Genomic DNA, 57,671 nt, shown 5'->3' with positions numbered 1-57,671 from the left:
GACCTTTAATGGATTCAACATCAGTTGGCGCAGGCAGATACTCAATAACAGCATCCAACATTGCCTGAACACCTTTGTTCTTAAATGCGGAACCACAGGTAACCAAGATGATTTCGTTAGTCATAACACGATGACGCAAACCAGCTTTGATCTCTTCTTCAGTCAGCTCTTCACCGCCCAGATATTTTTCCATCAGTTCTTCTGATGCTTCTGCCGCGGCTTCAACCAGGTTATTACGCCATTCTTCAGCCAGATCCTGCATATCAGCTGGAATATCTTCATAAGTGAAGGTAGTTCCCTGATCTTCATCGTTCCAATTGATAGCTTTCATTTTCACCAGGTCAACAACACCGGTGAAAACGTCTTCGGCACCAATTGCCAATTGTAGAGGCACTGGGTTTGCAGCCAAACGAGTTTTGATCTGCTCAACAACGCGTAAGAAATTCGCGCCCATACGGTCCATTTTGTTAACGAACGCGATACGTGGAACTTTATATTTATTCGCCTGACGCCATACGGTTTCAGACTGTGGCTGAACACCACCAACCGCACAGTAAACCATTACGGCACCGTCAAGAACACGCATGGAACGTTCTACTTCGATGGTGAAGTCAACGTGGCCTGGGGTGTCGATGATGTTGATACGATGCGCATCAAACTGCTTAGCCATACCTGACCAGAAAGCAGTTGTCGCAGCAGAAGTGATGGTAATACCACGCTCCTGCTCCTGTTCCATCCAGTCCATAGTAGCAGCGCCATCATGAACTTCACCGATCTTATGGTTTACACCAGTGTAGAACAGAATACGTTCGGTAGTGGTGGTTTTACCGGCGTCGATGTGTGCACTGATACCGATGTTACGGTAACGTGCAATGGGTGTTGTACGAGCCATTTGATTCCTCTATTCCTAGGACGTTCAATTTAAATCTGGGCGGCAGAATAGCCGCCCAGGGCATCATCACTACGATAGGATTACCAACGGTAGTGTGCGAACGCCTTGTTAGCTTCTGCCATACGGTGAACGTCTTCACGTTTCTTCACAGCAGAACCTTTGTTCTCAGCTGCATCAGATAATTCGTTCGCCAGGCGCAGGGCCATAGACTTATCACCGCGTTTACGAGCAGCATCAACGATCCAACGCATTGCCAAAGCATTACGACGAACCGGACGAACTTCAACTGGAACCTGATAAGTAGAACCACCAACACGGCGGGATTTTACTTCCACGGTTGGACGCACGTTATCCAGTGCGAGCTCAAATGCTTCCAGATGTTCTTTACCAGAACGCTGAGCCAGGGTCTCAAGCGCACTATATACAATTGCTTCTGCAGTAGATTTTTTACCATCTACCATCAGGATATTAACAAATTTGGCCAGTAATTCAGATCCGAACTTTGGATCTGGCAGGATTTTACGTTGACCAATTACACGACGACGTGGCATGGAAATACTCCGTTTCGAATTCAGGGTTGTCCAAAACTCTACGAGTTTATTTTGACATTAAAGTGAAAATGTTTGGCCTTACTTAACGGAGAACCATTAAGCCTTTGGCTTCTTCACACCGTACTTAGAACGACCTTGTTTACGGTCTTTAACACCGGAACAGTCCAGTGCACCGCGAACAGTGTGGTAACGCACACCTGGCAAGTCTTTAACACGACCGCCACGGATCAGAATTACGGAGTGTTCCTGCAAGTTGTGGCCTTCACCACCGATGTAGGAAGAAACTTCGTAACCGTTAGTCAAACGCACACGACATACTTTACGCAGTGCGGAGTTTGGTTTTTTAGGGGTAGTGGTATATACGCGAGTACATACGCCACGCTTCTGCGGGCAAGCTTCCAGAGCAGGAACATTGCTTTTTGCAACCTTCATGCTACGGGGTTTGCGCACCAGCTGGTTAATAGTTGCCATTATTAAAAAAACTCCTGGTTTTTTTGCTTCGTAAACACGGATTAAATCTCTTGTCTGCCCTGACGGCAAAACACGAGGACGCGGAATTTTATGGCTGACTCGCCGGGGTGTCAAGAAATATACAGTGTTTCTCTGACTACCAAGCGAATTGTTGATGGTGTTTTACTGTCAGGTTAACAAAGTCAGTATAATTGATCACTTGCACTTTGTCTGAAACCTGACCTACCAACCCCCGCGCCTCAATATCTTCTTTCAGCGCATACAATGTAACACCACTGCTGATCAACGCCGGAAGATAACAATTGTTCTCAATTCCTGCTAATACACCATCCTGAATAAACAGTATATCATCACCACCAGCAAGCAGATTGAATATCGCATTGAAGTCACATTGATAAGGCGATCGGCCAATAGTATATAACATATCATTGTCCTTCCAATAGCTTAAAATGTCAGCACAACATCATAGCCAACCAGTTTCTCGCGAACTGTTTCTGCTGGTATCACTTCCACATCCAGAATAAAACGGTTAGCCGAGCTTAATCCACGCGTGATCAGGTCCTCCTGGCTCAAATAACATGCTTCAATATCGTACAAAGGCAAAACCTTAAAAGTAGCGATATAGTTTCTGGCAAGTACTCTGTCAGGTCGCTGATCCGGTAACAGTTGGAATACACCGTCAGAAATAAAAAATACACCGATATGTTCAGTTAATGCCGAAGTCGCCAGTAATGCATCTAACCCTTCTCTGCCACCCGCATTACCATGAGGTGCTTGAGTGAAGACAAAAGCAATTTTTTTCATTTTTGCCTCTCAGAATTGCACCACTCGGTCGCAGGTCAGCATGGCTTCAGCCAGCGTTCCCAATCCACTTAATTCAAACCCTTCAGCCAAGTTTGCTACGGGTAAATTCAATTCATTAGCCTGCTGAGCATCAAGGACACCACGGCGAAGGGCAGCGGCAATACAAATGTGCATGCCAAACTGATGCTCTGTTGCCATCATCTGCCATGCACTCACCAAATTGAATTCATCACTGGCAGGTGCAGTCAATTGATTGCCGTTATAAACCCCTTCCCGATAAAAAAATACGGTATTGAGTTTGTGTCCCATCTCAATCAAAGTTTGTGCGAACTGGTAAGCACTGCTGGCTTGTTGGGTACCATATGCAGGCCCCGTTACCAGCAGACAATAAGACAGAGACGACATTACCGCTCAGGCCCTAAGCATTCACCATTTTTAAACTGGCGAATATAGAGATAAACCGTATGTTTAGAAATATTTAGACGCTCAGCAACCTGATTAATCGCGTCTTTAATATCAAAGATGCCTTTCTCATAGAGATTCAGAACCACCTGCCTATTTTTAGCATTATTGGATACATTGCGATCAATATTAACTTCTTCGATCGTGTATTCCAGCGTTTGTGCAACCAAATCATCCACTGATGATGCAAAGTTTACATTTGGAGCGACATCATGGGTTTCCTCTGGAATAAATGTTTGAATAATTTCAGAGAAAGGGACATCAAGGTTCATATTAATACACAGAAGGCCGATTACTCTGCGATTCCGGTTGCGAATCGCAATCGTGACTGACTTCATCAATGAACCACTTTTCGCCCGGGTGAAATAGGCTTTGGATACACTACAATCTTCATCTGTAATATCGTGCAACATACGCAGAGCAAGGTCAGTGATAGGTGAACCTATTTTACGGCCGGTATGTTCTCCATTAGCTATTCTGACCGCTGAACATTTAAGATCTTCCAGTGAATGTAAGACAATCTCGCAATGCCCACCAATCAGCATAGCCAAGCCATCAACTGCGGCTTCATAAGATTTTAAAATTTCGCGATCCGTTTCAGTAAACGGTTGGTTTTCCAGTAAGTCGATATCACTGATATCACCAGATAATAACGGGTTAGACATTAAATACACCATCCTTCAAACGCAGACAACGTCTTGCTAAAAACACAACGTGATAAACTTATAAAAATTTCTTGTGAAAATTCAACTGTTGCAACTTAACAGAGATCTCAGTCAAAGATCTTTGCACTTACATTAGATATTGACGTTAAAACCACATGACATCATCGTCAAGCCATTGCCACTCAGACATTTGGCCTCTATCACAGCTTTCAGTAACAAAAAACCGTTGACAGAATCTCTACCAACGGTTTCATCTACACAATTCATCAAAAATATTTAGCTAAAAGATTACTTAGCCTTAGTATCCGCTTTCACATCCAGTAACTCAATATCAAATACTAATGTAGAGTTTGCAGGAATACCTGGGACACCAGCTTTACCATAAGCAAGCTCTGGTGGAATAACCAGTTTAATTTTTCCACCTTTTTTCACATTCTGCAAACCTTCTGTCCAACCTGGGATAACACCGTCCAGACGAATAGAAAGTGGCTCATTACGTTTATATGAGCTATCAAATTCTTTACCGTCAATCAATGAACCCTTGTAGTTTACGACTACTGTGTCACTTGCCGCAGGTTTTTTACCACTACCGTCCTTCTCTATTTTATATAAAAGACCGGTTTGGCTCTTGACGACCCCTTTTTCCTTAGCGAATTCTTCACGATATTTAGCACCCTTAGCTTCATTATCGCTGGCTTCTTTTTCCATTTTAGCTTCAGCCGCAGACTTCACTTTGCCTTCAAATGCACGCAGAGTATTTTCAATTTCGCTATCAGTCAGTTTGCTTTTGTCCTTAAAAGCATCTTGCACCCCCGCCAACAACTGATCTTTATCCAATGGAATACCCAGAGATTTCTGCTCTTTCAAGGTGTTTTCCATATAACGCCCTAGAGATGCTCCCAGAGCATAAGCATTTTGCTGATCTTCCGTTTTAAATGCGCTATTCAGTTCTATACTTTGACCATCTGCTTTGGCAGCCAGTACCTGGGGAGCACTGAAAACCACTGCCAGCGTAGTGGCAAGCAGAGTAACTTTAAACAATGATTTCATCTGTTTCTCCAATAACTTTGGGGGATATTTACCATCAGCAAAAATTATGCAATCGAGTCACTATAACTGCCTACAGCAGCACAACACAATATTTGCCGCTTCTAGTGCCCCAAAACCATTGAGACAACATTAATGAAAAGAGGTTTCATAACAACCGTATTCCACAGAATATTCTGGGCATAATGAGTTACTCTTAATTAATATAAATAGCCTAACACGGATAATACACAGCCTGAAATGGGAGAAAATCATGGATCTATCAGAGTTTGAACAACGACTTGAACAATTGGAAAGTCGCGTTGCCTTTCAGGAAATAACCATTGAAGAGCTGAATCAGGTAGTCACTGAGCAGCAGATGGAAATGGCTAAATTAAGAGAACATTTGCGGTTAATGACAGAGCGATTGAAAGCCTCTCAGCCGTCAATGGTGGCTTCACCGTCAGAAGAAACACCTCCACCTCATTACTGATTTTGTAAACACCAATTACCAACAAGCAGATGTATCTATACCCAATGGATTTCAAGATGGATCGCGACGGCAAGGGAGCGAATCCCCAGGAGCATAGATAACTATGTGACCGGGGTGACCGGGGTGAGTGAATGCAGCCCATTAAAGAAGCGACTTGAAAGATAACGGGTATATACGCCCATAAATAAGCCTCTCCTGTTAAATATTTCCAGTTATTCGGCAGGAGCTTATATCGAATACCATCGACAGCAGTAAATTTTGGAAATCCTCATTCATCTACGGTGCAATAAGGGGTTTTCATCTGCAGTTCCCCTTTCTTTGAAAGAAAGACCAACTCACGAATATTGCCCCACACCACTCGTAGTACGGGGCAAAGAATCTCGCAACGACAGTAAAGAATTCCGTAAGAACTTTATCTACTGTAATCGCTGATGCATATCTTCCTGCGATTATGATTGACGGCTAATGATGAAGGCGTTAACACCACACCATCTTCACTTATCAGTGGCAACCGCCGCCACCGCAGCATCCGTGTCCGTCATTATGATGATGACCATCGTCATGGTTATGGTCATGACCACCACAGCAACCACCTTCGCCATGCTCGTGACCATGCGCACCGTGAACATGACCATGAGCCAGTTCTTCTTCAGTCGCTTCACGGATAGCAATAATTTCAACATTGAATTTCAGGTTCTGTCCCGCCAGCATATGGTTACCATCAACCACAACATGCTCGTCTTCAACCGCAGTGATTTCTACGGGTACTGGTCCCATATCGGTATCAGCCAGGAAACGCATGCCCACTTCCAGTTCATCAACACCGACAAAGACATCTTTTGGCACACGTTGAACCAGATTGTCATCATACTGACCATAGGCATCATCAGCTTGCACGCTGACATCAAAACTCTCACCAGCCTCACGACCTTCCAGCGCTTTTTCCAAACCACTGATCAACGAACCACGGCCATGCAGATAATCCAACGGTGCACTCACCGGTGACTCATCAACTAAAACACCCTCTTCCGTCCTTACTTGATAAGCCAAGCTGACTACCAAGTCTTTTGCTACTTTCATGACATCTCCTACCCGTGGGTCTAAAAATTTTACCGATTGTAGCGGAATTCTAAGCCCCTGTACTCACCGGCATTAAAATTCACACCATTATTGTGGTGTAAAAATACCAATAACCTGCTCTTGCTTTCTGATATGAGAGGTTACTTTATCATCAGTCTGACGTTGCTGATGACCACAATGGACGCATTCCACCACATCCACCTGATCTTCCTGCCACATTGCCAATGTGTCCTGAGAATGGCATTCCGGACAGACAGCACCAGCAATAAATCTTTTTCGGCTTATTGACATGATTCGCTCCACTTATTCATATTCATTCCAACCATCCGGTTGGCGACGCTCATTCAGCATTTCCCGTTCAAACAACTCTTCTAATTCTCGCCGCGCCTCTTTTATACGGGATATGTGAGCCACATCACCCTGTAGCTGTGGCATCAGTTCTCTCAACATCCGCATATCTAATCGCTGAAAGTGTTGTTTTGCACGATAAGCCTTATGCGGATGCATTCCCAACCCGACCAGCGTTTTACGGCCCAATTCCAATGCACTGGAGAAAGTTTCACGAGTGAAATTTTCTACCCCACTTTGCAGCAGTTCATGCGCTTCCAAGCGCCCTCTGGCCCGCGCCATAATATGCAGATTCGGGAAATGTTTCTGACATAAATGAACAATCATCATGGTATTTTCCGGCTCATTACAAGTGATCACAATCGCCTTGGCTTTATCTGCACCTGCTGCACGTAGCAATTCTAATTCAGCCGCATCACCATAATAAACCTTGTAGCCATAACGTCGCATGGTACTGATAACACTGACATCATGTTCCAACACCGTTATGCGGATTTTATTCACCATCAGAAGACGGCCGATGACCTGCCCGAACCGACCAAAACCCACTAAAATCACTTGCGGATCATTATCTTCCACAAATGGCTGTTCATCCATCTCATCCTGGGCATTATAACGGCGTGCCAGAATAGCATCTATCAATTGCATCACCAGCGGCGTTGTCATCATTGATAGTGTTACCACTACCAACAACAAAGCCATCTGCCCGCTATTAAGAACATTCTGACTCAGTGCCGCAGAAAACAACACAAAGGCAAATTCTCCGCCCTGGCTAAGTACGCCGGAAAATTGCAAGCGAGATGAATTCCGTAAACCAGAAATCAACGCGATAAGATAAAGAACGATACCCTTTACGACGACCAAAACCAGCACACCAAGTAACACATCCGTCAGATGTATCAGTAGCACACCCAAATTTAAGGACATCCCTACCGAAATAAAAAACAGCCCTAACAACAAGCCCTTAAATGGTTCAATGGATATTTCCAGTTCATGGCGATATTCACTATCGGCTAATAATACCCCGGCGATAAAGGTCCCCAGTGCCATGGAAAAACCAAGCACCTCCATAAACAGCGCCGAGCTGAGTACAACCAGTAATGCTGCCGCAGTAAATACCTCACGTACTCCGGATCTTACAACCAGACGGAACAGCGGGCGTAACAGATAACGGCCACCCAGCAACATGCCAGCAAAAGCGGCAATTTTCAGCATGATCCGATACCAGTCACTGGATGCGGTTTCACCGGCCAGAAGTGGGATCAATGCTAAAGCCGGGATCACCGCGATATCTTGAAACAGCAAAACTGAGAAACCAAGCTGCCCGCCCTCATTGCGGTTCATCCCCTTATCTTTCATCAGTTGCAAAGCCATTGCCGTTGAGGACATTGCCATACCGATACCACCGATAACCGCCGCCTGCCATGCAAAATTTGTCAGATATAAAAGTGCGGCCAACACTCCTGCGGTCAGAATAACCTGAGCCGCACCGACACCAAAAATAGATCGCCTGAGCTGCCAGAGTTTGGAAGGGTTAAGCTCAAGACCGATGATAAACATTAGGAAAACAATCCCAAGCTCAGAGAAATGAAGAATATCATCAACATCTCTGATAAAGCTCAATCCCCATGGACCCAGGACGATCCCTGCCAATAAATAACCTAATACTGCACCAATCCTGAATTTCTGTGCGATTGGCACTGCCACTACAGCAGCAAATAAAAATAATATACTGGCGCTTAGTTGCGCTGAATGCTCCATAAGCTATAGCCCTCCGAATGACAATGGCGATTTGAGCCACTCACGATAAGCATTAGCATGGATGGCAAGAAGTTCAGGTTTTTGACGACGTGCCCAATAAATCACTATTGGCGGTAGCCAATGCATACGGCACATAGATGCGGTTTGTTCAAAAGGGCGAAGAATCTCTTCCATCGGATAGAGGTTATAACCATCAGGCTGGAAAGCCCCTTCTGGCTCTCCGGTTGTGATCACTGAACGCCAGTATTTCCCCTGTAACGCCAACCCGGTAATGCCACTGGCAAATCCCCGAGTCAGCACACGATCCATCCACTCTTTTAATAAAGCAGGACAACTGTAAGTATATAGTGGATGTTGAAAAACAATCACCTGATGCTCACGCAGCAGTTGTTGTTCATAATGCACATCAATAAAAAAATCTGGATAAGCTCCGTATAAGTCGTGAACCGTAACATGCTCTAAATCCAGCACAGGTTGTAACAAAACGCGGTTTGCAACTGAATCCTGTGACTCTGGATGGGCATACAGCAGCAGGACTTTAGGCGGCTGTAACATCATTACCCCCTCAAGAACGTGTCAGAACACGTATTTTCCGTTACCATGCACACAAAGTTATAAAACCGGACGCTTATTGTCCGTTATTCCTAATTTAACATATTATATACAAACGACACTTATGATTGTTTTCTCTTCATTACAAATTCGTCGCGGAACTCGTGTTTTGCTGGACAATGCCAGCGCCACTATCAATCCCGGACAGAAAGTTGGTCTGGTAGGGAAAAATGGCTGTGGCAAATCTACCTTACTCGCATTACTAAAAGATGAGCTTCAAGCTGAAGCAGGCACATTTACTTTTCCCAATAACTGGGCATTGGCTTGGGTGAATCAGGAAACACCCGCACTAGAAACGCCAGCGCTGGAATATGTCATTGATGGTGATCGAGAATTCCGTCAATTAGAACAGCAATTGCAGCTAGCCAATGAAAAAAATAATGGCAATCTCATCGCCCATCTACACAGTCAATTGGACACGATTCAAGCCTGGACTATCCGTTCAAGAGCATCCAGTCTGCTTCACGGTCTGGGTTTCTCTCAAGAACAGCTTGATCAACCCGTACGTGCGTTCTCTGGTGGATGGCGTATGCGCCTCAATTTGGCCCAAGCACTACTCTGCCGCTCTGATTTATTATTGCTTGACGAACCCACTAACCACCTTGATCTGGATGCGGTTATTTGGTTGGAAAAATGGCTGACAAGCTATCCCGGCACATTAATCCTTATCTCCCATGATCGGGATTTCCTGGACCCGGTTGCCGACAAGATCCTCCATATTGAGCAACAATCTCTGTTTGAATACAGCGGTAATTACTCCTCTTTCGAACGCCAACGTGCTACCAAACTGGCACAACAACAGGCGCTCTATAAGAGCCAGCAGGAGAAAGTTGCCCATCTGCAAAGCTATATTGACCGTTTCCGAGCCAAGGCTAGTAAAGCCAAACAAGCTCAGAGCCGTATCAAGATGCTGGAACGGATGGAGCTGATAGCCCCTGCCCATGTTGATAATCCATTCCATTTCAGTTTCCGTAAACCGGAAAGCCTGCCTAATCCACTACTGAAAATGGAAAAAGTCAGTGCTGGCTACGGCGAGCGGACAGTTTTAAGTTCAATCAAATTGAATTTGGTTCCCGGTTCGCGCATCGGTCTGCTTGGACGTAACGGTGCCGGCAAATCCACCTTGATTAAACTGCTAGCTAATGAACTGAAATCCCAGAATGGAGAAGTAGAATTAGCCAAAGGCATCAAACTGGGATATTTCGCCCAACATCAATTGGAATATTTACGAGCTGATGAATCCCCCTTACAGCATATAGCACGTATTGCGCCACAAGAAACAGAACAGCAACTCAGGGATTATTTGGGTGGCTTTGGTTTTAAAGGCGATCAGGTTACTGATCCAAGCGGACGTTTTTCCGGGGGAGAAAAAGCACGTTTGGTTTTAGCATTGATGGTTTGGCAACGTCCTAATCTTCTGTTGCTTGATGAACCAACCAACCATCTCGACCTGGATATGCGTCAAGCACTAACAGAAGCGTTGATCGACTTTGATGGTGCGCTGGTTGTGGTTTCCCATGACAGGCATCTACTACGTTCAACAACAGATGAGCTGTATTTAGTTCACGATGGCCGGGTAGAATCTTTTAATGGTGATTTAGACGATTATCAGCAATGGCTGACAGATCAACAGCGCCAACAAAATCAGCAATTGCGTGAAGGTAATAATAAGGAAAAGGAACCTTCCAGCCAAAGTGCTCAAGAGAGAAAAGATCAAAAACGGCGTCAAGCTGACTTCCGCAACCAAACGCAGCCATTACGCAAACAGTTGACTCATCTGGAAAAACAGATGGAGAAACTGAGTGACGAACTGGTTGCATTAGAAAATCAACTTTCAGACAGCGCTATTTACGATAACAGCCGTAAAACTGAATTGACTGAATTTCTACAAAAACAAAATCAAGCCAAATCAAAACTGGAAGAAACTGAATTAGAATGGATGGAAATTCAGGAACAACTAGAACAAATGATGCATGAATTTAATGGATAAATATTTTCGCCCATAATATTTAATAAAGCGGAGAAATCAATCCGCTTTATTTTTCAACAACATCAATACATCACCTAATATTCCCATATTATTCCTAAATATAAAATTCATAATTAAATTTCATTAAACCAAAATATCCATTATTATTAACATCACTTCTTTTCACTATATTATACCCCATAGATTTCAAATTGCAGCGCGGCGGCAAGTGAAAGCAGCCTACAAAGCAGCAACTTGAAGGATGAAGGGTATAAAAATAACATTATATCTTTCTCATATTATCAATTAATGAAGAAAATAGCTCTGCTTCATTTATTAATTCACAATCGATAACTGGACTCCATAAGATACCAAAATCAATCTCCATATCGGTTTCTAACACTTCTAATAAATTCAAGTATTGTGATGGAATTGAACTAATCACCTTTTGCGGAATTAATGAAAAACCATTATGTTTAATTATCAATTCAGTCATTACCATAATATCATTGGTTTTCAATATTAAGTTCATATTACTATTATCATAGATAGAAAATATGTTAATACCATCAGTGAAATCAATTAACATATCATTCTTATCCGAATCAATAAACTGATACAACGATGCTATTTCCGTGTTTAATTCTGCAAAATTCCGAGTCCAATGACTGCCTTTTTTAAAAAGATAAACAAGTTTTTCAGTGAAAACCTTCTTTGGTATAAGTGATGAAGTTAATGGTAAAGGAACGATCGCAATATGTAATAAACCAGAGTTTAGCAGACTCATTTGCTGCTCAAATGTCAGACCAGCAATGAGTACAAGCACGACTTTTTCCCGTTTACCTAAAAAGATCTGCTCTTTCATTTTTCCAGAATCATAAATAGGAAAACAAGAGCTCACATAAAGATAATATGGCGAATCGTCTTGCAAATCATGATTAACCTGAATCTGAAACTGCTCAAAATGACCTAGTAATTTCTGAGCATTCTCAAAAGTTTTTTGTCCAAAATCAGTCAACCTGGTACCATTTGGTCCTCTGGAAAATAAAAGAGCGCCGAACTCCGCTTCCAGTGCATTAATTTTCTTGGTCAGCGCAGGTTGTGACATATGTAATATTCGAGAAGCCTTATGATAATTAAGTGTTTCAGCTAACACAACAAAAGCTTTGAGATTACGTATATCCATATCTCCACCGTTCAGGTTTATCTTGCATATTTTCTTACGTTACAATTTCATAAACAAACTAATTTATTTAAACTAAAATCAATTAAATAGAGATTAAACAACAATTATAAGTTGATCAATTAATTTATTATAAAAACGTTAGCGACATATACAGCATTACATTTTTTACCAGAAATCCTTCTATTCTCTAAGATAAATGAGTAAGTCATCCACTTAAATAAAACACATTGAGGATAATAAATTTTACGATTTTTAGGTGTTTTCATATCCAAATTATTATGCCTCCTGTGACATGAGTTTGTCCGAAATTCATCTGATGAAAATCAATTTCCAAAATTCAGTAACAATTCCTCTTCCGGTAAGGAATAAATAAAATGGCTAAGATCAATCAAACAATAATATTAATTACATAGCTTGATATCTTTTACATATTTACTCGGTGACGACCATGATATCTTTGGGCACATCAAATAATTATCACTTCTTAATTTATAATTCACATATAAAGATGTGGGAAAACTAAAAAAAAACCCATATCGAACCTAAATATTTCACAAAACCATCATGATATTTAGGATAATAACCAGTTACATTAACAAAAACAATAAAAAATATAGCATAAGAAATTAAAGGAAAAGAACAAAATACAATAAATACACTGCTCGAGAATGTTATTTTATCATCCATTTTAACTAAAGAGATCAAATCATTTCCTGAAAAGAAGAAAGATACTACCGTTAAAATAAAAATAGCAAGAGCACCGATAATGCGTACAATCTTTCTTTTATTTTCCATAACGACCCCAATTATGAAGAAATTAATTTAAATTAAATTCAATAATATTAATAACATAGTTTGATATCTTTTACATAGGTATTTGGTGACATCCAGGATATTCTTGGACATACTAAATAGCCATCATTTTTTAACTTATAATTCACATACAAAGATGTAGGAAAACTTAAAACAATTACAACAATAGCTATCGAACAAAAATATTTAACAAAATTATCATGATGCTTTGGATAATGTCCAGTCACAGTAACAAAAACAATAAAAAATGTAGCATAAGAGATCAAAGGAAAAGAAAAAAATATTATAACAACACCACCTGAGAATGTTATTTTCTCACTCATTCTAACTAAAGAAATCAAATTTTCTCCGGTTGAAAAAAAAGCAAATAAAGATAAAAGAAAAATAGCAAGAGAGCCGATGATATATATAATCTTTTTCCCCATAATAACCCCAGCTATGAAGAAATTAAATAAAAAGATATTAGCCACATAGTTTAATATCTTTTACATATTTATTCGGCGACATCCAAGATATCTTTTGGCATATCAAGTAATTCTCACTCCTCAGTTTATAATGCACATAAAAAGATATAGGAAAACTCAAAAAAAATGCAACAATAGCTATTCCACCTAGATATTTAATATAAGCATCATGATACCTTGGTATACGCGTTGTTAAATTTAAATAAATAGAACAAATCAAGAAATAAAAAACCAACGGGAAGAAAAAAAACGCAATTATTATCCCATTGGAAAAAGAGATTACCTCAGCCATTGTAATCAATGAAAATAGACTATCAACAGAAGCAAACATACCCAAAGATACTAAAGACAATACAAAAACCGCCAAGATAATATGAATTATTTTTCTTTTTTTATCCACGACTATATCTTCCAAAATCATGAAGAACCTTATTTAAATTAGCCTTAGGGGTTCTTTCTCTATTATAAACCTCTTTTATTAAATCAATAACCTTCTTACTTATACCATATTTATCATCTAAATAATTTAGCCCAATAGTAACAAGCAGACCAACTCCAAAAATTATACCAGCTACGACAATGATGCTAGCACCTGCCGCCAAAAAAGATGAAAGAACAATACCTATAGCCCAAGAAGCAAAGGCTATTACTGCCGTCTTAGCCAGATCCACAGCAATATTACCTAGAAAATCAGCCAGAGTGTATTCGTCCTTAAATATAAGCTCAACCGTTCGATAAGCCGCAGAAAAGAATATACTGAACTTCATTCCCTTAACTATGCCACTATTCAGTCCTTGCTGCCCAATCCCCATAGATACCACCTTCATGTTAGAAGCTTTATATCTTGAAGCAGTAATGATCTTTCTAACTCCTGCATAACCTGATATTTTAATATATCTGTTTCCATCCTTACCCACATACTCTGTTGCTTTAATCCCTAATCTTTTAAATTCCCCTATAACATTAAAGAGATCAAAAGAATCATGAATGTTACCTGCATAGGGTGATATGGGATCGGTAATCTCAAATATTTTCTTTACAAATGGACTTTTGGGTTTTGGCGAATCAATATCTTCCAGCACATCTTTCGCTTCATCTAACGATAGCAACGCAATATAGGTTGTATTCTCTCTTAACTGCTTTTCGAGACCAATGGCATCAAAGAATTCATGCTGAGGTTTTAATTGGTTAATCCCAACCTGACCTCTCAGGAAATCCCCCATATAGCCTTCCGGCGAGGGGTTGTATTTTTTATATGTCATCGTAAAACCCTTTTCACATTGTCTTAAAACCAAAAATTATCACATCAGTGTTTAACCGCCGGAGTTTCCAATTTGAGAGAAAGAACACGACCATCTGAAGCTCTCATATTGAGAGCCTGAGTTTCAGTTGACGACATCAATTGAAAACATAGCATCATCATTAGTGCCAATTTCTCCTCTGAAACTACTGGACTATTCACTAATGCATTATCTAGTTGTTGTAATAACTGTTCTCTCTCGTCCATACGGTTAAACTCATTAATCATTAAGAATTAGTATATAACACTATATTACATAAGAAACAGCCATGTCTATTATATAATAGCAAAGCATTAAATAAATGCGGAGCATCCGCAGTTGATGTTGCATAACACAAAAATAACACCTGACCAATAAGTATGAAAATGATAATTATAAAGCGATCGGAATATTTTAAATTTCGTTTTATAAGAACTGATATAGCAAAACCCATGCCATAGAATAAATATGTAAACCGGGTAAAGCCTTCTTGATTTGGGAAATAAATTCGATATTGAACTATTAGTTTTTTATATTTTAATGTTATGGTTGTAGTTCCGTAACCTGAGCAAATAGCTTCAGGTCCTTTAGATAAAGCACTTGTATGGTAATTATTTATGTCTTATATGATTTACTTGTCATTAGATGGTAAGAAACAAGGTTTAATTTCTGCTGGTTGTTCAACTCTAGATTCTATAGGAAACCGATACCAAAAAGGGCACGAAGATCAAATACAGGTCTTGAGTTTAAATCACACGCTAACTCGAGAACAACATGTCGATCATCACCCAGTCCAGTTCATCAAGCCAATAGATAAATCATCCCCATTATTATCAATCGCAATCTCTTCAAACGAACTACTGCATGCGGTTTTTGTCTTTTATCGAATAAACTCCGCCGGGAAATTAGAACTTTTCTATGAAATCAAATTAACAGAAGCAAGCATTATTGACCTTTCTTGTTCCTATCCACATTCGATAAATGATAATGACATGATGCCGTATGAGAAAGTCTTTCTCAAATACAAATCTATTTCCTGGAATCACGTAATCGCCGGTACATCTGCCTATAGTATATGGGATGATAGAGTTTATTGAAAATAAGCTAATAGTATATAAATATCCAAACCGCTGACAAACCTTGTTTAAAAGGGCGAGGTTTGTTTTTTTATTATGGGAAATGTTCTCCCCATTAGGACAATTTGATCGTCCACAGAGGCGGTATTTTTAACATGGCGGCAATCTCCGTCTGGTGAACGAAACTTAATTGAAACAATATATCAGATAGAAAAACACTACTTTGCCAATAATCTGTAAACTTATATTTTACATTTATTTGTCAATTTTACTGGAACGCGATATTCAAAAACAAGAAGAACGAGTTGATATTTATGTATCAAAGAAAAAGAATCTGATTTATATTAGCCAATGGGTATTTTATCCCTTTGTAAATAATGTAGAATACCAAACAGAAGCCCGTATGTTGATGTATTCTGGTTTCGAACTTCTATCTAGAAGTTCCCAAAATACATATTCATAATGTAACCATTTATAAATTAATAGCTTATACCCAATAGATTTCAAGATGCATCGCGACGGCAAGGGAGCGAATCCCCAGGAGCATAGATAACTCTGTGACTGGGGTGAGTGAGTGCAGCCAACAAAGAGGCAACTTGAAAGATAACAGGTATATATTTATTTAACTGAGTAAGGGTTTTGGCATTTCTACTATTGTCCAGCAACTGGGTATCAGCCGCTGCACCGTCTACAACATACTGAAATAAGCAAGATAATCATGACATCAGAACTACAAATTTACACCTCGTTACTCGCCGATGTAAAGGAACGGATACGTAGTGGTCAGCTCAGAGCTGTTCAGTCCGTCAATGCTGAACTGATCCAGATGTACTGGGACATTGGTCACATGCTCCATGAACGTCAGAGGCAACAGAAGTGGGGGGCAAGGATCATCCCGAAGCTAGCACGAGATATTGCTAATGAATTACCAGAGGTCAAAGGCTTCTCAGAACGGAACTTGAAGCGTATGCTGCGTTTCTACCGGGAGTACGCCTTTCCTCCGGAGATGAAACAACAAGGCAGCATCTATTCCTCCGGAAAGCCGGTATCGGCAATTGTGCCACAAGCTGTGGCACAATTGCCTTGGGGTCACAACATTCTGCTGATTGAGCGGATAAAAGATCAAACTGAACGATTCTGGTATGCAGAACAGATTCAGATACAGGGGTGGAGTCGTGACTCCCTGATTCAGATGATCAAAGGCAATTCCTATGCCCGGCAAGGCTCAGTTGTCAGTAACTTCAAGAACCGGTTATCCGTATCTCAGTCTGAATTGGTACAGCAAACCCTGAAAGACCCCTATGTTTTCGATTTTCTCACCCTATCAGAACCCTTCAAGGAACGGGAGCTGGAAATGGGGCTGCTCAAACACCTTGAAAAATTCCTGCTCGAACTCGGAGAGGGCTTCGCTTTTGTCGGGCGCCAATATCGTATTACCGTAAGCGAACAAGATTACTACATTGACCTACTTTTTTATCATCTGACTTTGAGGGCTTTCATTGTGATCGAGCTGAAACGAGGGGAATTTAAACCTGAACATGCCGGTAAGATGAATTTCTATTGCTCGGTAGTCGATGAAAAGCTGCGGCATTCCACTGATCAACCTACCATAGGCTTGATTTTGTGCCAGACCAAAGACCAGATATTGGCCGAATATGCTTTGCGCGGTATTCAAAAGCCAATTGGAATTTCAGATTACGAATTAACCCGCGCATTGCCAGAAGACTTGAAATCCAGCCTGCCAAGTATCGAGGAACTAGAGGCTGAACTATCACAACCATCGACATAGGAGCATCAGCGCCATAATCAAGCCCTTTAAATCTTTGTACATTTCACGCTATCTGCCTTTTATATCCCCTTGGAAAACAATATGAAAATCAATCTCAACAATATGGTCACCGAAAGCCGCAATCCAGCCAGCGCCAACATTGATACTTTGCCAACCCTTGAGATGCTAAAACTCATTAATGATGAAGATAAAAAAGTCGCACTGGCCGTAGAGCAAACTTTGCCACAAGTCGCGGAAACAGTAGACAAGATTGCCGAAGCTTTACGTCAGGGAGGCCGTTTAATTTATATCGGTGCGGGTACATCAGGCCGGTTAGGGATTCTAGATGCCAGTGAATGTCCACCCACTTATGGCACCAGACCGGAACAAGTGGTTGGCTTGATTGCCGGAGGGCATCAGGCCATCTTGAGGGCTGTTGAAAATGCAGAAGATAACTGGCAATTGGGCGCAAACGATCTTAAGGCGCTACACTTTAACTCAAAAGATGTACTGGTTGGTATTGCCGCAAGTGGTCGTACACCTTATGTGTTGGGTGCAATGGAGTATGCGAAATCGGTTGACGCCACCGTCGCCGGTATCAGTTGTAACCCTGATAGTCCCATGACACAGGCCGCCGATATTGCTATCACCCCCGTCGTTGGGCCGGAAATCGTTACCGGCTCATCACGCATGAAAGCAGGTACTGCACAGAAACTGATCCTGAATATGTTGACCACCGTTGCCATGATCCGTACAGGTAAAGTTTACGGCAACCTGATGGTGGATGTAGAAGCGACAAATGCCAAACTGGTTGAAAGGCAGAAAAATATCGTTATGGCCGCCACAGAATGCAACCGTGAACAAGCTGAGCGAGCATTAGCTGAATGTGATGGACATTGTAAAACCGCCATTGTGATGATTCTGGCAAGCATAGATGCTCAACAAGCAAAGGCGTTACTGGATAAAAATCATGGTGTTATTCGTCCGGCAATCTTAACGGTTCGGTAACAAACTCTCTTCCGTGAAGGAATAAATAAGATGGCTAAGATTAATCAGGCAATAGTTGTTCAGATCCTTAAAGCTATCGGCAATGCCGGTAATGTTATCCAATGTGGCAACTGTATGACTCGCCTGCGGCTAACCCTACGCGATCATACTCAAGTAGATAAAGCAGCGCTGAAACAGATCGCCAGTGTGCTGGGTATTATTGAAAGCGATAATCAGTGTCAAATCGTACTTGGACCGGGAAAAGCGCAAGCTGCGGCTGACATAATGAACAAATTGCTGGAATCTTCTGACCATCCTCAACAATCGGAACAGCATAGCGCTGATTTAACCCATATTGCCTCCGCTAATAAAAAACAGCTTAAAGAGAAACAAGTTAGTGCTATACATAAATTCCTGACGAAATTCGCCACTATTTTTACCCCACTCATCCCCGGTTTTATTGCCGTTGGCCTACTGCTGGGATTTGCCACCTTACTTGAACAAATCGCCATTCAAGGCGTTAAATCCCCTAATACGGTATTGGTTGAAATCATCGGCTATATGAAAATATTCAGTAAGGGAATGTTCAGTTTCCTCAGTATTCTAATTGGCTATAACGCGCAAAAAGCATTTGGTGGCTCTGGTATAAACGGCGCGATTATCGCCTCACTGTTTGTGCTGGGCTATAACCCGGATGCCACCAGCGGTTTTTACTCTGGCATCTCCACTTTCTTTGGTTACAGTATCGATCCACGCGGTAATATTATCGGCGTTCTGATCGCCGCTATTCTGGGAGCATGGGTAGAACGACAGGTTCGTAAGGTAATTCCAGACAATCTGGATATGATCCTCACTTCAGCTATTACCCTGCTGATCATGGGAGCCATTGCCTTTACTGTTATTATGCCGCTGGGAAGTTATCTATTTAATGGCATGTCATGGTTGTTTCTCCATCTCAACGGTAACCCTTTTGGTACAGCGATATTGGCAGGGCTATTCCTACTCGCGGTTATGTTTGGTGTTCATCAGGGGTTTGTTCCGGTCTATTTCGCGCTTATGGATGCACAAGGTTTTAACTCTCTGTTTCCAATCCTTGCCATGGCAGGCGGCGGACAAGTTGGCGCTGCTCTGGCGCTATATATAAAAGCTAAAAAAGATTCTCTGCTACGTACTCAGATAAAAGGTGCCATTATTCCAGGCTTTCTCGGTATCGGTGAGCCGTTGATTTACGGGGTAACACTGCCACGAATTAAACCCTTTATTACCGCTTGCCTGGGAGGCGCTGCCGGTGGTTTCTTTATCGGTCTGGTCGCTTATTTAGGTTTACCCATTGGACTGAATACGGTTTTGGGTCCATCTGGATTGATCGCACTGCCGTTGATGACCTCCAGCAACGGAATTTTTGTCGGCATGGCAATTTATGCAGCGGGGATGATGGTGGCTTATCTCAGTGGTTTTGTGCTGACGCTGCTATTTGGCTGTAAAAATGTCAATTTAACTTGATGATGTATTATGTTGTACCGGAGGTGTAACATGGATTATAGATATGACAGCCACACGGTATTTCAGATTGAATACTATTTGTTGGTGTGGGTAACGAAATACAGATGCAAGGTGCTGACATGGAGAAGTCGAGAGCTGAGTACGTGAGTTAGTACGGCAGACATGCGAATCCTTTGAAATCAGGATATTAAAGGAAGTTGCTACTTTAAGTAGGTGGTTGTTTAGTTGATATGGGTTTCGCTAGCATACAACATTGCTCGTTTCTCCAAGAAACCCCAAGATGATGGGGTTAAATATACTATTTGCTGACATCTGTGCTATTTGCAATAGTGCCAGCAAAAGTCTTCCTTTTTCGTTGCAGCCACTCAAGCCAAGGTATGTCTCTCCCAGGATAAGCAGGGTGTGGTATGCACCAATGTTCTTGCACCCACTTACGAATGAAAGTTTCTATTTCATAAGCTAGTGCTGAATTCAGGATATTAATATGTAACCAGTAGTAAATAGCTACATCATATCCCTCAAAAAGTGAGGGGAATATATATACACACCCAAGGCAACGAGATTCCGAAGGATCAAGAATAATATAAGAGAAACCAATTCGTTGTTGGAAATCGCTATAATCTTCTTCAATATAACGCAAGTTATCTTCCCAACTTTTGATATCATCTGGCCAGTCGTCAGAAAAGATATCTTTTAAAATCGGTCGGCTCTCCATCACGGCTTCATAGTCTATATTGGCGTATTTCGGGCTTAATGGCTGTAAAATAAAGCCATTGCCATATGCCAATAATGGTACATCAAATTCGTCTGGTACTATTTTATTATATACGTTCATTATCTTTTTCTTTTGAATATTACATGGTGAAACTGAGTATCTTGTTTTGGTGAAAACATTTCAATGTTGGAGTTAACGTAATTACTAAATACACTAATAAAGCACATTTTGCAGATCGATATGTTTAACTGCTTGTGCTTGCCGCCCTAGGTATACACGCAAATAAATGCAGAACCATCATCAGGAGGATAATTGCCGAAACCCAACGTTTTACCACATTTATCACATAGCCAGATCTTACTATACATAACTTGCCCTCCTAAGTATTAGGTACATCCAGTCCAGTCAATCCGAAAGCTGCCCCTTGATGAGCATTAATTACTCCTGGATTGGAAATTCCTATAGCCGCACGTGTTAATGTACCTATCATTTTGCCCCTTAAGGTAATAAAGCCATGTACAACAGAAGCATTCCCTTGCTTAATCTGATCATTCCTATCAATGGAGTGCATGGGTAACATCTCACCATACACACGCTTTTGTACGATCCAACATTTGCCTGAATCTAATGCTCGTTGCAGTGACCTGTGCCACACCAAAGGTTCGCAGAGCCAACTACAGACTATACCCGCCCCACCATAACCTTCCGCAGGTTTCAACACATAATCCCCTTGCCAGAAAACCTCGCAATTTTGTCTCGTCAATATGTTTGTTATTGGAAAAAGGGATTTTAAGTAGTCTCTTTCTTCCGGTTGTGTCATGCATCCAATATTTTTAACCAACCAAGCAATGAAGCCTTTATTTGAATACAGTACTTCACGGAATCCTAATACTGAAGTAATTCTCTTAGTAAGCAGTGCCTGACGGTATGACGTCATCAATGAGATATCTCCAGCAACTTCGTATAGATTGAACATTGGTATAAAGGCATTCACTGAATGGCCTTTGAACATTGCCTGCGAGTCAGTAAAATCAAAATCGCGTAGGGTACCAGCAACAAACTGAACGTTGCCTTTTTGGTTCATTAACTTAACAAAATTCTTCAAGTAAAAACCATATTTTCCATAACCTTCAGGCGTTTCAATGATTGGGACAATCTCATGTTTTTTCACAATCGTAGATAAGTTTCGCCTCATTTCTCTGAACGGATTTTGTATAGGCGTTATCGGGTTATCTGGACAGGTTAGCTCGTAAAAATTGGAACGAATAGAATTGATTGCATATCCATTCAATCCTCCTAAGCAGTAGCCTGTATTTACCTCAATGATCTGCCAAGTGTCACCAGTACAAATCACATCCCAGCGCAGGGGAAACGGTACATCGCTGTTATCAAGCAATATGAAATCATACATCCATTTGGGAATCCCCAATTCGAGCATTATTTCTCTTATCGACGGACGGTAATGTAAGAACAAACTCTCCATGAGAGTCTCTATACGTGCCAAGCGATCTTGCAAGTCAGCCAATATTTTGGGGTCGTATTCAAGAGGTGTCAGCAACCACTCCCAAGAGGGATCGATTATACCTAATGCAACAGCCTTCTGTCGGTATCTAGAAAAATGTATAGGCTCGAAGTGTAATGGCTGTACATGATAAAATTTTTTATTCATCTTTTAACCATTCCTTTACCTGTTCCCATGCCCCGTGTTTTTTTTGACGATATATCTCGTTTTCCATCATAATTTCATGTGCCCGCTCATGGTTTTCAACACATATCCAGGGAAATAGATGGTGTACAAGGTGATAACCATCGTAACGAGGCAACAGAATTGCACTTATTATTTTATTCTTAATGATAAAATTTCGCGTTTTGCTCATTGGATCAATGTTATTAAGTAAGCCACCATGATCTATAACGTCTGTCATGTGTTTCTGTATTTGATAAAAATAACAGTAAGGTAAGAGCAAGAACATAAAAGTATACAACGGATATAAAAAAATAATGATTGCAAGTAAAAAAATATACATTATACGTAAGGTATTAGCCCATTTAGGTGCATCGTTATCATATATTACGAAGAAAAATGTATTTTTAAGTTGCTTCAAAAGGAATGTTTGTTTTAAGTGTCTAATTAATCTCTTGCGACAAAGTTTTTTATGCAATCCATAATTTCTTATGCCAATAAAATCAAGATCTTTATCCATATCACCTAAAAATTTATGGTGACTAAGATGTTCCCTCCTTATTGATTTAAATTTTGAAAATTCAATTATGGAAAATAACTCACCAAAAATGTCATTTATCTTTTTTGAACGACAAAATGAATAATGAAAGCACTCATGTGACATATTATTCACTGCTCTGAACCTAGTGCCGATAAAAAAAGACAGTAAGGGAAAAACAATAAATAACCAAATGCTAATGGAAACTAACCAACTAAATATAAAAACTAGAATCCATGGAAAAATAATATTATTAAAAAAAACCAATAAAGCCTTAAAAAGGCTCTTTCGACTATTTTCTTCCTTGATTTTAGAGATCAAATAAGTGTTCATGTTACCCTCCTAAGCCATTGAACTTTCTAATTCCCCATCGATAAAAAAACAAAGTTCCCAACATAAAAAAAACTGTACTAATAATTAAATAACCTATATTCCAGTCGTTCCTTCCCAAGAAAAATGACACAGGCAATGAAGCAGAGAATGCCATCGGCAATGCAAAAAGGAGGTATTTAACTAAACCATGAGGAAAAAAATTGACAGGAACAATGGAAAGTTCATATATCATCTCATGAAAGTAATCCACTGGCATTTTCCTATGATTTATGAATGTAAAAAAATTAAAAATAATGAAAAAGGATAAGTTAATGATGAACATGCATATAATAGAGACAATGAACTCTGCCCACTGAATAGCATCTTTTGTTACCATAGGTAAGGAAGAGAAAAATAATGCAAAAAATGCCAAGAAAATAAACATAATTATATTTAAGGGTTTTGACCAACCAAATAATATCAATATCCAGATAGATATAGGTTTAACTAAATAAGGTTCTATTCTTCCACTAGCTACCTTGTTGAAAAATTCTTCAATAGAATGAGTAAATATACTTATCGCAACTCCAAGTAGGATAAAAACCAAGAATATGAGATGAAAATCTTCGTTTTTATAGCCTCCAATACCTTCAGATAGAGAGGAAATTTGATCAATAAATATGAATTGGATTAGGTAATATGACGATGAAAGTATAAATTCTCCAAAAAGGTTTTTTTTATAGGCAAGTTGCCGATTGATATTCATTTTAATAAAAAGAGAAATAGTTTTCATATTATCCTCCTGCTCCGTTATAATTCTTTATACCCTTTTTCCACATTGAATGAATAAACGCATAAAAAAATAAAAGGTAGCATATTCCACCAATGATTATCTCTTTGAAAAGGGAAGAATTCATTTTCACAAAAAACTCTGCTGGGGCAGATATAATAAAGCGAAATGGATTATATTTCATAAGTGGTAGTATCCAATCAGGCCAAAATGAGGGGGGTAAAAGAACTCCTCCAAACAATGATGAGCTAAGAATGATAAATGAAAGCAGGATATTATATTCAATAACCCAAAAACTCATAATTGCAATACTGAATGAAAGAAAAAAACATAGCAATTGAGAAAGAACAATAACTGATATGATCATCAACACAGATATAATAAATACGGACAGACCTTTTTCAACCGGGTAATTTGTTATAAATTTAATTAAGAAAACAATAAACAATGGAAGAAGATATAAAATACTCTCGCCGAAAAATGTAAATAATCTTTGTGAAAGATAGCTATAAGGTTTTGTTATATATACTTCAAGCTCACCATTTTGTACATGTCGTGAAAAAGTTTGGATTAAATCATATCCATTATTAAGCCTTGAAATAACTAGCGCAAAACCGTAGTAATACATCATGTCGTTTAAAGTAAACCCATTAATACTTTCAGATTGTTGCGAAAAAATATTACTCCATAAAAGATATTGAATAATAAATGGCGACAGAGTTCCCATTACAAAATCAGTAAAAAACATCGATCTATCATTAATTATAGTTAGCATACCATTCTTAGAAAATAGGATCATCGCCAAAAGATAATTATGAAAATTCTTTAAATCGTGCACGTAGTATCTCCTCCAATGATGGGGTTGAAACCGAAAAAGCACACTGAACATCTACAACTAATGCTTTAATAAATATGGTATATTGATCTTGCGAAACTGAGATCTCAACATCTTCTGCTTCTTCATTGAATCGGATGTGCTCAATTAAAACTCCTGATCTTATAGAGAGTGATGTTACTTTTTCAATCAGAGCCTTAGCCTGTGTTTTACTATCACAGTTAATATTCACTTTTATTAATGGAGTAGAAATTGTTTTAAGTGAGGCAAGATCCCCGTAAAATTTTTGTTTTCCTCGGTGTAACAAGGAGATGTTATCCACATATCCCTCAATATCTCCCATATCATGGCTAGTGATAATAAAACCTATATTATCTTCACTTTTGAGTGTGCTCAACAATTCGCGGATCTCATGTTTAGCATTGATATCTAACCCAATGGTTGGTTCATCAAGAAAGAGAACACGAGGTTTAAAAAGCAGATTAAAAGCCAATTCTCCCTTAACTCTTTCCCCCAAACTTAAAAGACGAACAGGCTTATTAATAATATGGTGGATGTTTAGCAACTCAAAAATCTTAGCTTGTTCTTTTTTGAATGAATAACTTTCAATACGGTAAATTTTACTAACCATATCTAAGCTATTTATTAATGGTAAATCCCACCACAAACAATTCTTATGACCAAAGACAACACCCAGTTGCCTAAATAATTTTCCTTTTACTTTATAAGGATCCACTCCCAATACGCTAACTTTTCCTTGATCAGGAGCCTGCACTCCGGCAAGAATTTTTATCAAGCTTGATTTACCAGCACCATTTGGACCAAGTATAGCCAACGATTTCCCCGCTAATAGGGTAAAGCTAATGTCGCTTAATGCTTGATAATCACTAAAAGTTGGTTTAAAAATCCCAATTAATTTCTCCTTTACGCCATAGCCACTTTCTTTTGACCGATATATTTTCGAAACGTTATTAACTTCGATAAGAGGGCTATTCATTCATTTAAATCCTGTTTGTACTATGTAATTATTAATCACACATTGAAAATCTTGATAGACCATTTCCCGATTCCCACTAAAAATGAACATACCTAGGCAATCTTTGTGGCAATAGAATTCTCCTGTGGCAACATCGCCCACTGAGGGGATCATATATTTAATCAAAGTCGGTAAACTTTCCAAGTTGGGCAAAATGAGGTCAGTCACAAACTTAGTCTCTACAGCTGTGTGTTCTTTAGGGAAAATAAGGTATGCAAACGCATCTGCTCTTGATTGGTAATTTATCCCGTTAATAATCCCAAGTTGAGCAGCTAAATGAATCAGACGAAGATCCAATCCATAAACTTTCTGAATAATGTCAACAATCCCCGCTCCTCCGGGCCTATATGCTATTTCAAGCAATTCAGGGACATTACCTGAATTGCCAAAGGCCTCAATGTGATAAACTCCATCTGGAGCAACAAATGCTGAAAGCACTCTCTCTGTAAAAGGGTGCCAATATTTCTCTATGTAACTTTCTTCTACCGAGAAGCTTCCTAGTGGCTGTCCTTGTAGAAAGTCAATAGGTTTGCCTTGATATTCGCTTACCGAAATGAAGTTAATGCGGCCGGATAAAACTATACAGTCAATATGGAAAATATCCTGTGGGTTGTATTTCTCAATAATAAACTGCCCCGCATCCATATCATGGTAGCTGTCATTCCAAGGGGATGTTAAGTTGACAAGGCATTCAGCAGTAGCAATAATTTCAACACCAACCGACCCCGCCAGAGAGCGCGGTTTTATCACTATAGGGAAAATCGTGCTGTCATCCCTGATATTATCAAGAGTAAACTCCTTTGGAGTAGCAATTCCTCCCTGTTCAGCCACTTGCTTCATCATTTTTTTATCACGAAATCTCCTGGCTTGAGTGCATGTCATTCCAGGTATTTTCATCTTCTCCCTCGCACTGGCGGCAACGAAAACAGAGAATTCATCGCTGGAAATTACGGCTGATACTTCATGACGAATAATAATCTTATCAATAGCATCCATAACATCAGAATGTACAGAAAAATCACGCACTATATAGTGTTCTTCACTTCGATAATTATGCGTAGTGTGGGTAAAATCCTCTATAAGAAAAACAAAACGGATATCTGACAGCGCAAATTGTGCTGCCAACTCGGTAGTTTTTTCCATTATGTCCGGTTCACAGGAAACAATCAGGATTGTATTTAATGTTACGTCTTGCATTTGTTGATAACCGTCCTTCTTTTATAACTTTTTTCCCTAGGGATCTGCTCCATTCGAATTGGATGAACATAAACTTTATGGGAAAATAAATTGCTCAAATGATGCTGAAATGCGTCAAAAATTCCGGCATCATGCTGTACAGAATCGTTTTTGATCACATAAAGTACATTTATACGATCTGGAGCTAGTTGTACCACGCGAAACTCAGCAATGTTAGCCTCATCCCGACAGAAAAAACGCTCTACTGCGTCCAGAATACTTCCGGGAGATATTGTATTCCCATGTAAGGTGGTTAACCCCTGATCAGCACGGCCATGTAGCTTTCTGATTTTCCTAAAATGACTGCCGCATGAACATACTTCTCGACTATCATCAAGCTCACATAAGTCACCTTGCTGATAACGGATCATCGGCATAGCATCGTTCCACAAATCGGTACCTATAATATCGCCAACCCCTTGAGCATCGCGGTTAATCACCTCAAGGTGTACATCGTCCTCAACAAGATGATAATGCTTATCCACACATTGCATCGCCATGATGTCAAGCTCTTCGGAAGAATACTCGTCACGTACTGGTACTTTGAAGATCGCCTCATAGCGATAGCGCTCTTCCTGAGTAGTTGTTTCTGAATTTGTCGAAATTAGTTCTACACCATATATATCTAATCGTTCACCCAGCGCTGCCAATTTTCCAAGATAGCTGCCAATGGATGATATAATCTGAGGACGCATAGCTTTTATATGCTTCAAGGCATAAAATTCCGGGCAGTCTTGGCTTAAAGTAAAAACACGGTATTTGCCAAGAACCGAGCTATGCCACCACATGCAATAATGAATATTATAAATCCAGCGAGCCGGATCTATTTTCTTACCCGACATAAACTCAAACATACGATACTTAAATAATATGTCCAAATTCGCACGCTTTTGCGGCAAGATGATTTGCACCTGTTTTCCTGACGAGCCAGAACTGCTCATCCAGCGACATTTTTCCGGATCATACTGCTGAGAAGGCATACCCAGCGGGAAATTATTAATTACATCGTCTTTGGTTATCACTGGTAACTGTTCAAAATCCTTAAAAGAACGAATAGCGCCAAGTTCGTAGCCATGTTTTTGATATTTGTCACGATAATAAGGTGAGGTAATAAAAGCCCAGTCAACCAAAGACCGTAGTTTTTTTAACTTCCATTGTTCCAAAATTCCCTGATCAAGGGTCAAGCGCTGGGAAAACATAGAATATTCTCTTTCCCACAGTACTCTCATTCCAGTTTGCCTCTCAATGCTTTCTACACCGAGTGGTTCAACTTGAGAATAGTTTATAATAGATTGGATGTTACAATGAGCTTGCTTCACGTCATAAACATTAGACATAACTTTTCAAACTCCCACTACGTTTGACATCCAGAGTTGCACAATGAAATGAGCCACCAAAAGTTTGGAAATGTTTAAATGGGCAGAGGATGGTTTTGAACCCCCATTTGTGGAATGCTGCCTTCAGAAATTCTTCATCCTGCTCAACAATAACTGTCTTTTCATCCAGCATCAGAACATTTGTATGTATCCATTTTGATGTCATGAAGAGTGGATGAGCATCATTAAGAGTTGAGGGGGGAGGTGTCAGGATTTCCCAATCTCGGAAGAGAGCAGGAACCTTTGAAACCCATGCTTTATTAATCAGTACACGGCCTGGGGCCAAAGGTAAAATCGTAGTATCAATGTGCATAGGTGAGGAGTCATCAAACTCATAAATATGAATTCGGTAATCTTTTCCCAATAACCTTCTCAACCATTCTATGCCTTTATTGTTAGTTACGTGACTGCGCTGCCCTATGATATCACGCCCTATTTTCATAAAGTCAGCCGCATCAAATATTGGTTCAAGCTCATTTATAACAGACTTAAAGCGAACTTCTTGTTCGCAGTCATGGTTAGGGTGCCACAGACTATCTTTAAGCATTGGCTTCGGCGCAGCAAACCACTCAGCTCCTTTACTGAAATAGTCATTAAGTATTTCTCTAAAGGCAAAAGTTTCAAAATAGCGACTACGCCATGCCATAGGAACTTCAATAATTTTCTTCCCAATAGCAAAAAGGCAGTCTCTTGGCATAGCTGAATAAAACCCTCCACCAGTAGTAAAATGAGGAGTCATGATTGTTTGATGGTGATTAACTTTATTAGGTCTCCTTACCCGTACACCCTCACTTCGTAGAATATCAGCAAGTATATCTACCTCTTTTTTAGCTAGTGCAAGTAACTCTTTTGGAAAGCGCTTTCCAGCATTTTGCTTAAAAAAACTTTTGGATTTTTTCGGAATCACTGCATCTAAACCAAGATCCCATTCAGGAATACGAATGTCGTCAATAATTCCTACGATTACTTCTTCTAAAGGATCCCATTCTGTATAGACTTCCACTGGGCTGCTTTGATTAGAATAATAACAAGGCTCTTCCTGTTGAAATTGCATACTTCACTCCTGACTATTACGTAGGGAAACCGGTATGATTGTAGATTTCAGTATCGACATCTTATCAATAAACTTGGGCTGATAAGATAATTTTTCGAGTTTTTTAGACATTCTCCCTGATATGTCATCACAGGGAAAATTTGCACCAATTAACCATACCCAATTTTGTTCTTCCATTTCAAAGAAAACAGTAGTTTTGAAGCTAGAGTTGAATCTTTCAACTGATTTTTTTAGAGTTTCATTTCTCCAATAAGTTGAGCACCCTGCTTGTGAAATAAATACACCTTCTGGCGTTAGTATTTTAGCAATCTTTTTGTTAAACTTAATACTATATAGTCGATTTTGTTGTGCCATTTCATATTGTTCGTCAGGCAAGTCCAGCACAACAATATCGTATTTCTCATTTTTTTCTATGGCATCATCTATATATTGGTAACCGTCTCCAATAATTAGTTCGATAGGACCATCTTTTTCTAATGCTGTTTTTACATCGTTCGGACTATAACCATAAGGAAGATATTTGGCACAGGCAGCAACGCACTCCTTGTCAATATCAACATGTACTACTTTTTTCGCCCCCAATTCAACGGCCATTTGACTGATAACACCTTCACTGGATCCTACAATTAGCACTTTATCTATTTTTCCACAAAACAAGGCTGCTGGGATAATTTGTCCTTCATGATAAATAATTTGAGATTCCTCAACACTTTGCCTTTCATTATTGCAAAAAAGACTTATGCCTTGAGCGGTCTTAGCAATTATCATTTCTTGGAAAGGTGTATGTTTGTGATAAATTACTTTTTCCAAATCCCAAACTCGTTGAACACCGTTACCAATTGGCTCAAAAATTTTATTAAGCATACTCATTGTTTCCTCTAACAATACATTTGTAAGTTAATCCATCTGGATTCATCAATTTTTTTAGCTCAGAAACTGACGTCTCAGGATCACAATTACCACAGGTAAATATATCTATGAATGCTGCAGAACGATCTGGATAAGTATGGATTGACGCATGAGATTCAGAAAGTAAAAGTAATGCCGTCATTCCTTCAGGATCGAATTTATGGGAAATAACATTTAATATTGTAGCTCCAGAAGCTTCTACTGCCTGACGCATAATTGTTATCAGTTCATTTTCATTATTTAGTAAATACTTATCCACACCGTAGAACTCAGCAAAAACATGTGTTCCAAGAAAAGAATACTCAGCAAAACCAACACTGGAAGAACGTAGCATCTCTATTCCTTTTAGTTTGGCTTAATTAATAAATTTTCATTTATAAAATAAATGTAATAATGTTTCTAACAATCTATTAATTTGCTGTCAAGTGAATCTTATGAAGTAAGTAAAAGTTACCTACTTTAGGAGGTAACTTTATTCCGTTAATATTTATTGTAACTGGAAGAATATTTTTCTGGTATATAAACGTAATTTCGATACTTTTTTTCCTTTGGCAGGATAGATATCTTTATACTCTCTCTCTCATTTTTTTAAATCTGAATGGAAAGGTCCCTATCGCATTTAAGGAGAAATCAAATATCATCAGTTTTCACCCAATACACTTTTCAAGAACATCTTAAACCAGCTCAGAGTGTGTTGCTCGGCAAAATCATTACGGACAACCCATACGTCCAGCGTTGGCGCTCCCCATTGAGCAATTTATGCTGCATCGGTCAGTACACGGCCCGTTGCAGCTAATTCATTCACGACAGGTAACCAGACAAAAGCTCCATCAATATCACCACGCTTCCATGCAGCAACAATCGCTGGTGGTTGTAAATTAATAATCTTGATCAGCTTGGATCTATCTGCCAGTAATGCAATGCAGCCAACAGGCTGTAGTGAGCGGTAGAAATGAAAGGAACGGCAATTCGTTTGCCGATAAGCTGAGAAGGTTCAGTGAGTTTTTGATTAACAATCAGTGCTTCCGATTGCCCTAACTGGGAAGCAATTAGAAAAATTTTTACCAGCAATTTCTGGCTGGCAGCAACCGCTAATGGACTAGAACCCATATTGCCTATCTGCACATCACCAGAAGCTAACGCTCGCAGAACCGCTGTCAAATTTCCGCCATTGAACATCAGCACCTGATCGCCGGGCAAAATCGCCGTTATACTGAGCAACTTTTGCCGGCTCTGGTGAAGTTTGATAAGCAATCGTGACTTGCTGACTGTTCGCCTGAACAACGGGAACCAAAAGCAAGAACGCCAGAAAAAAAAGATAAACCACAAGGGCGGATCTACCCACTTAAACACTCCAATGTCAAAATTAAAGACGAGGTACATCAGAATAAGTGTTGTAGATATTTGCTAAAGTAAAAAAGAATAATAGGGACTGTCCTAGATAAGTTATTTGACCTAGGATATCCAAATGAGAAAAAGTCGGATTAGCCAATACAAGCAAAAACGTCTTCAGGAGCTCTTTGTGGCAGGGGCTACAGCTCGCACTGCGGCTGAGTTAGTGGGGATCAACAAAACGACTTCAGCTTACTATTTTCACCGCCTCAGAGTCCTTATCGCTGATTATGTCGATGAACACTCCATGTTTGAAGGTGAAGTCGAGATAGACGAAAGCTGTTTCGGGGGTAAACGTAAGGGAAAACGCGGGCGAGGTTCAGCCGGAAAAGTCCCTGTTTTCGGGCTTCTCAAGCGAAGTGCTAAGGTCTACACCCGCCTAATACCTAACGCTAAATCCGATACCTTGATTCCGATTATCACGGCGAAAATTAAGCCTGACAGCCTGGTCTACACAGACAATTTTGCCAGCGATGATGTGCTGGACGTGTCCGATTTTAAACACTATCGAATTAACCATAGCACGGAGTTTGTAGACGCTAAAAATGGTCAAAACCCTATCAATGGGATAGAGAACTTTTGGAACCAAGCCAAACGTCATATGCGTAAATTTAATGGCATACCAAAGGAACATTTTGAGCTCTTTCTCAAGGAATGTGAGTGGAGATTTAATACACCGGATGTAAAAGACAAATTATATTTTATAAAACAAATGGTTAAGGGAAAAACATAATCGCTATCTAGGACAGCCCCAAATAATTTTCTATAACTAAAAACGCAATTAACTGCCTGAATTACCCAATCCAAATCAATGGCACACAAGCTGCCGTCAATATTCCCATCATGATATTGAAAATAAACCAAGCATGACGACTACGAAGTAATGTTCCAATCAACGAACCAAAACCCGCCCATACGATACTGCTCAGGAAACTTATTAATACCATTGCGCCACTAATAACGATGATGGAATAGAGATACTGTTCACCAGCAATACTGTAGCTGCCAACCGATCCTAATCCCATTAACCAAGCTTTCGGATTCAGAAACTGTAATAACCAGCCCTGATACCACCGCACCGGCTTTATAACAGCACTACCTTTGGTATCCAGACGCCGGTAACTGGCGGTTACCGTTTTCCATGCCAACCACAGCAAATAGAGGCTACCCGCAATTTTCATTATCGTGTGAATAGCTGGATAAACCAATAGTAACGCAGCTATACCGAATGCTGCCAAATACAAAATCGTCTGCATTCCCAGAAGAATGCCGAATATCAGTCCCAAAGAGCGGATAACACCAAAATTAGCCCCCGATGACGTCAGCAACATGTTGTTTGGACCAGGCGTAATAGAAGAAATAAACAAAAAAGTTGTTAATGAAAAAATTAAGCTTGCTGTCATGAATAGTTACCTTTCATCCTGAATAATGGCGTTTCCCTTTCACAGAAAATATCAGTATGTTATTCATCATACAATATAACTAATCATTAAATCGGAACCATTATGTCTGATATCTTTCGTCCTCTAACCGGAGTCAGTAATCCACATTTGCAAACATTACTTCCGCGTTTGATGCGGTGGTATCCTACATTGCAACCATACTGGCAACGACTTAATCTGCCCGATAACGATTTTGTTGACCTGGCATGGAGTGAAGATCCGACAACTGCGGCCCACAAGCCACGGTTGATCCTGTTTCATGGGCTGGAGGGCAGTTTCAATAGCCCTTACGCCAACGGTTTGCTCCATATCTGTCAGAAAAAAGGCTGGCTTGGTGTTGTCATGCACTTTCGTGGGTGCAGTGGTGAACCAAACCGCCAGAAACGTCTCTATCACTCAGGCGAAACAAACGATGCCCGTTATTTTTTAAACTGGCTGAAACAGACCTACGGTGATGTACCAACCTCAGCTGTGGGTTATTCAATTGGTGGTAATGTACTGGCCTGTTATCTGGCAGAAGAAAAAACAAATGCCCAAGTCAATGCTGCGGTCGTTGTCTCCGCGCCTCTGATGCTGGAAGCCTGCTCCAACCGGATAGAAAGAGGATTTTCTCAAGTTTATGAGCGCTATCTGCTTAATAGCCTGAAACGCAATATTACTCGCAAATTGCTACGCTACCCAAATTCACTGCCAATCAATCTGTCTCAGGTAAAAAGATTGAAACGCATTCGGGAATTTGATGAAATTGTAACCGCAAAGCTCCACAATTTTAAAGATGCAGTAGACTACTATCGCCAGTGCAGTGCACTGCCACGTCTGCCTGACATTACTGTGCCACTGCTGATTATTCATGCCAAAGACGATCCCTTTATGTCGCCAGAAGTTGTCCCTGATCTCAAAACTCTGCCTAAGAATATTGAATATCAAATGACAGAACATGGTGGACACGTCGGCTTTGTCAGTGGTTCACTGAAGAAACCACAAATGTGGCTGGAACAACGTATTCCAGGTTGGCTGTCATCTTATCTGGAGCAACCGCAATGATTATTCCGTGGCAACAACTGGAACCAGAAACTCTGCTAAATTTGATAGAGAGCTTTGTCCTGCGGGAAGGTACTGACTATGGCGAACATGAAAAATCGCTTGAGCAGAAAGTCACTGATATACGCCGTCAGTTAGAACGAGGAGATGTTATGCTGGTGTGGTCTGAACTGCATGAAAGCATCAATATTATGCCGAAAGAAATGTTCGATTCTTAACATTATGGAGTTTACTGTTTATGTCAGCCAGACATCCGATTATCGCTATTACCGGCTCCAGTGGGGCCGGAACAACAACAACGAGTTTAGCTTTCCGTAAAATTTTCCAGCAACTTAACATCAGTGCGGCACAAATAGAAGGAGACAGTTTCCACCGTTACACCCGCCCTGAAATGGATGCAGCAATTCGTAAAGCCAAAGAACAAGGCAGACATATCAGTTACTTTGGGCCAGAAGCCAATGATTTTGGCATGCTGGAAAAAACCATGATTGACTATGGTGAAACGGGTGAAGGCCGTCGTCGGAAATATCTTCATACTTATGACGATGCCGTTCCTTACAACCAGCTACCCGGTACATTTACGCCATGGGCATCCTTACCCAAGCAAACCGATGTGCTGTTCTATGAAGGTCTACATGGTGGTGTTGTAACACCACAACATAACGTTGCCAGCCATGTCGATCTGCTGGTAGGAGTAGTGCCGATTGTCAACCTTGAATGGATACAGAAACTTATCCGTGATACCGGGGAACGAGGACATTCACAAGAAGCGGTGATGGATTCTGTTGTTCGTTCTATGGATGATTATATCAATTACATTACGCCACAATTTTCGCGAACACATATCAACTTTCAACGTGTCCCTACCGTGGATACCTCCAACCCATTTTCAGCCAAAGCCATTCCATCATTGGATGAAAGTTTCATTGTCATCCGTTTCCGTGATCTGACTCAGATTGATTTCCCGTACCTGTTATCAATGCTACAAGGCTCATTCGTTTCAAGTATTAATACCATTGTGGTTCCAGGCGGAAAAATGGGATTGGCAATGGAATTAATTATGACGCCATTAGTACAACGATTGCTGGAAGGGGAAAAGATTTGCTGATCAGAACCTGGGATAAATGTAAAAAATCCAGTCTCTGAATTCACATCTTTACATTATTCAGTTAATAAAACAGGTAACTGAAATGTTAGTTACCTGCCGTTATTTTTTAATCAATAAATAATATCTTAATCTGCATCTTTAATTTCAAAACTGTGGGTGATTTCAACTGACTTTCCCAGCATCAACGAAACAGAGCAATATTTTTCTGCGGAAAGTATAACAGCACGTTCAACCGCTTTATCTGTTAAATCTTTGCCTGTCACAATGAAATGCAGATTTATATGAGTAAACAAGCGCGGCGCTTCTTCACGACGGCGGGAAGTTAATTTTACCTCACAATCTATTACGTCATATCTACCTTTCTGCAAAATAGAAACAACATCAATCGTACTGCAACCACCCGCTGCCATTAATACCATTTCCATTGGGCTTGGTGCCTTATCGCCGGCATTTCCATCCATCATTATCTGATGACCCGAAGACGACTCCCCCAAAAGAGATAACCCTTCAACCCATTTTACCCGTGCTTGCATAATCCCCCCTTAAACCATTTTTTGCATTAAAGCCTACCCTTTCGGTATTAAACTGGCAATCTAATGCGCAGTTCATGATGCTGAAACAATACAAGACAAGACAGAAACCTTTTCCTGTGCTACAAACAGAAGCAGGTCAGGTATATATTAGGTTAGGATCAATACTCAGGGTTCAAATTTTAGATAACCTATATAAAACTTTCACCTGTCGGTTTTTCGACAAACTAATATGTTAAGCTAGTGTCTTTATAAGCCAGCCTGATGAGAAACTTTTAGATTCTCATGTTATTTAGGCAGCGATAACAACAGAGGATGAAGCGAATGGTTCTCGGCAAGCCACAAACAGACCCCACTCTTGAATGGTTTTTGTCACACTGCCATATTCATAAATATCCATCTAAAAGCACGCTTATTCATCAAGGCGAAAAAGCAGAGACGCTTTACTATATCGTAAAAGGCTCTGTTGCAGTTTTGATTAAAGATGAAGAAGGCAAAGAGATGATCCTCTCCTATTTAAATCAGGGAGATTTCATTGGCGAACTTGGATTATTTGAAGAAGGGCAAGAGCGTACAGCCTGGGTACGGGCTAAAAGTGCCTGTGAAGTGGCTGAAATTTCCTATAAAAAATTCCGCCAACTGATTCAGGTCAACCCGGATATTCTAATGCGTTTATCTGCCCAAATGGCAAGCCGTTTGCAAACGACTTCTGAGAAAGTCGGTAATCTAGCCTTTCTGGATGTTACCGGCCGTATTGCTCAGACCTTGCTGAATTTGGCAAAACAACCAGATGCTATGACCCACCCGGATGGGATGCAAATCAAAATCACACGTCAGGAAATTGGCCAAATTGTTGGCTGTTCCCGTGAAACGGTTGGTCGTATCCTGAAAATGCTGGAAGATCAAAACCTGATTTCCGCACACGGCAAAACAATTGTTGTTTACGGTACACGTTAATACCTGATGAATCAGCGCATTATATTTGCGCTGATTTTTCTTGTATTCGTTATACTAACTGGCTAATCGTCTTTTCCAACCGTTCCATTCCCTGAGCAATCTCTTCTTCACTGATAATCAACGAAGGTGTGAAACGCAGTACATCACTGCCAGCACTCAGCAACATTAGCCCATTTTCAGCAGCCAGTTGCAGGATATCTTTAGATTTTCCCTGATACTGCCCTTTTAGTTCCGCACCAATCAGTAATCCTTTTCCACGGATCTCACCAAATACGGAATATTGCTGATTAATATCGTTCAAAAAATTCACAATTAAATTATGACGTTTTTCAACCCCATCCAGAACCTCTGGCGTATTGATAATATCAAACGCAACATTTGCGACTGCACAAGCCAGCGGATTACCACCGTAAGTCGTACCGTGAGTTCCCGGCACCATAACCGAGGCAATATTCGCGGTGGTCAGCATAGCACTGACAGGAAAACCATTTCCTAGTGCTTTCGCTGTGGTGATAATATCCGGTGCAACATCATAATGCATATAAGAAAACAGTTTGCCGGTACGTCCCATCCCACTTTGTACTTCGTCAAACACCAGCAGCACCTGATGTTTATCACAAAGCTCACGCACCCCATGAATAAACGCAGATGTTGCAGGAGTTACTCCCCCTTCTCCCTGAACAGGTTCCAATATAACCGCACAAGTATGGTCATCCATGACTGCCTTTACCGCCTCTAAGTCATTAAAAGGTACATGAATAATATCTGCGGGTTTTGGCCCAAAACCATCAGCATATTTTGGCTGACCACCAACAGAGACAGTAAAAAGGGTACGACCATGAAATCCCTGATGGAACGCAATAATTTTGGTTTTATATGGGCTGTGACGGGTAATGGCATAGTGACGAGCCAGTTTAAATGCAGCTTCATTCGCTTCTGCACCTGAATTAGCAAAAAATACCCGTTCAGCAAACGTAGCATCAATCAATTTCTGCGCCAGTATTAAAGCCGGTTCATTGGTGAAAATATTACTGATATGCCAAAGTTTCTCTCCTTGCTGCTTCAAAACATCAACCAACTCAGGGTGACAATGTCCCAAAGCCATAACAGCAATACCACCCGCAAAATCAATGTATTCCTTCCCTTGTTGATCCCATACACGACTACCTTGCCCTTTCACCGGTATAAACTGTGCCGGTGAATAGATTGGCAACATGACTTGATCGTAGGTATTTCTATTTACTGCGGCATGTTCTGTCATTTTCCCACCCGATTTTTATATATACATTATTTAAAAGTGAAAATATAATCACAAAATACGCATAAAAAATCAAAGATGGGCCAATGAAAAAGATGAATAAATGAAGAAATTATTGGTATCTGGTTAATATCTAAGGAAGTTTCTCAGTAGCTGATGCCCTTGCTCGCTGAGAATACTTTCTGGATGGAACTGCACACCTTCCAGAGGCAACGTGCGGTGACGAATTCCCATGATTTCATCTACATTGCCGTCATGCTGGCTCCATGCAGTCACCTCAAATGAAGCAGGTAATGTTTCCGCAGCAATCACCAATGAATGGTAACGGGTAACCGTTAATGGCCGATTAAGACCTTTAAACACACCTTGCTGATTATGATGAATAGCAGAAGTTTTCCCATGCATGACTTCTCTAGCTTTTACTACACTGGCACCAAATGCCTGTCCAATTGCCTGATGTCCAAGGCAAACACCCAAAATCGGCAACTGCCCCGCAAAATGCGAAATCGCAGTCAGAGAAATGCCTGCTTCATTTGGCGTACAAGGGCCTGGGGAAATAACAAGATGAGTGGGAGCTAATCTCTCAATATCCTCAAGCAGTAATTCATCATTGCGCTTAACTAAAACATCTATTCCCAATTCACAAAAGTATTGATATAAGTTATATGTAAAAGAATCGTAGTTATCTATTATTAATAACATAGGAAACAATCCTACTCATTTATCGCTGTATTTGCTGTCCTGCCACTCCTGCAATTTATTTATCATGAACAACATGACTTTCAGGTAAAACGGCCTAACGACAACGGGGCGGCTATCATAGCACATCAACATTTGTAGCATAGCACAACAAAATCAATGGCTATCTTTTACTCAATCAACTTACCCTCAAACCTACAAAACATATGCTCTATTTTGATATTCCATAAGTAAAGGTAATTGTTATGAAGACAAAACTGATTATAGCATCTCTTTTTCTACTGTCCTTCCCCACGCTAGCCACAACTAAGGCTGCCAATATTTTCTTCCCAGTAAAAGGCGTGATTTGCGATAAAAAAGGAAAATATTGCGCTGATCAACAAGGTGTGTCGGTAAAATTAACCGAAAAGCATTTAGGAAAAAAAGCAGCAGAACACCTGAAAAATGAGATTGGTGATGGTAAAGATATTGACTTTTCGTCATTCACTTTAAGTAATGGTGTACACTGCGAGAATAAAGAGAGGAAATGCTACAAAGATAGATATTTTCCACGAACCGAAGTGAATAAAGAATTTACCCAAAAGATGTATGAATAATGGCGAAACTGGCCTTCATTCATTCAATGAAGGCCACATTTTTAATCAGATGTAAGTTAACCAAAAGACTAAAAACTGCCGCAACCACCGTAATAGTTCATGTCTCAGAAAAAAATTAGGGGATAATTTCAGCAGATAGGATAACCACGGGTTTAACTGGTACATTCTGGTATGGACCGACATTTTCAGTTTTCACCTGAGAAATTTTATCTACAACATCCATACCTTTTACGACCTTACCAAATACTGCATAACCAAAATCACGCTGACCATGATCAAGAAAAGCATTATCCGCTACGTTGATAAAGAATTGGCTAGTGGCACTGTCTTTATCGGCGGTACGCGCCATAGAGATAGTTCCACGTAAATTACGCAGCTTATTATCTGCCTCATTTTTAATTGGCGCTTTCGTCGCTTTCTGCTGCAAGTCTTTGGTAAAACCGCCTCCCTGAACCATAAATCCAGGGATCACCCGATGGAAAATTGTATTGTTGTAATAACCCTCATTAACGTATTCAATAAAGTTTTTGGTTGTAATCGGTGCTTTCTGACTATTTAATTCCAGTTCAATATTACCCTCTGTTGTCGTCAGCTTTACATGAGTTTCACCCGCAGCTAAAGCCAGAGGTGCCATTGCGCTCAGAGAACATGCAGTTACAAGCGTCACTAAAATACGTTTAAACATTCTGGGTTCCTATACTATTAAGGTCAACAACACAAGCTGAATCAATTCTAATAATCTCCTCAGCATCGTGCTCAATATTTACTTACATTTACGCTATCAATCGGATGGTGCTTTAGATAAGAATTAATCTTCTCACAATAGGTCAGATTTTATTTCCCAAATAGAGCAGTCACTGACGGCAAAATAGCGGGTTTGACTCAGTCCGTCAGAAATATGTCATTATTTTTAATTCTGTCAACAAGCAGCGGCTATCGGTATAATCCTCTTTGCCATATATTCAGTGCATTTCTCAGGGAGATAATCATTTTGACCATCAAAAACTACAACTATCATATGACCCGTTTTATCACGAGCGCACCTGATATTCGCCATTTGCCTCAGGATGTGGGCATTGAAGTCGCGTTTGCCGGTCGCTCGAATGCAGGTAAATCCAGCGCTCTGAATGCCCTGACAAAACAAAAAAGCCTCGCTCGTACCAGTAAAACACCAGGCCGTACCCAACTGATCAATTTATTTGAAGTCGAAGAAGGCATTCGCTTGGTTGATTTGCCAGGTTATGGTTATGCTGAAGTACCAGAAGAGATAAAGCGTAAATGGCAAAAAGCACTGGGTGAATACCTGCAAAAACGCGAATGTCTACTTGGACTCGTCGTGTTGATGGATATTCGTCACCCACTGAAAGATCTTGATCAACAGATGATCCAATGGGCGGTAGCCATGAATGTACCGATTATGGTGCTGCTGACTAAAGCCGATAAATTGACATCCAGCGCCCGTAAGAGCCAATTGATTAAAATACGTGGAGAATTAGCAAATCTTAATGGGGATATTCAGGTGGAATACTTCTCTGCCTTGAAAAAGATCGGGATTGATAAGTTACAGCATAAACTAGACATATGGTTCAACCAAGCAGCTGTTCAGATTGAAAGTGACATCTAATCCAACCTTTCCTTATCCTAATATAATTAAATGCAGATAAAAAAACGCCCCAGTCAAAATTGACTGGGGCAGCTAATATTCAGCTAAATCCGATTACGTGAAGTAAAAGGTCTGAAAGATAGAACATCTTACCTCTGTACCCTACGCCGACAACTCTACCTTATTTTATTTCTCAGAAAAAGCTTTTTTGTAATTTATTTTCAATGATTATCTCGATTCAGCTGCGGATTTTGATTCTTTTATCGCCATTAACTGTAGTTTAATTACATATTTATGCGATCTAGATCTAATATGTATCGAACAACACAATGGCCTACATCTTACGAGTACAAAAATCATTACATTAGTTATATTTAGTTTACAGAAACACCTATGCTCATCCCATCTGATAACTGCTTTGCATTACCCATACATACATCTAACGAGTAATATTAATTAATGAAAAAATGGAAATTACCCTGTTTCATCTACAGCTGAAACCATTTTTCACCATTGTCAATGAAACAGTGAATAATGTATAAAAAATATTCCATTAATGGAATAAAATGATGACAAGAACACATCTCTAACCGGCCACTCAATTTCTGACTTTTATTACACTTTTTAAATTTACCTATTAATATTAATTAGTGAAAATATAAAATCCAAAAAATAACATAATATAGTTATTTTTCGGTTAAAAATCCCCATTATAAAGCATAAATCACCATAACGACTTCTCAGCGGACACGGATGTCGGAAACCGCCCCACAGAAGGGAATAATGAATACAACATCTACAACAATAAAGATAACACTGTCGTCGCTAATGAAGCCGCCGCAGCCAGGTTCCACCGGCAATTGCCCAATTACAGGATATCGTCAGCCTGACTGGAACCGGAAATACATTCGCCGCTTGGCGGGCAGATGGTCGGAGAGTAGCGTGGGGAGGCTGGGAGAATAAACCACGAGGTGAATACAATGAGTTAGTTGAAATTAAAAAAGGCTGAACCAAATATCTCGGTTCAGCCTATCGCTTATTAAGATGGCATATTAGTGGGCTTGATCCCAATTGTCACCGATACCCACATCTACTTTTAAAGGGACATCAAGACCCAAACTCTTCTCCATCAATTCACGAATTTTCTGTTCTGCACTTTCAAGTTCTGATTCATGAACCTCAAATACCAGCTCATCGTGAACCTGCATGATCATACGAACTTTTGGCTTTTCACTAATAATCCAGTTATCCACCGCAATCATTGCTTTTTTGATGATATCCGCCGCAGTTCCCTGCATTGGCGCATTAATAGCTTCACGCTCTGCTGCCTTACGACGCATACCATTGCGAGATTTGATATCTGCCAAATAAAGACGACGACCATCTAGCGTTTCAATATAACCCTGTTCTTCCGCCTGTTCGCGGGTACGCTCCATATACGCCAATACGCCCGGATAACGCTCAAAATAGAGCTCCATATAACGCTGGGCTTCACCGCGTGGAATACCTAACTGACGGGAAAGGCCAAATGCACTCATACCGTAGATCAAACCAAAGTTAATCGCCTTAGCACTACGGCGCTGCTCACTGGTTACCTGTTCCAGTGGCAAACCAAAAACTTCTGCCGCCGTCGCCCGGTGAATATCTTGCCCTTCAGCAAAAGCCTTCAACAGCCCTTGATCCTGAGACAAATGAGCCATAATCCGCAACTCAATCTGAGAATAGTCAGCGGCCATAATCCGATAACCTTCAGGAGCCACAAAAGCCTGACGAATGCGGCGACCTTCTTCATTACGGACAGGAATATTTTGCAGATTAGGATCACGCGAAGAGAGACGCCCAGTTGCTGTTACTGCCTGGTGATAGGAAGTGTGAACTCGTTTGGTCAGCGGATGGACCATCTGCGGCAATTTATCTGTGTAAGTGGATTTCAGTTTCGCCAACCCACGATGCTCTAAAATCACTTTCGGTAATGCATGGTTATCCGCCAACTCTTCTAGCACCTCTTCATTAGTAGATGGTGCACCACCTGGCGTTTTCTTCACTACCGGTAAATGCAATTTTTCAAATAATATCGCTTGTAACTGTTTTGGCGAAGCCAGATTGAAAACCTCACCAGCCAATTCATGTGCTTCTTTTTCCAATTCATCCAAACGAATAGTAATCTCTTTTGAATGCTCAGCCAGAATATTTGAATCAATCAGTACACCTGTACGTTCCATACGGGAAAGTACCATTACCAGTGGCATTTCTGTTTTCAGGAATACTTTTTCTAGCGTCGGTGCTTTCTGCAATTGCGGCCACATAGCCTGATGGAGCAACAAAGTCACATCTGCATCTTCGGCGGCATACATTGCAGCCTGTTCCACCGGAACCTGATTAAAAGTGAGCTGATTTTTACCTTTACCGGCAATCTCTTCAAAAGTCGTGGTCTTATGATTTAGATGACGTTCAGCCAGACTATCCATATCATGCCGCCCCATACCTGCAACGCTGTTGAGCACATAAGATTCCAACATAGTATCGTAAGCAATACCTTGCAACTCAATGCCATAGCGAACCAGAACGCCACGATCGAACTTAATATTTTGACCGATTTTCAGTAGGTTGCTATCTTCAAGCAGCGGTTTTAATGCTGCCAGTACCGCATCTCTGTCAAGCTGCTCTGGCGCACCCAGATAGTCATGTCCCAGAGGCAGATAAGCCGCATCTCCGGCAGTAATCGCAAATGACATACCCACCAGATTCGCTGTCAAAGTATCCAAGCTGTCAGTTTCGGTATCAAAAGCGAAAACCGACGCTCTTTTAAGCTTCTCAATCCACTCATCAAAGCTTTTCTGATTGAGAATAGTTTGATAATTATCGGTAGAGAGTGTGGTCGAAACAGATGTATCCTCAGTCGGAGATGATTCATCATTGCCAGTAGATGCTGATTTTTTACCTTTAGCTGCCAACCAATCGCCATTTGCCACATCACTCAACCAACGTTTGAATTCATAACGGGAAAACAGCTCATGTAGTTTCTCTGTATCCGGTTCTGCAACTGATAGAGCAACACAGGTTTTATCCAATTCAACATCGGTTTTAATTGTTGCCAATTTATAAGAGAGATAAGCCACATCTTTATGCTGTTCCATCTTATTCGCCAACGTTTTTGCTCCCCGGAAATTCAGCCCCGCAATTTTATCCAGATTGGCAAAGATATCATCCATACCCCCAATCCCTTGCAATAATCCCAGTGCCGTTTTCTCCCCTACACCCGGTACACCAGGAATATTATCTGAAGAGTCTCCCATCAATGCTAAAAAATCGATAATCAACTCTGGCGGTACACCATACTTCTCAGCCACTTCTTCCGGTCCCAGAATGGTGTTATTCATGGTATTGATCAGAGTGATATTCGGCGTTACCAATTGCGCCATATCTTTATCACCCGTGCTGATAAGCACCGCACGGCCCTCTTTTTCCGCCTGTAACGCCAAAGTCCCAATAACATCATCAGCTTCTACTCCCGGAACCACCAGCAATGGTAATCCCATAGCTTCTACCATCTGATGCAACGGTTCTATCTGCGCACGCAAATCATCCGGCATAGGAGGACGATGGGACTTATACTCAGCAAACAATTCATCACGAAAAGTTTTACCTTTGGCATCGAATACCACCGCTACATGGCTCGGTTTATATTGCATGACCATACTACGCAGCATATTCAATACGCCATACATAGCTCCGGTAGGTTCACCTGCACTATTGGTTAGTGGAGGGAAAGCATGATATGCACGATAAAGGTATGAGGAACCATCAACCAAAATCAGGGGATTGTCTGCTATCTGAGCCATAAGTCTTCTTCATTTATCTGTTACAGGTGTAAAAGAATAGGATGCCACAGCAAGGAGCAGGAAACGAATTTTGTATGAACTTTCTTTACTGAGAACAAATTCAGATATTCATATCTTGCTATAAATTCTGTGGATAACTTTGTGTATAGATATTATAGGTTTTATTTTAATATTGATCGTTGATAAAAAATACTTATCAACTGCGTGTAAAAATCAATGACTTATAACCTGAGTCATTAAATTGTCATATTACCTTATAGATCACAGAGTTGTGGATATAACCAGAGTTTGTCTTATAAAAAAGTCTTTCTAACCTGCATTGTGCCAAAGCTTTTCACTTTGGCACATACCTATATTATTCTATTTCAGTCGTTAACATTATTTCTTATTTAACAAAAAGTTAACAACGTCCGAATATGATTTCGCATAATGATCATCAGAAGTTGCATCGATACCGTTATTTCTCACCATATATTTGCCGTTAACAAACATTGCTGGTACACCACGCAGTTGCAAATCCTGAGCAGCTTTTTGCTGCTTAACAACTAAGGATTTCACAACAAAACTGTTCATAGCCGCATCATAGTCTTCAGCCGTCACCCCAACGTTGATAAAAGCATTGCGAATATCGTTCGGAGTTTTAATAGCATGGGTTTTCTGAAGGCCCTCAAATAGGGCCAGAGTCACTTTATCTTCAACACCCATTGCCATTGCAACTGCCCAGGCTGTCGTCAATTCTTTACCCAATGGCCCTAAAAAATCCACATGATAACGGACAAGTTTTGTTCCTGCTGGCAAATTCTGTTTCACAGTCTGAGGAACTTTCAAAATTTCTTCAAATTGATAACAATGAGGGCAATAGAAAGAAAAGAATTCCAGAACCTGTGGTTGATCTGCCACCGGCGATTTTAATTCAACAAACTGTGTCCCTTCAGTGAAACTGACCGCTGATGCACTAAATGCCATCACCATTCCTACTAAAAATAACCAAAATTTTTTCATAACTATCTCCATAATAAACATTAATACATTGGGCTAAGCTGCAAAGGAGGCTCCTGTAACAACTTAATCTGTTCAGAAAAAAGTGACGTCTGTTTTAGCCAAAAATCGGTGTCTGCCATCCAAGGAAATGCCTTGGGAAAAGCAGGGTCCTGCCAACGGCGAGCTACCCATGCCAAATAATAGACCATTCTCATAGCCCGCAATGGTTCTATTAATGACAACTCTTTTGGGTCAAAATTCGTAAACTCACTATAAGATTCCAGCAGAATATCTAACTGTAATAACTGTTCCTGACGGGAACCATGAAACAACATCCATAAATCCTGCATTGCAGGGCCATTACGCGCATCATCAAGATCAACAAACCAGGCTTCGTCACGCCACAGGATATTACCCGGATGGCAGTCACCATGAAGCCTCAATATTTGCCAATCTTCACGCCAATTTGATTCCACGATGTTTATCAGATCATCCAATATCGCTAAAAATTGTACTTTCTGTTTCGAAGGAACTAATTCACATTCAGCCAAAAAATGTCGTGGCTGATACAGATACTCATTTAACCCGATAGTTGGGCGAGTTGTGAATTTTTGCTGGTAACCAATCTGATGAATTCTACCCAGCAAACGCCCTACATCTTCTAACTGAAAGAGATTATCGGATTCATACTGGCGGCCACCGATGCTTGGAAAAACAGCAAAAAAGAAATCTTTAAAAGTCAGTACAGTTTGTTGATCAAAGACCAACGGCGCCGCAATCGGTAAATCAGCCTGTTGTAGTGCCAAGGAGAAATCATGTTCTTCCTGAATCTGCTGCCGATCCCAGCGCAATGGCCGATAAAATTTCACAACATAACGCTTACGCTCTTCATCTGTAAATTGATAAACACGGTTCTCATAACTGTTTAGTTCTGTCAGCCCGGAATCTATATATAATCCAGTCTGCGTCAATGCATCCATAATCAAATCCGGTGTTAATTCCCGGAAATTAAAAGCCGCCTGATTTGTTAACACACTCTACTCTCTTGATTAATCTGTCATAATGCCACGAGCATGCAATAACGCGGTTTTAAAATCTACTTCATCATCTTTTTTTAGCCCCGGAATTTCTACCGTTGCCTCCAAGCCGCGCATTTTCAAGTGATAAATCAAAACATCATCAGTCAAAGCTCATTGATTTCATTAAGCCGATGAGATTGCATATCAAATTTCTTATAAACAACCTATACAAATTAGCAGGGATAGCTCCCCAGAGAAAGAATTGCTCTGTCAATAAGCGTAAAGGTCACTCTTTTATCAGTAAGTTATACGGTAATGATCGTTTTAAAAACGCTAAGTTAAACTCAGATAACCAATCCGAAAAAGGTTATATTGGTGGCAATAAGCGCGTTGTTGATAGAAACATTATGCAACCAAAAATAAGCGGTGTGATCCTCGCAGGTGGTCGAGCGACTCGTATGGGCGGGAATGATAAAGGACTCATCCTTTTAAATGGACTACCTCTGTATCAACATATTGCAAATAAGCTGCACCCACAGGTAGATGAATTAATTCTCAACGCTAACCAGAATCTGGAAATTTACCACCAAAGTCGTTACCAAGTTGTCACTGATCTAACACCAGATTTCTCTGGGCCATTAGCTGGAATGTTAGCAACATTGAAATCAGCCAGTCATGATTGGGTGGTATTTGTTCCTTGTGATGTGCCGGATTTCCCGGCTGATTTAGTCGCCCGCTTATGGCAAGGCAAGCAACACGCATTGGCAGCCTATGCAGATGATGGCAACCGCCCTCACCCTACCCTCGCTTTACTACACCGCAGTTTGTTATCCCAATTGGGAAATTATCTGGCTAATGGTGATCGTAAGCTAATGTTATTTATGTATAAAATAGGAGCAATAGCCGTTCAGTTTGCTGATAATCCAGCTGCTTTTACCAATCTGAATACTCCAGAAGAATACCAAAATTGGGAGCATATACAGGAGATCAAAAAAATGAGTACAAAACCACCTCTTCCACTACTTGGTATCACAGCATACAGCGGTACAGGAAAAACCACGCTTCTCAAGAAAGTAATCCCATTATTACGTCAACAGCAAATTCGAGTTGGTCTGATAAAACACACTCATCATGATATGGATGTAGATAAACCGGGCAAAGACAGTTATGAACTACGCAAAGCCGGTGCTGAACAAACCCTGATCGCCAACCAACAACGCTGGGCGTTAATGACAGAAATATCAGATTCGCAGGCATTGGACCTGAGCTATCTTGCCAACCGCTTTGACTCAGACTCTCTGGATCTGATCTTAGTAGAAGGCTTCAAAGATGAGCCAATTAATAAGATCGCGCTATACCGCCGTATTATTAACCGGCCATTAAGCGATCTTCTTGATCAACATGTGATTGCGGTTGCCAGTGATGAAAAATTAGAGACAACCCTGCCACAACTGAATATCAATCAACCTGAACAGGTAGCTGATTTTATTGTGAAGTGGCTGAATATAGAACATTAAATGGTTTCCGCCTGTGATAAGGAACATAACAGCACGCTAAAACACAGGCAGAAGACCAAAAACAACCATTGCAGAGTAATTATCAGCTTACTTCATCCTCTCTAGCTCAAGCCATGACTACCGTACCCGCCACCAGACGTCCTTGATGGAATGTTGCTTGACGGGCTGGTAACCGCGCCACCGCTTCAGCAGAACAACTGGCTGCTACCAGAACAAATTCAGCCTTATCACCCGCCTGCGGCCAAACACGCTGGCCTCGATCGTTAAGCGGTAGCACACCACCAGTAGCAATAGCCATAGCACGAGAAAGATGATATTCATCAGAACCATGGTACAACTGCGCGTATAGATTAGCCTTTTCTAACATGTCACCAGTGCCGAATGGCGACCAGTGATCGATCACACTGTCAGTACCGGTCATAATAAATACCCCTTTGGATCTGAGTTGCGGCAATGGCATCATCAAGCTGCCGATCGGCACTGTAGAGGCAATAGTGATTTGCTGCTCTGCCAAACGAGCAGCAGTTTCTATCAGCTGACTTTCGTCTAGAGTAGTCAACGCGAAGGCATGACTAATTGTCACCTTGCCACGCAAACTTGGTGTCTTTTCCACTATATCAATCATGTAATTAATGGCAGCAACACCTGCCGGGCTGATCTCATGCAAATGAATATCTACACCAGCATTATTGTCCAATGCGATCTGGAACATGGTATCCAGTGATTTCTCCATCGCTGCATCCACATTAGTCGGGTCCAATCCACCAACGTATTGCACACCCATTTGCATCGCCTCGCGCATTAACTCTTCTACTCTGGAATGCAACAGACCATGCTGCGGGAAAGCAACGATCTCACAAGTGAAATCATCACGATGGTTCTCCAACGCATACTGCAAATGTTCTAGACTTTTCAAACCACTAACTGGATCGATATTGCAATGGCTGCGCGCCACTGTGCTACCCTTAGATTGCAGTAGAGCAATTAGGCCCTCTGCCCGTTGCTGCGAAGTGGGTAGCAGTTTGGGGAGCAACGTTTGTTCCAGGGTAATCATATCCATAATAGTTTTACCCTGGTTCAGTCGCGGTGCCTGCCACGGGCCACCGTAGAAAGTCTTATCCAAATGAATGTGCATATCGCGAAAGGCGGGCAACAGCAACTTCCCTTGTGCCTGATAGCACGGCAGGTTCATGTTAAACAGCGTACCCGCAGCATGAATAGCAGCTATCCGACCATCTTTAATTTCCAACGTATAAAGCGCAGTACGAGTGCCAATCACAGTATCGCCCTCATACTCAAATCCCTCCTCCAACAGCACATCACTCAAATAGTAATAGCAATCAGTAAGGGTAGTCTGCACCTGTGATGTGCTAGATAAAACGGCTGGCGGCATCGCCTGCGCTATCCCTCCTGTTAAAGAGATAACCGCACAAGCGGTGGTAAGTTTACCTGTTTGACCAAGAAAATCCCTGCGGCTTTGATGTTGAAGTTTCTCCACATTCAATTCCTTACTTAAAAAAATTGCCTCAAAAAATGCCAGGCAATTGTGAGTTTTGAAAGGATATTTCCCAGAACTTAAAACATATATATAGACAAGTTTCCAACAGTATCACAACCCATTCTTACAAAATTGCGGTGTAACAACGGAAAGCTCGATGAGCCATATGGATAAGGAAGCGTTAATTCTGGTTTCACAGAAAAAAATACAGAGGATGGAGTTTGTAACAGAGTCTTGTGGAAATTCGCCAAATACTGCTTTTGGCACAATCTAGCAAACATATTATTATTTTCATCGGCTTGTAACAGGAGTTGATAAAACCGTCCATTCTAATGTCGACCGTAGTTGACCAAACAAGCCCTTAGATCTATGCCATGCGCATTTATACACAACGCCTTTTGATAAAGACTTTCAGTGAGAATTAGCGGTGTATTTGTTCAAGCTCGTTTTGGCTCAGGCCAGTGGTTTTCATCACTGTTTCACGATCGACTCCGCTACTCAGTAATGCATGCGCGATTTTTAGAGTCGCCTCTTGGCATTCTTCTAGGAGTCCTTCTTGGAATCCTTCTAGGAGTCCTTCTTGAAATCCTTCTCGGAACCCTTCTTGGAATCCTTCTTGGAACCCTTCTTGGAACCCTTTCTGCTCCAGTTTCTGTGCTATTGTCACCAGTACCTCCTCATACTCCGGGGACGGCTATGCCAGTCGCCGGATAAAACCCTCTGGATAGGCGATATCTCCCACCTATAACAGGTAGTTATATACGCTTTTTAGCTGATTATCCGTGTCGATAGTGACAACAAACAAATCTTCAATTTTATTTAAGGGCCGAATGACAGAACAATTATGATCATGAACTCACCCAAATAACATGCCATTTCTATGCATTGCATGCATTTACGCATGCATCTCTACACCAATGGGGACTCTCTAGCACGAAATTAGTGGTGTATTTGCTCAAGCTCATTCTCGCTCAGGCCAGTGGTTTTCATCACTGTTTCACGATCGACTCCGCTGCCCAGCAATGCATGAGCGATTTTTAGAGTCGCCTCTTGACGCCCTTCTTGACGCCCTTCTTGACGTCCTTTCTGCTCCAGTTTTTGCGCTATTGTCATCAGCACCTCCTCATACTTCGGGGACTGTTCTGCCAGTCGCCGGATAAACCCCTCTGGGTCGGCGGTATCTCCCGCCTGTAACAAGTAGTTTAACACGCTTTTCAACTGCTCATCGGTATAGTAGTCATACGCTAGCAGCACAACCAGCTCTTGCAACCGCTCTGCCATATCACGCTGTCGGATATGCTTTTGTACCATCTCTAACAACGCAATCCGTTTGTGCGTCAAGATTTCATCGTCCGGGATCACCGTCACATCCACCAAGGGAAACATTGTGGAATAGACTTCCTTTGCCAATACCGGATCATTGAAGCAATCGAACCAGTTGGTACTCCACGGATACGGACGTTTTTTCCCATGATAGAATAATATCGGGATAACCAATGGTAATTTTTCATGTCCCCGTTCCAGATGTCGCTGCATTGCTGAAATACTATAGCGCATCAGCCGGAATGCCATCATCTTGTCTGGAGAACTCTGGTGTTCGATCACGCAGTACACATAACCGTCACCCTGCGCCGTTTTCAGCGAATATAGGATATCGGAATAATGCGCACGTAGATCATCCTCAATAAACGACTCTGGTTCCAACCGGAGTGTACCAAGATCACAAACTGCCCGTAATCCTACCGGCAAGTGTATCTCCAGAAAGTCCCTGGCAGTATCCACATGACTTAAAAATTTTTTAAAAACAGCATCATGTGGCGTTGGTGTATTTTTTCTCTTCATAGATGAATGGTAGCATATTTTCTTTTATGTTGAAGAAATATTAAGCAAAAAAGCAGCCTCCACTCTTATCCTTAGGAGAGATTGATAATCTAAAGACCGGATAACCCGGCCTTTGAAAATATTTTCCAGAGGAAGAAAAAGGATTAAAGGTAAGTTTTCGGCAACATCATCGCATCGTGACAAACTCTTCCGCCGCAGTTGGATGAATTGCCACAGTGTTGTCAAAGTCTTTCTTAGTTGCCCCCATCTTCAATGCAACAGCAAAACCTTGCAACATTTCATCCATCCCAAAACCGATACCATGAATGCCAACAATCTTCTCTTCCGGTCCGACACACACTAGTTTCATCCGGCATGGTTGGCGATGTTGAGTGACAGCGGTATACATCGCAGTGAAAGAAGATTGATATGTTTTCACCTGATCTTCGCCAAATTGCTCTTTCGCCTGCGGCTCAGTTAACCCCACAGTCCCAATCGGTGGATGACTGAATACGACGGTTGGAATATTAGTGTAATCCAAATGCTCTTCCGGCTTATTATTAAACAAGCGTTCAGACAAGCGACGACCGGCGGCCACTGCAACAGGCGTTAGCTCCACCGCTCCCGTATTGTCACCTACAGCATAAATGCCTTTCACATTGGTATTCTGATATTTATCAACCTTAATATAGCCTTTTCCATTCAATTCAATACCCGTTACTGACAGATTCAGATTATCTATTGCCGGTTCACGACCAATAGCCCAGATCAGGGTATCAACTGTCTGCTCTTTGCCATTTTGCAGTTGCAAAGTCAGACTACCATCTGCATTTTTAATCACTGCTTTTGGCACAGATTCAGTATGTAAAGTAGGCCCTTCTGTATTAATAATTTCCAATAATGTTTCAACAACCATCGGGTCAAAAGAGCGCAATGGCGCATGTTGACGCACAAACAGATGAGTTTCACTACCAAGTGCATACAATACGCCGGCAATTTCCACCGCAATATAACCCGCACCAACAACCGCAACCCGTTTTGGCATCTCTGTCAGTTCAAAGAAGCCATCAGAATCAATACCATATTCCACACCTGGTACATCAGGGCGTATAGGACGACCACCCGTCGCAATCAAAATATGATCTGCGGTGATTTCTTCACCATTCACTTCAACAGTATGTGCATCAACAAAACGAGCGAAACCTTGGATCACATCAACTTTATTGTTACCCAAACCACGTTCATAAGACTGGTGAATACGATCAATATAAGCAGTACGACTGGCAATCAGTGTCTTCCAGTTAAAGTGGTTAACTGTGGTATCAAAGCCGTAATCTGGCCCGTACTGGTGAATAGACTCAGCAATTTGTGCTGCATGCCACATCACTTTCTTTGGTACACACCCCACATTGACGCAAGTTCCACCTAATGCCTTAGCTTCAATCAGGGCACATTTTTGTCCGTACATAGCCGCACGGTTAATTGATGCAATGCCACCGCTGCCACCACCAATCGCTATATAGTCGTAATGTTTGCTCATCTGGATCGTTTCCATCTAATCAGTTTAGGGGGGTTAATACCCGAAAGCCTATTATGGCAAAAAATATCAAGTAGTCGTGATGGTTCTGGCTCTTTCTTCCATTGTTAAAAGCTATTCTGGTGCAATCCATTTAACCATAGTGTGACCGGTCCCTTCAGGAACCAGCACCTGATGTAACCACGGCAACACCGATTTCATCTGCTGTTCCAATTTCCAAGGGGGATTAATCACGATCATGCCAGAAGCAGTCATCCCCCGCTGATCGCTATCAGGACGAACAGCCAACTCAATTTGTAGAATACGGCGAATGCCCGTTGCTTCTAGATCTTTAACCAAGCGTTTAATCTGCTGGCGTAATACCACCGGATACCACAACGCATAAACACCCGTTGCAAAACGCTTATAACCTTCCTGAATTCCCCTAACAACCATCTGGTAATCAGATTTCAGTTCATAAGATGGATCAATAAGAATAAATCCGCGGCGGTTCTGTGGAGGCAATTGTGATTTTAATTGCTGATAACCATCTTCACGCACAACCCTGGAACGGTTATCACGGGAGAATTCATTACGTAATAAAGGAAAGTCACTCGGATGCAATTCAGTCAGATTGAGCTTATCATTCTGCCGTAACAAATGTTGGGCAATGAAAGGCGATCCCGGATAGTAACGTAAATTGCCACTCGGATTCAGCGCAGCTACTGCACTCATATAAACTTTCAATTCCTGCGGTAAATCTTCACGCTGCCAGACGCGAGCAACCCCTTCCAGATACTCACCGGTACGTTCAGCATATTCACCGCTGAGTTGATAGCGACCTGCACCAGCATGTGTATCCAGATAGAGAAAAGGTTTTTCCTTTTCTTTAAGCGATTCAATGATCAGGCTTTGTACAGTATGTTTCAGCACATCGGCATGATTACCGGCATGAAAACTGTGACGATAACTTAGCATTAGGTTTAAGACCCCAGAGCAGAGATAGAGATTGCTTGTCAGATGGAATATCTGACAATTAAAAACCCATCTCAGTAGATGAGACAGATGGTAAGGCGTCATTATAGCCTTATTAACCACAAAAATGGCAGAACTCTGAATCTGAACCCCCGAAAACAAAAACCTGTCAGATTAGTTATAATTTAGGATAAGTTAAAAGTTTAACCCGGAAAAAATATGACATCTAAAAAAATGATATTACCTACATTCCAACCGACAATCATAAGTAATTCTTATGAAAAATAAATAACCAAAGGTTGTGCAATCAAACACAAGTATTGAGTAACAACTGAAATATGAAAATTTCTATGAATGATGCTCGGCAAGTTGTCAATCTGAAACAAACACCGAAAAACGTTGGCACCTACTAATGACCAAGAAAAATAGCTAAAAAAGAACAAAAAAGCAGTTGAGAAAAGAAAATATGACTAAATATTAACGAAACAGTTAAATAATTCCATTAAATAATCCCGTTAAATAAACATGTAAAGAAAGTAGAAAATAAAAAGAAGAAAAGAAAGAAATAAACTGAAAAAAAATTGAAGAAGGTTATTAACAATCTTCAATTTCAATAAATAAAAATTAAGATTTTCAGCCAATGGAGAAACACTCCATCGGCTGAATAATTATATTACCTATCAGGCAACAATAGGTGCGCGCCAGTCATCTGCACCAGAAGTACCCGCAGTTGTATGTTCCCAAGTAATCTTACGATAAGACAGAGAAACACGAACTAATTGAGTAAATTCAGATTTTGTTGGGTCCTGACAATGTGGCATTTTGCAATCAATGTCGATAATAGTGGCATCTTCCAACTGAGTCGTAAAGAAATGCTCTTGTTTACCTTCAACAGAAGTGCGATACCATTTCAATTCCACTTTTGTCAGCATTTCACCAGAAGCCAATGCATTATAAAGCAATGGAACAGATTTATTTAATGCAACGGTAAAGCGGAATGGTTTATGAGCACGCTGACCTGAAGGCTGACCAGATTGAGGGTCAGTAGGTACAGTAACTACGTGATCAAATTCCTGAACCAGCATTTCATCCTCGTGCCCCTGAACGAAAATATTACCCACTGATTCAGCAGTGAATGAACCAGCTGTAATATTACCCTGGGTTTTTCCATCGATGGAAATATAACATGGAGTTGGCATGAAAATATCCTTTAAGAGATTGTGTCAAAATTAACGTAGTGTTCATATTACTTTCAGTAGTGATTATTTCATCTTGGAAAAAATCACTTACAAATACATTGAACACTGAAATGAATAATAAATACCAATCAGCTCATTTCAAAATAAAATCTAAATTGCAAAATAGTGCACCTGTCACAATCAAATAAAAATATTAAAATCAACACCAATACAACATAAAAATTTAAAAAAACAAAACATTAAGAACAATTAACTAAAAGAAATAATTGCACTCGGCAGAAAATTCACATATCTATATGAAATACAATGATTTTAACAAATAAAACCAAAAATATTTTTTGGTCAATTAGAAAATGATAAGTAGATCAAAAAATTCAACTTTATCACTCAGTTAATAACGGAGATAATATTTACAATGCGAAATTAACTCCAAAATGTAAATGAAAATACACTTAGAAACACTTTGTTACACAATGAAACAAAAAATCATTAAATTCCCATAAATACAAAGAAATAGATACGTCCCTTACCTATATAGTGGGATTTATAAATGATCAAAAAAAACACCAAATCGTAAATTATTGCCAAATCTAATAAAATTATCAAAGGTCTGAATAGAGAGGTATATCTACATATGTTTTAGCTTTACAATAAAAAAACAAAATGCGAAACTCTGCTTTGCAGAGCGGTCTATATTGATGCTATTGCTCGATGAGTAAGAATATTCTGAATTCGTCTTTATCTATATGCTAATAAAAGTCGACTTACTATCCAATTCAATGCAGTGAATCCCCCGTTATTTTATCCGGGGGGAATTTTATGTTCTCTGCCACATATAGGTAGGTATCAGGGGCAACTCTCTCATCAATATTGTTATCAAACAATTCCTAATTGCCTAATTGTATTACCCGAAGGATTTTAATATGAGTAAAAATAGCCCAGGTAGTGTAGCGCCAAAGGAAAGGATTAATATCAAGTATGTTCCGAATACTGGCGATCAAGTCGCCGAAATTGAATTACCACTTAATCTACTTATTGTCGGTGATCTGAAAGGAACAAAAGAAGACACGCCAATTGAAGAGCGGCAAGCTGTTTCTGTACACAAAAATAACTTTAATGCCGTGATGAATGAAGCAAATATCAACTTAACATTCAGCGTCCCTAACCGTCTCAATGATAATAGTGGGGATGACCTGCCAGTTAACTTAGAAATAAAATCATTGAATGATTTCTCACCCGATAACGTGGCGAAGAAAGTTCCTGAATTAAATAAGCTTTTAGAACTGCGTGAAGCTCTTGTCGCCTTAAAAGGGCCACTGGGCAATATTCCGGCATTCCGCACCCGTTTACAGGAATTACTGGGTGATGAAAAGGTTCGGGAACAACTTCTAAAAGAACTTGAAATCGTCAACCAAAAGTAATTGGCTAAAAAGGAGTTTTTAACATGTCCTTGCATGAAGAGAGCAGTACAACATTAGCCCCAGGGGCCGCCACCTCTTTGCTTGACGAAATCATGTCTCAAGCAAGAATGACGCCAGAAAATGACGGCTACCATATTGCAAAACAAGGTGTTGCCGCTTTTATCAGCAGCATTTTGGATACAGGCACTAACGAAGAACCTATCAACAAGCTTGTCGTTGACAGAATGATTGTGGAGCTTGATAAAACGCTCAGCACTCAGGTAGATGAAATCATGCACGCCAAAGAATTCCAAGAACTGGAATCATCATGGCGTTCACTGAAGTTATTGGTTGATCGTACGGATTTCCGTGAAAACATTAAGATCAATATCATCCATGCTACCAAAGAAGAATTACTGGAAGATTTTGAGTTCTCTCCAGAAATCATCCAATCAGGCTTATATAAACATGTTTACTCAACAGGTTATGGTCAGTTTGGTGGTGAGCCAGTTGCCGCAGTCATCGGTAACTACGCCTTTGGTAATAGTTCACCTGATATCAAACTAATGCAATACGTCAGT

General features: G+C 40.6%; 60 protein-coding genes and 6 pseudogenes (2 of these 66 only partly in view). 20 read left to right on the top strand and 46 right to left on the bottom strand.

Annotated elements, in window-relative coordinates:
* The 8 genes from fusA to fkpA all read right to left on the bottom strand — a co-directional run.
* A protein-coding gene (fusA, locus tag EAE89_RS01260) for an elongation factor G (protein ID WP_149616106.1) crosses the window boundary here: on the bottom strand, window positions 1-892 show its start. The gene continues 1,217 nt to the left of window position 1, outside the view; only the first 892 of its 2,109 coding nucleotides appear in the window; the start codon lies at window positions 890-892; its stop codon lies off the left edge, out of view.
* Window positions 893-972: 80 nt separating this feature from the next.
* Window positions 973-1,443, bottom strand: coding sequence for a 30S ribosomal protein S7 (rpsG, locus tag EAE89_RS01255; protein ID WP_012776532.1), 471 nt, complete (start codon window positions 1,441-1,443; stop codon window positions 973-975).
* A gap of 96 nt (window positions 1,444-1,539) precedes the next feature.
* A complete protein-coding gene (gene rpsL, locus EAE89_RS01250) occupies window positions 1,540-1,914 on the bottom strand; it encodes a 30S ribosomal protein S12 (RefSeq protein WP_011144815.1) in 375 nt (124 codons plus the stop codon).
* A 136-nt stretch (window positions 1,915-2,050) separates the two neighbouring features.
* Window positions 2,051-2,338: a sulfurtransferase complex subunit TusB gene (gene tusB / locus EAE89_RS01245; RefSeq protein WP_054481096.1), complete on the bottom strand. Its 288-nt coding sequence runs from the start codon at window positions 2,336-2,338 to the stop codon at window positions 2,051-2,053.
* A gap of 20 nt (window positions 2,339-2,358) precedes the next feature.
* Window positions 2,359-2,718 (bottom strand): sulfurtransferase complex subunit TusC, encoded by a 360-nt coding sequence (gene tusC / locus EAE89_RS01240; protein WP_054481094.1) that lies wholly within the window; start codon window positions 2,716-2,718, stop codon window positions 2,359-2,361.
* 9 nt (window positions 2,719-2,727) lie between these two features.
* Window positions 2,728-3,123, bottom strand: coding sequence for a sulfurtransferase complex subunit TusD (tusD, locus tag EAE89_RS01235; RefSeq protein WP_054481093.1), 396 nt, complete (start codon window positions 3,121-3,123; stop codon window positions 2,728-2,730).
* Entirely contained in the window at window positions 3,123-3,845 is a 723-nt protein-coding gene (locus EAE89_RS01230; protein ID WP_054481091.1) for a helix-turn-helix transcriptional regulator, read from the bottom strand. Before EAE89_RS01230 ends, tusD begins: the two co-directional genes overlap by 1 nt.
* A 288-nt stretch (window positions 3,846-4,133) precedes the next feature.
* A complete protein-coding gene (gene fkpA, locus EAE89_RS01225; protein ID WP_054481089.1) occupies window positions 4,134-4,895 on the bottom strand; it encodes an FKBP-type peptidyl-prolyl cis-trans isomerase in 762 nt (253 codons plus the stop codon).
* Window positions 4,896-5,145: 250 nt separating this feature from the next.
* Here fkpA and EAE89_RS01220 point away from each other — a divergent pair, with 250 nt between their 5' ends.
* Window positions 5,146-5,364 carry a protein SlyX gene (locus EAE89_RS01220; RefSeq protein WP_054481087.1) on the top strand — a complete coding sequence of 73 codons (219 nt, stop codon included), beginning with the start codon at window positions 5,146-5,148 and terminating at the stop codon, window positions 5,362-5,364.
* A 501-nt stretch (window positions 5,365-5,865) separates the two neighbouring features.
* Here the strand turns inward: EAE89_RS01220 and slyD are convergent.
* The 4 genes from slyD to kefG form a co-directional block, all read right to left on the bottom strand.
* The gene (slyD, locus tag EAE89_RS01215; protein ID WP_054481085.1) at window positions 5,866-6,444 is read right to left on the bottom strand and encodes a peptidylprolyl isomerase; all 579 of its coding nucleotides are present in this window, start codon (window positions 6,442-6,444) and stop codon (window positions 5,866-5,868) included.
* 87 nt (window positions 6,445-6,531) lie between these two features.
* Complete coding sequence (locus EAE89_RS01210) at window positions 6,532-6,735, bottom strand: YheV family putative zinc ribbon protein (RefSeq protein ID WP_054481083.1); 204 nt, start codon at window positions 6,733-6,735, stop codon at window positions 6,532-6,534.
* 12 nt (window positions 6,736-6,747) lie between these two features.
* Entirely contained in the window at window positions 6,748-8,553 is a 1,806-nt protein-coding gene (gene kefB / locus EAE89_RS01205; RefSeq protein ID WP_054481081.1) for a glutathione-regulated potassium-efflux system protein KefB, read from the bottom strand.
* Window positions 8,554-8,556: 3 nt separating this feature from the next.
* On the bottom strand, window positions 8,557-9,108 hold the full coding sequence (kefG, locus tag EAE89_RS01200; RefSeq protein ID WP_054481078.1) for a glutathione-regulated potassium-efflux system ancillary protein KefG: 552 nt from the start codon (window positions 9,106-9,108) through the stop codon (window positions 8,557-8,559).
* Between the two features lie 121 nt (window positions 9,109-9,229).
* Between kefG and EAE89_RS01195 the strand changes: the two genes are divergently transcribed.
* Entirely contained in the window at window positions 9,230-11,155 is a 1,926-nt protein-coding gene (locus tag EAE89_RS01195) for an ABC transporter ATP-binding protein (protein WP_054481076.1), read from the top strand.
* Between the two features lie 262 nt (window positions 11,156-11,417).
* Here EAE89_RS01195 and EAE89_RS01190 read toward each other — a convergent pair whose 3' ends face one another.
* The 6 genes and pseudogenes from EAE89_RS01190 to EAE89_RS01165 all read right to left on the bottom strand — a co-directional run bounded on the left by EAE89_RS01190 (window position 11,418) and on the right by EAE89_RS01165 (window position 15,104).
* The gene (locus tag EAE89_RS01190; protein WP_054481074.1) at window positions 11,418-12,320 is read right to left on the bottom strand and encodes a LysR family transcriptional regulator; all 903 of its coding nucleotides are present in this window, start codon (window positions 12,318-12,320) and stop codon (window positions 11,418-11,420) included.
* 401 nt (window positions 12,321-12,721) lie between these two features.
* Window positions 12,722-13,115: pseudogene (locus EAE89_RS01185) on the bottom strand (DUF1240 domain-containing protein).
* A gap of 47 nt (window positions 13,116-13,162) precedes the next feature.
* Window positions 13,163-13,558 (bottom strand): DUF1240 domain-containing protein, encoded by a 396-nt coding sequence (locus EAE89_RS01180; protein WP_214085245.1) that lies wholly within the window; start codon window positions 13,556-13,558, stop codon window positions 13,163-13,165.
* Window positions 13,559-13,595: 37 nt separating this feature from the next.
* Window positions 13,596-13,997, bottom strand: coding sequence for a DUF1240 domain-containing protein (locus EAE89_RS01175; RefSeq protein ID WP_235525443.1), 402 nt, complete (start codon window positions 13,995-13,997; stop codon window positions 13,596-13,598).
* Window positions 13,990-14,859, bottom strand: coding sequence for a hypothetical protein (locus tag EAE89_RS01170; RefSeq protein WP_214085231.1), 870 nt, complete (start codon window positions 14,857-14,859; stop codon window positions 13,990-13,992). The genes EAE89_RS01175 and EAE89_RS01170 overlap by 8 nt, the downstream gene beginning before the upstream one ends.
* A gap of 44 nt (window positions 14,860-14,903) precedes the next feature.
* Window positions 14,904-15,104, bottom strand: a complete 201-nt coding sequence (locus EAE89_RS01165) for a hypothetical protein (RefSeq protein ID WP_054478496.1) — start codon at window positions 15,102-15,104, stop codon at window positions 14,904-14,906.
* 390 nt (window positions 15,105-15,494) lie between these two features.
* Between EAE89_RS01165 and EAE89_RS01160 the strand changes: the two genes are divergently transcribed.
* The 6 genes and pseudogenes from EAE89_RS01160 to EAE89_RS01140 form a co-directional block, all read left to right on the top strand.
* Complete coding sequence (locus tag EAE89_RS01160; protein WP_054478494.1) at window positions 15,495-15,974, top strand: Hcp family type VI secretion system effector; 480 nt, start codon at window positions 15,495-15,497, stop codon at window positions 15,972-15,974.
* Between the two features lie 605 nt (window positions 15,975-16,579).
* Window positions 16,580-16,660, top strand: a complete 81-nt coding sequence (locus EAE89_RS24270) for a helix-turn-helix domain-containing protein (RefSeq protein ID WP_420806667.1) — start codon at window positions 16,580-16,582, stop codon at window positions 16,658-16,660.
* Window positions 16,661-16,671: 11 nt separating this feature from the next.
* A complete protein-coding gene (locus EAE89_RS01155) occupies window positions 16,672-17,742 on the top strand; it encodes a PDDEXK nuclease domain-containing protein (RefSeq protein WP_214085230.1) in 1,071 nt (356 codons plus the stop codon).
* A gap of 81 nt (window positions 17,743-17,823) precedes the next feature.
* On the top strand, window positions 17,824-18,729 hold the full coding sequence (murQ, locus tag EAE89_RS01150; RefSeq protein WP_214085229.1) for an N-acetylmuramic acid 6-phosphate etherase: 906 nt from the start codon (window positions 17,824-17,826) through the stop codon (window positions 18,727-18,729).
* 30 nt (window positions 18,730-18,759) lie between these two features.
* Window positions 18,760-20,211 carry a PTS N-acetylmuramic acid transporter subunit IIBC gene (gene murP, locus EAE89_RS01145; RefSeq protein ID WP_214085228.1) on the top strand — a complete coding sequence of 484 codons (1,452 nt, stop codon included), beginning with the start codon at window positions 18,760-18,762 and terminating at the stop codon, window positions 20,209-20,211.
* Between the two features lie 30 nt (window positions 20,212-20,241).
* A pseudogene (locus EAE89_RS01140) lies at window positions 20,242-20,416 on the top strand (transposase); the annotation flags it as partial.
* Between the two features lie 93 nt (window positions 20,417-20,509).
* On the opposite strand, the gene EAE89_RS01135 reads toward EAE89_RS01140, so the two are convergent.
* From EAE89_RS01135 to EAE89_RS01080, 12 genes and pseudogenes are all read right to left on the bottom strand, one after another.
* Window positions 20,510-21,046, bottom strand: a complete 537-nt coding sequence (locus EAE89_RS01135; RefSeq protein WP_214085227.1) for an N-acetyltransferase — start codon at window positions 21,044-21,046, stop codon at window positions 20,510-20,512.
* A gap of 259 nt (window positions 21,047-21,305) precedes the next feature.
* Complete coding sequence (locus EAE89_RS01130; protein WP_214085226.1) at window positions 21,306-22,595, bottom strand: hypothetical protein; 1,290 nt, start codon at window positions 22,593-22,595, stop codon at window positions 21,306-21,308.
* Complete coding sequence (locus EAE89_RS01125) at window positions 22,588-23,481, bottom strand: fatty acid desaturase family protein (RefSeq protein WP_214085225.1); 894 nt, start codon at window positions 23,479-23,481, stop codon at window positions 22,588-22,590. The genes EAE89_RS01130 and EAE89_RS01125 overlap by 8 nt, the downstream gene beginning before the upstream one ends.
* A gap of 1 nt (window position 23,482) precedes the next feature.
* Window positions 23,483-24,253: an ABC-2 family transporter protein gene (locus EAE89_RS01120; RefSeq protein WP_214085224.1), complete on the bottom strand. Its 771-nt coding sequence runs from the start codon at window positions 24,251-24,253 to the stop codon at window positions 23,483-23,485.
* Between the two features lies 1 nt (window position 24,254).
* Window positions 24,255-25,088: an ABC-2 family transporter protein gene (locus EAE89_RS01115; protein WP_339423020.1), complete on the bottom strand. Its 834-nt coding sequence runs from the start codon at window positions 25,086-25,088 to the stop codon at window positions 24,255-24,257.
* Entirely contained in the window at window positions 25,063-26,082 is a 1,020-nt protein-coding gene (locus EAE89_RS01110) for an ATP-binding cassette domain-containing protein (protein WP_214085223.1), read from the bottom strand. Before EAE89_RS01110 ends, EAE89_RS01115 begins: the two co-directional genes overlap by 26 nt.
* A complete protein-coding gene (locus EAE89_RS01105) occupies window positions 26,083-27,318 on the bottom strand; it encodes an ATP-grasp domain-containing protein (protein WP_214085222.1) in 1,236 nt (411 codons plus the stop codon).
* Window positions 27,306-28,694 carry a phenylacetate--CoA ligase family protein gene (locus tag EAE89_RS01100; RefSeq protein ID WP_214085221.1) on the bottom strand — a complete coding sequence of 463 codons (1,389 nt, stop codon included), beginning with the start codon at window positions 28,692-28,694 and terminating at the stop codon, window positions 27,306-27,308. The genes EAE89_RS01105 and EAE89_RS01100 overlap by 13 nt, the downstream gene beginning before the upstream one ends.
* Window positions 28,687-29,787: an amidinotransferase gene (locus EAE89_RS01095; protein WP_214085220.1), complete on the bottom strand. Its 1,101-nt coding sequence runs from the start codon at window positions 29,785-29,787 to the stop codon at window positions 28,687-28,689. The genes EAE89_RS01100 and EAE89_RS01095 overlap by 8 nt, the downstream gene beginning before the upstream one ends.
* A 3-nt stretch (window positions 29,788-29,790) precedes the next feature.
* Window positions 29,791-30,651: a spermidine synthase gene (locus EAE89_RS01090; RefSeq protein ID WP_214085219.1), complete on the bottom strand. Its 861-nt coding sequence runs from the start codon at window positions 30,649-30,651 to the stop codon at window positions 29,791-29,793.
* A complete protein-coding gene (gene speD, locus EAE89_RS01085) occupies window positions 30,644-31,030 on the bottom strand; it encodes an adenosylmethionine decarboxylase (RefSeq protein ID WP_036772956.1) in 387 nt (128 codons plus the stop codon). The genes EAE89_RS01090 and speD overlap by 8 nt, the downstream gene beginning before the upstream one ends.
* A gap of 318 nt (window positions 31,031-31,348) precedes the next feature.
* Window positions 31,349-32,005, bottom strand: a pseudogene (locus tag EAE89_RS01080) (glycine betaine ABC transporter substrate-binding protein); the annotation flags it as partial.
* A gap of 159 nt (window positions 32,006-32,164) precedes the next feature.
* Here EAE89_RS01080 and EAE89_RS01075 point away from each other — a divergent pair.
* The gene (locus tag EAE89_RS01075) at window positions 32,165-32,821 is read left to right on the top strand and encodes an IS1595 family transposase (RefSeq protein WP_214085218.1); all 657 of its coding nucleotides are present in this window, start codon (window positions 32,165-32,167) and stop codon (window positions 32,819-32,821) included.
* Between the two features lie 61 nt (window positions 32,822-32,882).
* Here EAE89_RS01075 and EAE89_RS01070 read toward each other — a convergent pair whose 3' ends face one another.
* Window positions 32,883-33,491: a LysE family translocator gene (locus tag EAE89_RS01070; protein WP_054478483.1), complete on the bottom strand. Its 609-nt coding sequence runs from the start codon at window positions 33,489-33,491 to the stop codon at window positions 32,883-32,885.
* 102 nt (window positions 33,492-33,593) lie between these two features.
* Here EAE89_RS01070 and EAE89_RS01065 point away from each other — a divergent pair, with 102 nt between their 5' ends.
* The 3 genes from EAE89_RS01065 to EAE89_RS01055 are packed head-to-tail and all read left to right on the top strand — an operon-like array spanning window position 33,594 to window position 35,679.
* Complete coding sequence (locus EAE89_RS01065; protein ID WP_172910583.1) at window positions 33,594-34,574, top strand: hydrolase; 981 nt, start codon at window positions 33,594-33,596, stop codon at window positions 34,572-34,574.
* Complete coding sequence (locus EAE89_RS01060; RefSeq protein WP_054478480.1) at window positions 34,571-34,789, top strand: YheU family protein; 219 nt, start codon at window positions 34,571-34,573, stop codon at window positions 34,787-34,789. Before EAE89_RS01065 ends, EAE89_RS01060 begins: the two co-directional genes overlap by 4 nt.
* A gap of 20 nt (window positions 34,790-34,809) precedes the next feature.
* Entirely contained in the window at window positions 34,810-35,679 is an 870-nt protein-coding gene (locus EAE89_RS01055) for a phosphoribulokinase (protein WP_214085217.1), read from the top strand.
* A gap of 125 nt (window positions 35,680-35,804) precedes the next feature.
* Here the strand turns inward: EAE89_RS01055 and EAE89_RS01050 are convergent, their stop codons facing one another.
* The gene (locus EAE89_RS01050; RefSeq protein WP_054478475.1) at window positions 35,805-36,212 is read right to left on the bottom strand and encodes an OsmC family protein; all 408 of its coding nucleotides are present in this window, start codon (window positions 36,210-36,212) and stop codon (window positions 35,805-35,807) included.
* 321 nt (window positions 36,213-36,533) lie between these two features.
* Between EAE89_RS01050 and crp the strand changes: the two genes are divergently transcribed.
* Window positions 36,534-37,166 (top strand): cAMP-activated global transcriptional regulator CRP, encoded by a 633-nt coding sequence (gene crp / locus EAE89_RS01045; protein ID WP_004240730.1) that lies wholly within the window; start codon window positions 36,534-36,536, stop codon window positions 37,164-37,166.
* Between the two features lie 49 nt (window positions 37,167-37,215).
* Here crp and argD read toward each other — a convergent pair whose 3' ends face one another.
* Both argD and EAE89_RS01035 read right to left on the bottom strand, forming a co-directional pair.
* Entirely contained in the window at window positions 37,216-38,427 is a 1,212-nt protein-coding gene (gene argD / locus EAE89_RS01040; RefSeq protein ID WP_149616111.1) for a bifunctional acetylornithine/succinyldiaminopimelate transaminase, read from the bottom strand.
* Between the two features lie 123 nt (window positions 38,428-38,550).
* Window positions 38,551-39,126, bottom strand: a complete 576-nt coding sequence (locus EAE89_RS01035) for an aminodeoxychorismate synthase component II (protein ID WP_054478472.1) — start codon at window positions 39,124-39,126, stop codon at window positions 38,551-38,553.
* Between the two features lie 242 nt (window positions 39,127-39,368).
* Here EAE89_RS01035 and EAE89_RS01030 point away from each other — a divergent pair, with 242 nt between their 5' ends.
* Window positions 39,369-39,719 carry a YcgJ family protein gene (locus tag EAE89_RS01030; protein ID WP_149616112.1) on the top strand — a complete coding sequence of 117 codons (351 nt, stop codon included), beginning with the start codon at window positions 39,369-39,371 and terminating at the stop codon, window positions 39,717-39,719.
* 115 nt (window positions 39,720-39,834) lie between these two features.
* Here the strand turns inward: EAE89_RS01030 and ppiA are convergent, their stop codons facing one another.
* On the bottom strand, window positions 39,835-40,404 hold the full coding sequence (gene ppiA, locus EAE89_RS01025; protein WP_036772934.1) for a peptidylprolyl isomerase A: 570 nt from the start codon (window positions 40,402-40,404) through the stop codon (window positions 39,835-39,837).
* 306 nt (window positions 40,405-40,710) lie between these two features.
* Between ppiA and yihA the strand changes: the two genes are divergently transcribed.
* Window positions 40,711-41,343 carry a ribosome biogenesis GTP-binding protein YihA/YsxC gene (gene yihA / locus EAE89_RS01020; protein WP_054478466.1) on the top strand — a complete coding sequence of 211 codons (633 nt, stop codon included), beginning with the start codon at window positions 40,711-40,713 and terminating at the stop codon, window positions 41,341-41,343.
* Between the two features lie 79 nt (window positions 41,344-41,422).
* Here yihA and spfP read toward each other — a convergent pair whose 3' ends face one another.
* On the bottom strand, window positions 41,423-41,470 hold the full coding sequence (spfP, locus tag EAE89_RS24510) for a small protein SpfP (protein ID WP_438361642.1): 48 nt from the start codon (window positions 41,468-41,470) through the stop codon (window positions 41,423-41,425).
* A 635-nt stretch (window positions 41,471-42,105) separates the two neighbouring features.
* Between spfP and EAE89_RS01015 the strand changes: the two genes are divergently transcribed.
* The gene (locus EAE89_RS01015) at window positions 42,106-42,285 is read left to right on the top strand and encodes a hypothetical protein (RefSeq protein WP_152911991.1); all 180 of its coding nucleotides are present in this window, start codon (window positions 42,106-42,108) and stop codon (window positions 42,283-42,285) included.
* An 89-nt stretch (window positions 42,286-42,374) separates the two neighbouring features.
* Here the strand turns inward: EAE89_RS01015 and polA are convergent, their stop codons facing one another.
* The 4 genes and pseudogenes from polA to EAE89_RS00995 form a co-directional block, all read right to left on the bottom strand.
* On the bottom strand, window positions 42,375-45,164 hold the full coding sequence (gene polA / locus EAE89_RS01010) for a DNA polymerase I (RefSeq protein ID WP_149616115.1): 2,790 nt from the start codon (window positions 45,162-45,164) through the stop codon (window positions 42,375-42,377).
* Window positions 45,165-45,542: 378 nt separating this feature from the next.
* Window positions 45,543-46,166 carry a thiol:disulfide interchange protein DsbA gene (dsbA, locus tag EAE89_RS01005; RefSeq protein ID WP_149616116.1) on the bottom strand — a complete coding sequence of 208 codons (624 nt, stop codon included), beginning with the start codon at window positions 46,164-46,166 and terminating at the stop codon, window positions 45,543-45,545.
* A 20-nt stretch (window positions 46,167-46,186) separates the two neighbouring features.
* On the bottom strand, window positions 46,187-47,179 hold the full coding sequence (locus EAE89_RS01000) for a serine/threonine protein kinase (RefSeq protein ID WP_072161858.1): 993 nt from the start codon (window positions 47,177-47,179) through the stop codon (window positions 46,187-46,189).
* A gap of 15 nt (window positions 47,180-47,194) precedes the next feature.
* Window positions 47,195-47,332, bottom strand: a pseudogene (locus EAE89_RS00995) (DUF1040 family protein); the annotation flags it as partial.
* A 239-nt stretch (window positions 47,333-47,571) separates the two neighbouring features.
* Here EAE89_RS00995 and mobA point away from each other — a divergent pair.
* Window positions 47,572-48,150 (top strand): annotated as a pseudogene (gene mobA / locus EAE89_RS23415) (molybdenum cofactor guanylyltransferase MobA); the annotation flags it as partial.
* 9 nt (window positions 48,151-48,159) lie between these two features.
* Window positions 48,160-48,681, top strand: a complete 522-nt coding sequence (mobB, locus tag EAE89_RS23410) for a molybdopterin-guanine dinucleotide biosynthesis protein MobB (RefSeq protein WP_235525445.1) — start codon at window positions 48,160-48,162, stop codon at window positions 48,679-48,681.
* Window positions 48,682-48,787: 106 nt separating this feature from the next.
* Here the strand turns inward: mobB and EAE89_RS00985 are convergent, their stop codons facing one another.
* From EAE89_RS00985 to EAE89_RS00960, 6 genes and pseudogenes are all read right to left on the bottom strand, one after another.
* Window positions 48,788-50,179, bottom strand: a complete 1,392-nt coding sequence (locus EAE89_RS00985) for an amidohydrolase family protein (RefSeq protein ID WP_054478462.1) — start codon at window positions 50,177-50,179, stop codon at window positions 48,788-48,790.
* A gap of 421 nt (window positions 50,180-50,600) precedes the next feature.
* Window positions 50,601-50,984: pseudogene (locus tag EAE89_RS00980) on the bottom strand (ISNCY family transposase); the annotation flags it as partial.
* Between the two features lie 134 nt (window positions 50,985-51,118).
* Complete coding sequence (locus EAE89_RS00975) at window positions 51,119-52,021, bottom strand: Rpn family recombination-promoting nuclease/putative transposase (protein ID WP_214085216.1); 903 nt, start codon at window positions 52,019-52,021, stop codon at window positions 51,119-51,121.
* A gap of 166 nt (window positions 52,022-52,187) precedes the next feature.
* Window positions 52,188-53,540 (bottom strand): glutathione-disulfide reductase, encoded by a 1,353-nt coding sequence (gene gorA / locus EAE89_RS00970; RefSeq protein WP_214085215.1) that lies wholly within the window; start codon window positions 53,538-53,540, stop codon window positions 52,188-52,190.
* 111 nt (window positions 53,541-53,651) lie between these two features.
* Entirely contained in the window at window positions 53,652-54,494 is an 843-nt protein-coding gene (locus tag EAE89_RS00965) for a 23S rRNA (adenine(2030)-N(6))-methyltransferase RlmJ (RefSeq protein ID WP_054478455.1), read from the bottom strand.
* Window positions 54,495-55,171: 677 nt separating this feature from the next.
* Window positions 55,172-55,690 carry an Hcp family type VI secretion system effector gene (locus EAE89_RS00960; protein ID WP_036772379.1) on the bottom strand — a complete coding sequence of 173 codons (519 nt, stop codon included), beginning with the start codon at window positions 55,688-55,690 and terminating at the stop codon, window positions 55,172-55,174.
* A gap of 923 nt (window positions 55,691-56,613) precedes the next feature.
* Between EAE89_RS00960 and tssB the strand changes: the two genes are divergently transcribed.
* Together tssB and tssC are read left to right on the top strand one after the other, a co-directional pair.
* Entirely contained in the window at window positions 56,614-57,111 is a 498-nt protein-coding gene (gene tssB / locus EAE89_RS00955; protein ID WP_036772378.1) for a type VI secretion system contractile sheath small subunit, read from the top strand.
* Between the two features lie 23 nt (window positions 57,112-57,134).
* Window positions 57,135-57,671 carry the 5' end (the start) of a type VI secretion system contractile sheath large subunit gene (gene tssC, locus EAE89_RS00950; protein WP_036772377.1) on the top strand. It continues 942 nt past the right edge of the window, so 537 of the gene's 1,479 nt are visible here — the first part of the coding sequence; it begins with the start codon at window positions 57,135-57,137; its stop codon lies off the right edge, out of view.

The organism is Photorhabdus heterorhabditis, from assembly GCF_018448905.1.
Taxonomy (GTDB): domain Bacteria; phylum Pseudomonadota; class Gammaproteobacteria; order Enterobacterales; family Enterobacteriaceae; genus Photorhabdus; species Photorhabdus heterorhabditis.
This window is presented reverse-complemented; position numbering and strand designations above follow the sequence as displayed.

Bases quoted from the DNA above. Each gene is read 5' to 3' on its own strand.
- rpsG (WP_012776532.1), bottom strand. From the start codon at position 1,443: ATGCCACGTCGTCGTGTAATTGGTCAACGTAAAATCCTGCCAGATCCA.
- rpsL (WP_011144815.1), bottom strand. From the start codon at position 1,914: ATGGCAACTATTAACCAGCTGGTGCGCAAACCCCGTAGCATGAAGGTT.
- tusB (WP_054481096.1), bottom strand. From the start codon at position 2,338: ATGTTATATACTATTGGCCGATCGCCTTATCAATGTGACTTCAATGCG.
- tusC (WP_054481094.1), bottom strand. From the start codon at position 2,718: ATGAAAAAAATTGCTTTTGTCTTCACTCAAGCACCTCATGGTAATGCG.
- tusD (WP_054481093.1), bottom strand. From the start codon at position 3,123: ATGTCGTCTCTGTCTTATTGTCTGCTGGTAACGGGGCCTGCATATGGT.
- EAE89_RS01230 (WP_054481091.1), bottom strand. From the start codon at position 3,845: ATGTCTAACCCGTTATTATCTGGTGATATCAGTGATATCGACTTACTG.
- fkpA (WP_054481089.1), bottom strand. From the start codon at position 4,895: ATGAAATCATTGTTTAAAGTTACTCTGCTTGCCACTACGCTGGCAGTG.
- EAE89_RS01220 (WP_054481087.1), top strand. From the start codon at position 5,146: ATGGATCTATCAGAGTTTGAACAACGACTTGAACAATTGGAAAGTCGC.
- slyD (WP_054481085.1), bottom strand. From the start codon at position 6,444: ATGAAAGTAGCAAAAGACTTGGTAGTCAGCTTGGCTTATCAAGTAAGG.
- EAE89_RS01210 (WP_054481083.1), bottom strand. From the start codon at position 6,735: ATGTCAATAAGCCGAAAAAGATTTATTGCTGGTGCTGTCTGTCCGGAA.
- kefB (WP_054481081.1), bottom strand. From the start codon at position 8,553: ATGGAGCATTCAGCGCAACTAAGCGCCAGTATATTATTTTTATTTGCT.
- kefG (WP_054481078.1), bottom strand. From the start codon at position 9,108: ATGTTACAGCCGCCTAAAGTCCTGCTGCTGTATGCCCATCCAGAGTCA.
- EAE89_RS01195 (WP_054481076.1), top strand. From the start codon at position 9,230: ATGATTGTTTTCTCTTCATTACAAATTCGTCGCGGAACTCGTGTTTTG.
- EAE89_RS01190 (WP_054481074.1), bottom strand. From the start codon at position 12,320: ATGGATATACGTAATCTCAAAGCTTTTGTTGTGTTAGCTGAAACACTT.
- EAE89_RS01180 (WP_214085245.1), bottom strand. From the start codon at position 13,558: ATGGGGAAAAAGATTATATATATCATCGGCTCTCTTGCTATTTTTCTT.
- EAE89_RS01170 (WP_214085231.1), bottom strand. From the start codon at position 14,859: ATGACATATAAAAAATACAACCCCTCGCCGGAAGGCTATATGGGGGAT.
- EAE89_RS01165 (WP_054478496.1), bottom strand. From the start codon at position 15,104: ATGGACGAGAGAGAACAGTTATTACAACAACTAGATAATGCATTAGTG.
- EAE89_RS01160 (WP_054478494.1), top strand. From the start codon at position 15,495: ATGTCTTATATGATTTACTTGTCATTAGATGGTAAGAAACAAGGTTTA.
- EAE89_RS01155 (WP_214085230.1), top strand. From the start codon at position 16,672: ATGACATCAGAACTACAAATTTACACCTCGTTACTCGCCGATGTAAAG.
- murQ (WP_214085229.1), top strand. From the start codon at position 17,824: ATGAAAATCAATCTCAACAATATGGTCACCGAAAGCCGCAATCCAGCC.
- murP (WP_214085228.1), top strand. From the start codon at position 18,760: ATGGCTAAGATTAATCAGGCAATAGTTGTTCAGATCCTTAAAGCTATC.
- EAE89_RS01135 (WP_214085227.1), bottom strand. From the start codon at position 21,046: ATGAACGTATATAATAAAATAGTACCAGACGAATTTGATGTACCATTA.
- EAE89_RS01130 (WP_214085226.1), bottom strand. From the start codon at position 22,595: ATGAATAAAAAATTTTATCATGTACAGCCATTACACTTCGAGCCTATA.
- EAE89_RS01125 (WP_214085225.1), bottom strand. From the start codon at position 23,481: ATGAACACTTATTTGATCTCTAAAATCAAGGAAGAAAATAGTCGAAAG.
- EAE89_RS01120 (WP_214085224.1), bottom strand. From the start codon at position 24,253: ATGAAAACTATTTCTCTTTTTATTAAAATGAATATCAATCGGCAACTT.
- EAE89_RS01110 (WP_214085223.1), bottom strand. From the start codon at position 26,082: ATGAATAGCCCTCTTATCGAAGTTAATAACGTTTCGAAAATATATCGG.
- EAE89_RS01105 (WP_214085222.1), bottom strand. From the start codon at position 27,318: ATGCAAGACGTAACATTAAATACAATCCTGATTGTTTCCTGTGAACCG.
- EAE89_RS01100 (WP_214085221.1), bottom strand. From the start codon at position 28,694: ATGTCTAATGTTTATGACGTGAAGCAAGCTCATTGTAACATCCAATCT.
- EAE89_RS01095 (WP_214085220.1), bottom strand. From the start codon at position 29,787: ATGCAATTTCAACAGGAAGAGCCTTGTTATTATTCTAATCAAAGCAGC.
- EAE89_RS01090 (WP_214085219.1), bottom strand. From the start codon at position 30,651: ATGCTTAATAAAATTTTTGAGCCAATTGGTAACGGTGTTCAACGAGTT.
- speD (WP_036772956.1), bottom strand. From the start codon at position 31,030: ATGCTACGTTCTTCCAGTGTTGGTTTTGCTGAGTATTCTTTTCTTGGA.
- EAE89_RS01075 (WP_214085218.1), top strand. From the start codon at position 32,165: ATGAGAAAAAGTCGGATTAGCCAATACAAGCAAAAACGTCTTCAGGAG.
- EAE89_RS01070 (WP_054478483.1), bottom strand. From the start codon at position 33,491: ATGACAGCAAGCTTAATTTTTTCATTAACAACTTTTTTGTTTATTTCT.
- EAE89_RS01065 (WP_172910583.1), top strand. From the start codon at position 33,594: ATGTCTGATATCTTTCGTCCTCTAACCGGAGTCAGTAATCCACATTTG.
- EAE89_RS01060 (WP_054478480.1), top strand. From the start codon at position 34,571: ATGATTATTCCGTGGCAACAACTGGAACCAGAAACTCTGCTAAATTTG.
- EAE89_RS01055 (WP_214085217.1), top strand. From the start codon at position 34,810: ATGTCAGCCAGACATCCGATTATCGCTATTACCGGCTCCAGTGGGGCC.
- EAE89_RS01050 (WP_054478475.1), bottom strand. From the start codon at position 36,212: ATGCAAGCACGGGTAAAATGGGTTGAAGGGTTATCTCTTTTGGGGGAG.
- crp (WP_004240730.1), top strand. From the start codon at position 36,534: ATGGTTCTCGGCAAGCCACAAACAGACCCCACTCTTGAATGGTTTTTG.
- argD (WP_149616111.1), bottom strand. From the start codon at position 38,427: ATGACAGAACATGCCGCAGTAAATAGAAATACCTACGATCAAGTCATG.
- EAE89_RS01035 (WP_054478472.1), bottom strand. From the start codon at position 39,126: ATGTTATTAATAATAGATAACTACGATTCTTTTACATATAACTTATAT.
- EAE89_RS01030 (WP_149616112.1), top strand. From the start codon at position 39,369: ATGAAGACAAAACTGATTATAGCATCTCTTTTTCTACTGTCCTTCCCC.
- ppiA (WP_036772934.1), bottom strand. From the start codon at position 40,404: ATGTTTAAACGTATTTTAGTGACGCTTGTAACTGCATGTTCTCTGAGC.
- EAE89_RS01015 (WP_152911991.1), top strand. From the start codon at position 42,106: ATGAATACAACATCTACAACAATAAAGATAACACTGTCGTCGCTAATG.
- polA (WP_149616115.1), bottom strand. From the start codon at position 45,164: ATGGCTCAGATAGCAGACAATCCCCTGATTTTGGTTGATGGTTCCTCA.
- dsbA (WP_149616116.1), bottom strand. From the start codon at position 46,166: ATGAAAAAATTTTGGTTATTTTTAGTAGGAATGGTGATGGCATTTAGT.
- mobB (WP_235525445.1), top strand. From the start codon at position 48,160: ATGAGTACAAAACCACCTCTTCCACTACTTGGTATCACAGCATACAGC.
- EAE89_RS00975 (WP_214085216.1), bottom strand. From the start codon at position 52,021: ATGAAGAGAAAAAATACACCAACGCCACATGATGCTGTTTTTAAAAAA.
- gorA (WP_214085215.1), bottom strand. From the start codon at position 53,540: ATGAGCAAACATTACGACTATATAGCGATTGGTGGTGGCAGCGGTGGC.
- EAE89_RS00965 (WP_054478455.1), bottom strand. From the start codon at position 54,494: ATGCTAAGTTATCGTCACAGTTTTCATGCCGGTAATCATGCCGATGTG.
- EAE89_RS00960 (WP_036772379.1), bottom strand. From the start codon at position 55,690: ATGCCAACTCCATGTTATATTTCCATCGATGGAAAAACCCAGGGTAAT.
- tssB (WP_036772378.1), top strand. From the start codon at position 56,614: ATGAGTAAAAATAGCCCAGGTAGTGTAGCGCCAAAGGAAAGGATTAAT.